This window comes from Streptomyces sp. NPDC039465, from assembly GCF_055639315.1.
Genome location: NZ_JBVKAP010000002.1, coordinates 502,791 through 558,246, shown reverse-complemented (window position 1 = coordinate 558,246; position 55,456 = coordinate 502,791). Strand labels below are relative to the sequence as shown.

General features: G+C 73.5%; 52 protein-coding genes and 1 pseudogene (1 of these 53 running past the window's edge). 28 read left to right on the top strand and 25 right to left on the bottom strand.

Translation table 11 applies throughout. From position 1 onward, the window contains the following. Positions 1-126 carry the 3' portion of a metal ABC transporter solute-binding protein, Zn/Mn family gene (locus ACZ7LT_RS08730; protein ID WP_471235270.1) on the top strand. 681 nt of this gene lie to the left of the window's left edge, so only the last 126 of its 807 coding nucleotides appear in the window; the start codon falls outside the window, past its left edge; it ends in the stop codon at positions 124-126. Between the two features lie 64 nt (positions 127-190). Here ACZ7LT_RS08730 and ACZ7LT_RS08725 read toward each other — a convergent pair whose 3' ends face one another. Together ACZ7LT_RS08725 and ACZ7LT_RS08720 are read right to left on the bottom strand one after the other, a co-directional pair. Next, positions 191-1,852: a class I adenylate-forming enzyme family protein gene (locus tag ACZ7LT_RS08725; protein ID WP_471235269.1), complete on the bottom strand. Its 1,662-nt coding sequence runs from the start codon at positions 1,850-1,852 to the stop codon at positions 191-193. Beyond that, positions 1,849-3,648 (bottom strand): CoA transferase, encoded by a 1,800-nt coding sequence (locus tag ACZ7LT_RS08720; protein ID WP_471235268.1) that lies wholly within the window; start codon positions 3,646-3,648, stop codon positions 1,849-1,851. Before ACZ7LT_RS08720 ends, ACZ7LT_RS08725 begins: the two co-directional genes overlap by 4 nt. Positions 3,649-3,767: 119 nt before the next feature. Here ACZ7LT_RS08720 and ACZ7LT_RS08715 point away from each other — a divergent pair, with 119 nt between their 5' ends. Continuing rightward, on the top strand, positions 3,768-4,946 hold the full coding sequence (locus ACZ7LT_RS08715; RefSeq protein ID WP_471235267.1) for an acyl-CoA dehydrogenase family protein: 1,179 nt from the start codon (positions 3,768-3,770) through the stop codon (positions 4,944-4,946). Positions 4,947-4,949: 3 nt separating this feature from the next. Here ACZ7LT_RS08715 and ACZ7LT_RS08710 read toward each other — a convergent pair whose 3' ends face one another. Continuing rightward, on the bottom strand, positions 4,950-6,242 hold the full coding sequence (locus ACZ7LT_RS08710) for a sugar ABC transporter permease (protein ID WP_471235266.1): 1,293 nt from the start codon (positions 6,240-6,242) through the stop codon (positions 4,950-4,952). Continuing rightward, complete coding sequence (locus ACZ7LT_RS08705; protein ID WP_471235265.1) at positions 6,239-7,462, bottom strand: MFS transporter; 1,224 nt, start codon at positions 7,460-7,462, stop codon at positions 6,239-6,241. The genes ACZ7LT_RS08710 and ACZ7LT_RS08705 overlap by 4 nt, the downstream gene beginning before the upstream one ends. A gap of 168 nt (positions 7,463-7,630) precedes the next feature. On the opposite strand from ACZ7LT_RS08705, the gene ACZ7LT_RS08700 reads away from it, so the two are divergent. Further along, positions 7,631-8,437 carry a hypothetical protein gene (locus ACZ7LT_RS08700; protein WP_471235264.1) on the top strand — a complete coding sequence of 269 codons (807 nt, stop codon included), beginning with the start codon at positions 7,631-7,633 and terminating at the stop codon, positions 8,435-8,437. Between the two features lie 163 nt (positions 8,438-8,600). Further along, on the top strand, positions 8,601-9,266 hold the full coding sequence (locus ACZ7LT_RS08695; RefSeq protein WP_471235263.1) for a sigma-70 family RNA polymerase sigma factor: 666 nt from the start codon (positions 8,601-8,603) through the stop codon (positions 9,264-9,266). A gap of 38 nt (positions 9,267-9,304) precedes the next feature. On the opposite strand, the gene ACZ7LT_RS08690 is transcribed toward ACZ7LT_RS08695, so the two are convergent. The 3 genes from ACZ7LT_RS08690 to ACZ7LT_RS08680 all read right to left on the bottom strand — a co-directional run bounded on the left by ACZ7LT_RS08690 (position 9,305) and on the right by ACZ7LT_RS08680 (position 12,062). Then, complete coding sequence (locus ACZ7LT_RS08690) at positions 9,305-9,697, bottom strand: nuclear transport factor 2 family protein (protein ID WP_471235262.1); 393 nt, start codon at positions 9,695-9,697, stop codon at positions 9,305-9,307. A 144-nt stretch (positions 9,698-9,841) separates the two neighbouring features. Continuing rightward, positions 9,842-11,062 carry an aromatic amino acid transaminase gene (locus ACZ7LT_RS08685; RefSeq protein ID WP_471235261.1) on the bottom strand — a complete coding sequence of 407 codons (1,221 nt, stop codon included), beginning with the start codon at positions 11,060-11,062 and terminating at the stop codon, positions 9,842-9,844. Then, the gene (locus tag ACZ7LT_RS08680; RefSeq protein WP_471235260.1) at positions 11,055-12,062 is read right to left on the bottom strand and encodes an EamA family transporter; all 1,008 of its coding nucleotides are present in this window, start codon (positions 12,060-12,062) and stop codon (positions 11,055-11,057) included. Before ACZ7LT_RS08680 ends, ACZ7LT_RS08685 begins: the two co-directional genes overlap by 8 nt. Positions 12,063-12,234: 172 nt before the next feature. Here ACZ7LT_RS08680 and ACZ7LT_RS08675 point away from each other — a divergent pair, with 172 nt between their 5' ends. The 3 genes from ACZ7LT_RS08675 (at position 12,235) to ACZ7LT_RS08665 (ending at position 13,378) form a co-directional block, all read left to right on the top strand. Then, on the top strand, positions 12,235-12,714 hold the full coding sequence (locus ACZ7LT_RS08675) for an Lrp/AsnC family transcriptional regulator (RefSeq protein WP_471235259.1): 480 nt from the start codon (positions 12,235-12,237) through the stop codon (positions 12,712-12,714). 137 nt (positions 12,715-12,851) lie between these two features. Then, entirely contained in the window at positions 12,852-13,097 is a 246-nt protein-coding gene (locus tag ACZ7LT_RS08670) for a DUF6296 family protein (protein WP_471235258.1), read from the top strand. Positions 13,098-13,129: 32 nt separating this feature from the next. After that, positions 13,130-13,378, top strand: a complete 249-nt coding sequence (locus ACZ7LT_RS08665; protein ID WP_471235257.1) for a hypothetical protein — start codon at positions 13,130-13,132, stop codon at positions 13,376-13,378. Between the two features lie 11 nt (positions 13,379-13,389). Here ACZ7LT_RS08665 and ACZ7LT_RS08660 read toward each other — a convergent pair whose 3' ends face one another. From ACZ7LT_RS08660 to ACZ7LT_RS08615, 10 genes are all read right to left on the bottom strand, one after another. Next, positions 13,390-13,986 carry an LURP-one-related family protein gene (locus ACZ7LT_RS08660; RefSeq protein WP_471235256.1) on the bottom strand — a complete coding sequence of 199 codons (597 nt, stop codon included), beginning with the start codon at positions 13,984-13,986 and terminating at the stop codon, positions 13,390-13,392. A 114-nt stretch (positions 13,987-14,100) separates the two neighbouring features. After that, the gene (locus ACZ7LT_RS08655; protein ID WP_471235255.1) at positions 14,101-17,799 is read right to left on the bottom strand and encodes an nSTAND1 domain-containing NTPase; all 3,699 of its coding nucleotides are present in this window, start codon (positions 17,797-17,799) and stop codon (positions 14,101-14,103) included. After that, on the bottom strand, positions 17,796-18,431 hold the full coding sequence (locus tag ACZ7LT_RS08650) for a hypothetical protein (protein ID WP_471235254.1): 636 nt from the start codon (positions 18,429-18,431) through the stop codon (positions 17,796-17,798). The genes ACZ7LT_RS08655 and ACZ7LT_RS08650 overlap by 4 nt, the downstream gene beginning before the upstream one ends. 43 nt (positions 18,432-18,474) lie before the next feature. Next, positions 18,475-18,897, bottom strand: a complete 423-nt coding sequence (locus ACZ7LT_RS08645; protein ID WP_471235253.1) for a hypothetical protein — start codon at positions 18,895-18,897, stop codon at positions 18,475-18,477. A gap of 61 nt (positions 18,898-18,958) precedes the next feature. Then, the gene (locus tag ACZ7LT_RS08640; protein ID WP_471235252.1) at positions 18,959-19,411 is read right to left on the bottom strand and encodes a hypothetical protein; all 453 of its coding nucleotides are present in this window, start codon (positions 19,409-19,411) and stop codon (positions 18,959-18,961) included. Between the two features lie 195 nt (positions 19,412-19,606). Further along, positions 19,607-21,196, bottom strand: a complete 1,590-nt coding sequence (locus ACZ7LT_RS08635; protein WP_471235251.1) for a sigma-70 family RNA polymerase sigma factor — start codon at positions 21,194-21,196, stop codon at positions 19,607-19,609. A gap of 175 nt (positions 21,197-21,371) precedes the next feature. Further along, positions 21,372-23,819, bottom strand: coding sequence for a WD40/YVTN/BNR-like repeat-containing protein (locus tag ACZ7LT_RS08630; RefSeq protein WP_471235250.1), 2,448 nt, complete (start codon positions 23,817-23,819; stop codon positions 21,372-21,374). Between the two features lie 38 nt (positions 23,820-23,857). Then, positions 23,858-24,574, bottom strand: coding sequence for a hypothetical protein (locus ACZ7LT_RS08625; RefSeq protein WP_471235249.1), 717 nt, complete (start codon positions 24,572-24,574; stop codon positions 23,858-23,860). 157 nt (positions 24,575-24,731) lie between these two features. Continuing rightward, the gene (locus ACZ7LT_RS08620; protein WP_471235248.1) at positions 24,732-25,220 is read right to left on the bottom strand and encodes a (2Fe-2S)-binding protein; all 489 of its coding nucleotides are present in this window, start codon (positions 25,218-25,220) and stop codon (positions 24,732-24,734) included. A 38-nt stretch (positions 25,221-25,258) separates the two neighbouring features. After that, positions 25,259-27,547: a molybdopterin cofactor-binding domain-containing protein gene (locus ACZ7LT_RS08615; protein ID WP_471235247.1), complete on the bottom strand. Its 2,289-nt coding sequence runs from the start codon at positions 27,545-27,547 to the stop codon at positions 25,259-25,261. A gap of 272 nt (positions 27,548-27,819) precedes the next feature. Between ACZ7LT_RS08615 and ACZ7LT_RS08610 the strand changes: the two genes are divergently transcribed. Continuing rightward, positions 27,820-28,203: an SH3 domain-containing protein gene (locus tag ACZ7LT_RS08610; RefSeq protein WP_471235246.1), complete on the top strand. Its 384-nt coding sequence runs from the start codon at positions 27,820-27,822 to the stop codon at positions 28,201-28,203. Between the two features lie 77 nt (positions 28,204-28,280). Continuing rightward, positions 28,281-28,607 carry a nuclear transport factor 2 family protein gene (locus tag ACZ7LT_RS08605; RefSeq protein WP_471235245.1) on the top strand — a complete coding sequence of 109 codons (327 nt, stop codon included), beginning with the start codon at positions 28,281-28,283 and terminating at the stop codon, positions 28,605-28,607. A 34-nt stretch (positions 28,608-28,641) separates the two neighbouring features. Here the strand turns inward: ACZ7LT_RS08605 and ACZ7LT_RS08600 are convergent, their stop codons facing one another. Next, on the bottom strand, positions 28,642-29,517 hold the full coding sequence (locus tag ACZ7LT_RS08600; RefSeq protein ID WP_471235244.1) for a universal stress protein: 876 nt from the start codon (positions 29,515-29,517) through the stop codon (positions 28,642-28,644). Positions 29,518-29,695: 178 nt separating this feature from the next. On the opposite strand from ACZ7LT_RS08600, the gene ACZ7LT_RS08595 reads away from it, so the two are divergent. The 5 genes from ACZ7LT_RS08595 to ACZ7LT_RS08575 all read left to right on the top strand — a co-directional run bounded on the left by ACZ7LT_RS08595 (position 29,696) and on the right by ACZ7LT_RS08575 (position 34,351). Further along, positions 29,696-30,754, top strand: coding sequence for a mechanosensitive ion channel family protein (locus ACZ7LT_RS08595; RefSeq protein ID WP_471235243.1), 1,059 nt, complete (start codon positions 29,696-29,698; stop codon positions 30,752-30,754). 54 nt (positions 30,755-30,808) lie between these two features. Next, positions 30,809-31,468 carry a DUF2278 family protein gene (locus tag ACZ7LT_RS08590; protein WP_471235242.1) on the top strand — a complete coding sequence of 220 codons (660 nt, stop codon included), beginning with the start codon at positions 30,809-30,811 and terminating at the stop codon, positions 31,466-31,468. Positions 31,469-31,563: 95 nt separating this feature from the next. Further along, on the top strand, positions 31,564-32,166 hold the full coding sequence (locus tag ACZ7LT_RS08585) for a helix-turn-helix domain-containing protein (protein WP_471235241.1): 603 nt from the start codon (positions 31,564-31,566) through the stop codon (positions 32,164-32,166). Positions 32,167-32,227: 61 nt separating this feature from the next. Then, positions 32,228-33,826, top strand: coding sequence for a molybdopterin-dependent oxidoreductase (locus ACZ7LT_RS08580; RefSeq protein WP_471235240.1), 1,599 nt, complete (start codon positions 32,228-32,230; stop codon positions 33,824-33,826). A gap of 15 nt (positions 33,827-33,841) precedes the next feature. Next, positions 33,842-34,351, top strand: a complete 510-nt coding sequence (locus tag ACZ7LT_RS08575; RefSeq protein WP_471235239.1) for a flavoprotein — start codon at positions 33,842-33,844, stop codon at positions 34,349-34,351. A gap of 10 nt (positions 34,352-34,361) precedes the next feature. On the opposite strand, the gene ACZ7LT_RS08570 is transcribed toward ACZ7LT_RS08575, so the two are convergent. Further along, positions 34,362-34,934 (bottom strand): GNAT family N-acetyltransferase, encoded by a 573-nt coding sequence (locus ACZ7LT_RS08570; RefSeq protein ID WP_471235238.1) that lies wholly within the window; start codon positions 34,932-34,934, stop codon positions 34,362-34,364. Positions 34,935-35,414: 480 nt separating this feature from the next. Between ACZ7LT_RS08570 and fusA the strand changes: the two genes are divergently transcribed. Beyond that, positions 35,415-37,508, top strand: coding sequence for an elongation factor G (fusA, locus tag ACZ7LT_RS08565; RefSeq protein ID WP_471235237.1), 2,094 nt, complete (start codon positions 35,415-35,417; stop codon positions 37,506-37,508). A 43-nt stretch (positions 37,509-37,551) separates the two neighbouring features. Here the strand turns inward: fusA and ACZ7LT_RS08560 are convergent, their stop codons facing one another. Continuing rightward, on the bottom strand, positions 37,552-37,755 hold the full coding sequence (locus tag ACZ7LT_RS08560) for a DUF6011 domain-containing protein (RefSeq protein WP_471235236.1): 204 nt from the start codon (positions 37,753-37,755) through the stop codon (positions 37,552-37,554). 113 nt (positions 37,756-37,868) lie between these two features. Between ACZ7LT_RS08560 and ACZ7LT_RS08555 the strand changes: the two genes are divergently transcribed. From ACZ7LT_RS08555 to ACZ7LT_RS08540, 4 genes are read left to right on the top strand one after another with little or no spacing between them, the layout of a single operon-like run. Further along, positions 37,869-38,108, top strand: a complete 240-nt coding sequence (locus ACZ7LT_RS08555) for a hypothetical protein (RefSeq protein WP_471235235.1) — start codon at positions 37,869-37,871, stop codon at positions 38,106-38,108. Then, a complete protein-coding gene (locus ACZ7LT_RS08550) occupies positions 38,108-38,482 on the top strand; it encodes a toxin Doc (protein WP_471235234.1) in 375 nt (124 codons plus the stop codon). The genes ACZ7LT_RS08555 and ACZ7LT_RS08550 overlap by 1 nt, the downstream gene beginning before the upstream one ends. Positions 38,483-38,536: 54 nt before the next feature. Then, positions 38,537-39,061 (top strand): hypothetical protein, encoded by a 525-nt coding sequence (locus tag ACZ7LT_RS08545; RefSeq protein ID WP_471235233.1) that lies wholly within the window; start codon positions 38,537-38,539, stop codon positions 39,059-39,061. 11 nt (positions 39,062-39,072) lie between these two features. Further along, a complete protein-coding gene (locus ACZ7LT_RS08540; protein WP_471235232.1) occupies positions 39,073-39,864 on the top strand; it encodes an MBL fold metallo-hydrolase in 792 nt (263 codons plus the stop codon). A 53-nt stretch (positions 39,865-39,917) separates the two neighbouring features. Here ACZ7LT_RS08540 and ACZ7LT_RS08535 read toward each other — a convergent pair whose 3' ends face one another. Then, the gene (locus ACZ7LT_RS08535; RefSeq protein ID WP_471235231.1) at positions 39,918-41,792 is read right to left on the bottom strand and encodes a serine/threonine-protein kinase; all 1,875 of its coding nucleotides are present in this window, start codon (positions 41,790-41,792) and stop codon (positions 39,918-39,920) included. Positions 41,793-42,015: 223 nt separating this feature from the next. Here ACZ7LT_RS08535 and ACZ7LT_RS08530 point away from each other — a divergent pair, with 223 nt between their 5' ends. Then, positions 42,016-42,399, top strand: coding sequence for a hypothetical protein (locus ACZ7LT_RS08530; protein WP_471235230.1), 384 nt, complete (start codon positions 42,016-42,018; stop codon positions 42,397-42,399). A 24-nt stretch (positions 42,400-42,423) separates the two neighbouring features. Here the strand turns inward: ACZ7LT_RS08530 and ACZ7LT_RS08525 are convergent, their stop codons facing one another. After that, positions 42,424-43,275 carry an arylamine N-acetyltransferase family protein gene (locus tag ACZ7LT_RS08525; protein WP_471235229.1) on the bottom strand — a complete coding sequence of 284 codons (852 nt, stop codon included), beginning with the start codon at positions 43,273-43,275 and terminating at the stop codon, positions 42,424-42,426. A gap of 268 nt (positions 43,276-43,543) precedes the next feature. Here ACZ7LT_RS08525 and ACZ7LT_RS08520 point away from each other — a divergent pair, with 268 nt between their 5' ends. The 5 genes and pseudogenes from ACZ7LT_RS08520 (at position 43,544) to ACZ7LT_RS08500 (ending at position 49,903) form a co-directional block, all read left to right on the top strand. Further along, entirely contained in the window at positions 43,544-44,830 is a 1,287-nt protein-coding gene (locus tag ACZ7LT_RS08520) for an FUSC family protein (protein ID WP_471235612.1), read from the top strand. After that, positions 44,827-46,334 (top strand): annotated as a pseudogene (locus ACZ7LT_RS08515) (MFS transporter). Before ACZ7LT_RS08520 ends, ACZ7LT_RS08515 begins: the two are co-directional and overlap by 4 nt. 180 nt (positions 46,335-46,514) lie before the next feature. Then, a complete protein-coding gene (locus tag ACZ7LT_RS08510; RefSeq protein ID WP_471235228.1) occupies positions 46,515-48,176 on the top strand; it encodes a phospholipase D-like domain-containing protein in 1,662 nt (553 codons plus the stop codon). 147 nt (positions 48,177-48,323) lie between these two features. Then, the gene (locus tag ACZ7LT_RS08505; protein WP_471235227.1) at positions 48,324-48,884 is read left to right on the top strand and encodes a hypothetical protein; all 561 of its coding nucleotides are present in this window, start codon (positions 48,324-48,326) and stop codon (positions 48,882-48,884) included. Positions 48,885-49,108: 224 nt separating this feature from the next. Then, the gene (locus ACZ7LT_RS08500) at positions 49,109-49,903 is read left to right on the top strand and encodes a trypsin-like peptidase domain-containing protein (RefSeq protein WP_471235226.1); all 795 of its coding nucleotides are present in this window, start codon (positions 49,109-49,111) and stop codon (positions 49,901-49,903) included. 74 nt (positions 49,904-49,977) lie between these two features. Here ACZ7LT_RS08500 and ACZ7LT_RS08495 read toward each other — a convergent pair whose 3' ends face one another. Further along, positions 49,978-51,207, bottom strand: coding sequence for a serine hydrolase domain-containing protein (locus tag ACZ7LT_RS08495; protein ID WP_471235225.1), 1,230 nt, complete (start codon positions 51,205-51,207; stop codon positions 49,978-49,980). Between the two features lie 194 nt (positions 51,208-51,401). On the opposite strand from ACZ7LT_RS08495, the gene ACZ7LT_RS08490 reads away from it, so the two are divergent. Then, positions 51,402-51,824 (top strand): DUF6234 family protein, encoded by a 423-nt coding sequence (locus ACZ7LT_RS08490; protein ID WP_471235224.1) that lies wholly within the window; start codon positions 51,402-51,404, stop codon positions 51,822-51,824. Between the two features lie 141 nt (positions 51,825-51,965). After that, the gene (locus tag ACZ7LT_RS08485) at positions 51,966-52,109 is read left to right on the top strand and encodes a hypothetical protein (protein WP_471235223.1); all 144 of its coding nucleotides are present in this window, start codon (positions 51,966-51,968) and stop codon (positions 52,107-52,109) included. On the opposite strand, the gene ACZ7LT_RS08480 is transcribed toward ACZ7LT_RS08485, so the two are convergent. Continuing rightward, the gene (locus tag ACZ7LT_RS08480) at positions 52,100-52,522 is read right to left on the bottom strand and encodes an ASCH domain-containing protein (protein ID WP_471235222.1); all 423 of its coding nucleotides are present in this window, start codon (positions 52,520-52,522) and stop codon (positions 52,100-52,102) included. The genes ACZ7LT_RS08485 and ACZ7LT_RS08480 overlap by 10 nt on opposite strands. 114 nt (positions 52,523-52,636) lie before the next feature. Here ACZ7LT_RS08480 and ACZ7LT_RS08475 point away from each other — a divergent pair, with 114 nt between their 5' ends. Continuing rightward, on the top strand, positions 52,637-53,950 hold the full coding sequence (locus ACZ7LT_RS08475) for a hypothetical protein (RefSeq protein ID WP_471235221.1): 1,314 nt from the start codon (positions 52,637-52,639) through the stop codon (positions 53,948-53,950). A gap of 22 nt (positions 53,951-53,972) precedes the next feature. Here ACZ7LT_RS08475 and ACZ7LT_RS08470 read toward each other — a convergent pair whose 3' ends face one another. Beyond that, positions 53,973-55,187 (bottom strand): FAD-dependent monooxygenase, encoded by a 1,215-nt coding sequence (locus ACZ7LT_RS08470; RefSeq protein WP_471235220.1) that lies wholly within the window; start codon positions 55,185-55,187, stop codon positions 53,973-53,975. Positions 55,188-55,456: the final 269 nt, after the last annotated feature.

Below are 55,456 nucleotides of genomic sequence, written 5' to 3'. Positions count from 1 at the left end.
ACCGGCACCACGCTGCCGGGCGCCACCGCCCGCCAGGTGAAGATCGTCAACTACCCCGGCAAGGACCTCGACCTGCTCACCGTCTACCGCGACGCGGCGACGGCCGTGAAGAAGGCGATGGCGTAACCGCCTGCGCCGCCAGCCAAAAGGGGGGGTGCGCCGGGGCTCCCGGGCGCACCCCCCTTGCCGTTCAGGCCGCCACGGGCCCCGCCGCGCACCGCTCCCGCAGCGCCGCCCGGTCCGGCTTGCCCGCCGGGGTCAGCGGCAACGCGTCCAAGAGCAGCAGCACTTCGGGGTGCTTGCGCCGCTCAAGGCCCCGCGCGTCGAGATGCGCGCCCAGCTGGTCGAGCGTGAGGCCGCGGCCGTCCCGGGACACCACGCACGCCGCCAGCCGTTCCCCCATCAGCGGATCGGGAACGCCCACACAGACCACGTCCCGCACCAGCGGATGCGTGGCGAGCTCGACCTCCACCTCGGCCGGGCTGATGTTGGCGCCGCCGCGGATCACCACGTCCTTGAGCCGGCCCACCACCCGCAGGCCGCCGTCCGGCCCGAGCAGACCGAGGTCGCCGGTACGGACCCAGCCGTCGGCGGTGCGGTAGCGGGCGTCGAGATCCGGAGCGCCGACATAGCAGAGCGGTGTCATCGGCCCGCGCGCGACGATCTCCCCGACCGTCCCCGCGGGCACCTCCGTCATCGGAGCGTGGCGCGGCGCGTCGGGCGAGGCGATCCGGATGTCCGCGACCCGCGGGTCAGGACGCCCCGCCCACACCCCCGGCCCCTCCGGTTCGCCAGCCGAACCCTCCAGTCCTGTATGGCAGTTCACGCCGTCGGCGGAGCCGTACAGATTGACCACCGGGCAGCCGAAGACCCGCCGCGCCTCGGCCGCCGTCGCCGCGTCGAGCACCGCGCCCCCCAGGACCAGCGCCGTCGGCGACGGCAGCGCGCGGGGCTGTTCGGCCAGCCGGTCCAGCATCATGCGGATCATCGTCGGCACACCCAGCACATGCGTCGGCTCGTGCGCGACGATCGCGTCGAGGGCGGCGTCCGCGGTGAACCGCTCCAGCAGGACCAGCGTGCCGCCGTGCCGGGCGAGAGCGACGGCGGTGCCGTTGCTGCCGAACGCGGACGCGAGCGGCACCAGGAACAGGCATCGCGGCGGACGGCTGTCCGGCAGCAGCGAGGCGAGGAAGTTGCCCCGGCCACCCGCGAGCGCGTTGTGCGAGTACGCCACCATCTTCGGCTCCGCCTCCGAGCCGGAGGAGACCAGGATGCGTACGGCCGCGTCGGGGTCGGGCCGGCCCGGCCGGAACTCACCGGCGTCCGTGCGCAGCAGCCCCGTCAGCGGGACGCAGTCGTCCGGGGCGTCGCCCGGCCCGACCGCGATCACCGTACGCAGGAAAGGCAGTTCACCACGGAGCGCGAGCAGATCCTCGGCCGGCCGGCAGCCCCTGTGCTCGGCCGGGGCGAGCACGGCGACCGCCTCCGAACGGGCCAGCAGCGAGGCCGCCTCCCGTGTGCCGCGCCCGACGGGGAACGGCAGCGCGACCGCGCCGATCGCGGCCAGCGCCAGATCCGCCATCACGGCGTGCCGGCCGGCCGGGAGCTGCACGCCGACCACGTCACCGGGGCGGATGCCGAGCCCGGTGAGCCCGGCGGCGAGAGACCGCACCTTACGGTCGAGCGCGGTGTAGCAGAGCTTCCCCTTGGCGTCGACGACGGCCGTCCGGTGAGGGTCGGCGACCTGGTGGGCACGGTAGAGGCTGTACAGGTCGAGGTCCGGGCAGGTCCCGTCGACCGTCCAGGAACGGCGCAGCCGGGCGGGCAGCAGATCGTGCAGCGCGAGCGTCACAGAAAGCTCCAGGGGTCGGGGACGGCAGACGCCCCATGGGCGTCCCGGGTGATCGACCGCGCTCCGGTGAAGCGCGGATCGTGGTGCAGGGCCGTGAGATCCGTGGTGACGGCGGTCGCGGCCAGACCGTGGGTGCGCAGCAGCGCCAGGGCGTCGGTGCCGGACAGGTCCCGCAGGTCGTACGCGGCGGCCGCGGCCGCGCAGGAATCGGTAGGCGCGATCCAGCCCTCCGCGGTGCGCAGCGGCCGCCGGAACCCGGCCCGGCGGCGCGGCGGAAGACCCTGGGCGGCCCGCCGCAGCGCCGGGGCGGTCAGGGCGTCGGCCGCGCCGAGCAGCGAGGAGTCCACCCGCACGCCCCGCCCGGTCCGCTCCCGCAGCAGCAGCCCGGCGAGGACCGCCTCGGCGCCGAGCAGCCCGCCCAGGACATCGAGAAGGGTCATCAGCGACGGCGCCGGCGGCTCGTCGGCGGGCCGGGCGGCCTCCCCGACGCCGGTGCGCGCCTGCACCATGAAGTCGGTGCCCATGGGCGCGTCCGGCACCCGGCCCGCCCAGCCGCTCGTGTACGCGTAGACGAGCGCCGGGTTCGCGGCCGCCAGGTCCTCGTGGTCCAGGCCGAGTGCGGCCGCCTTGCCCGGCGCCCAGTTGTGCAGGAACACATCGGCGGTGGCGGCCAGTTCCACCAGGCGGCGTCGGTCCCCGGCCGACTTGATGTCGATCTCGACGGCCTTCTTGCCCCGGTTGAGGGCCAGCCAGCGTGCCGAGACGCCGGAACAGGCGGGCGGCATGCCGCGCAGCGGGTCGCCGCCCGGCGGCTCGATCCGGATCACCTCGGCGCCGAGCAGCCCCAGCAGATGCGCGGCGAGCGGGGCCTGGACGCGGCGGCCCGCCTCCAGCACGGTCAGCCCGGCCAGCGGCCCTCCCGCCGTTTCCCTCCGCTTGGAGAGGGCGCCATCCGGCGCCGTGCCGTATGGGGTCAGCGCCCACGGCGGCGCCTCGCCGATGCCCCGGTCCGTGAGGGGGCGCAGCGCGCACACCTCGGCCCCGGAGGCTCCGGCCGCGGCCCGGACCTCCTCCCAGGAGGACGCGCGGGCGGTGGTGTGCAGCGCCTCGGGCAGCGGCGCGCAGGCGGTCGCGTAGCGGAACTGGAACGGGCGCCAGCCGGCCCGTACCGCCGCTTCGGGCGCGCCCAGCGCGCGCCAGAAGACCGCCCAGGCCCCCGGGTCCAGGGTCTCCAGCTCGAACAGGGTGCCGTCGGCGGCGGTGAACGGCGGCCCGCCCGGGGCCAGTTCGGCCGCCTCACCCTCGTCCGCCCCCGCCGCCGCCAGATACTGGGACACGGCAAGCAGCCCGGCCCGGTCCACGCCCGTCGTCACCCGCGCGGCCCGCCCGCCGCGTGCCTGCCCCACGAGCGCCGCGAGCAGGCCCTGCACGGTCAGGACCCCCGCCGCGGTGGCGGCGTAGTCGACGGCGAGCCCCCGCGGGTCGTCGTCGCGGCGCCCGTGCACGGCCATGACGCCCGTGGCGGCCTGCACGGTCGCCTCGTCGACGAGCTCGGACCCCCGCCCGCCGGACCAGACGGTACGGGCCGTGACCGGCTCGAACCCTCCGCCGCCCAGGGCGAGTTCCCCGCCCGCGGCTCCGTCGGGACCGGTCGCTCCCAGCAGCCGCAGATGCTCCCCGACCAGGCCGCCCCAGGGCCCGGCCGGCGGCCCCGCGGCCTCCAGCCCCAGACCGTCGAGCGGCCGGGCCCCTGCCGAGGTGACGGGCACCGTCCCTGTGCTGACTGGCACTGCCATGCCTCTCCCTTCCTTCGTCTTCCGGAATGCCGGGAACCCGGGGGCGGTCGCACCCGACCAGTTCCACGGACCAGACAGTCGGACAGCCGTTCCCACGGGTTCCCGAAAGGCGGAGGAAAGTGACCGAGAGCGGGCCGCAGGACCTGTACGGAGATCCCCAATGTGCCGGTGACGTACGGGAGTTGCGGGACCGGGTCGCCGCCTTCGTCCGGGACCACGTCATGCCGAGCGAACCCCTCCTGGACGCGGGCGGCCCGGCCGCCGCCGACACCCTGCGCGCCCTCAACCACCGGGCCAGGGACGAGGGCCTGTGGGCGCTGCCGCTCCCCGCCGACCTGGGCGGACAGGGCCTGCCCCTGCGGGCGTACGCCCATGTCGCCGAGGCCGAAGGCGCCAGCGACCACGGCCCCGCCGCACTCGGCTCGGCGCCGCTCCTCGACGCGCTGATGCTGCGCCGCCACGCCGCCCCCCGGGTGCGGGAGCGGTATCTGAAGAAGCTCGTCGCCGGGGAGATCCGGACGAGCTACGCCATGACCGAACCCGACACCCCCGGCACTGATCCCTTCCTCACCGCCACCCAGGCCGTCGCCGAGGGCGGCGGCTGGCGCGTGGAGGGCCGCAAGTGGTTCACGACCGGAGCCGCCGACGCCGACCTGGTCACCGTCCTGGCCCGCACGGACGGCGCCGCGCCCGACCGCGAGGGCCTCTCCCTGCTGCTGGTCCCCACCGGATCACCCGGCTTCCGGGTGGTGCGCGAACTGCCCGTCCTCGGCGCGGGCGGCCAGTGGGAGATCGAACTCTCCGGTGTACGGGTCGACGCCGACCATCTCGTCGGCGCCCGGGGAGCTGCGCTCGCCGTCGCCGGGGAACGCCTCCAGCTCGGCCGCACCCTGCGCTGTCTGCGCTGGCTGGGCCAGGCGCGGCGGGCCTTCGAGCTGATGCGGGACAGGGCCCGCACCCGCACCCGCTCCCGCGGCCCCCTCGGCGAACTCCAACTCGTCCAACAGCACCTCTTCGAGGCGCTCCTCGCCCTGCGCACGACCCGCCCGCTCGTCCACGAGGCCGTGGCCCGGCTCGACGCGGGCCGGGACGCGGCCGTGGAGGTGGGCCTCGCCAAGGTCGCCGCCGCCCGGATGCTCCAGCAGGTCGCCGACGCCGCGATCCAGGTGCACGGCGCGGTCGGCCTGGGCCCCGACACGCCGCTGCCCGCCCTCTTTCGCACCGGACGCATGGCCCGCATCCTCGACGGGCCGGACGAGCTCCACATCAGCGCGGTGGCGCGGCGGCTGCTGCGCTGACCCTCAGACGGCGTGGGCGTCCAGCAGCCCGGTCACGACCGCGAGACCGACGGCGAGGAAGAACGTCCCCCAGACCAGCTCATGGCGTACGGCGGTGCCCGCGTCGAGGTCGTAACAGCCGTCCAGGAGCCGCCCGGTGGCCGCGAGATGCCGGTGAACCAGCTCCTCCAGGACGGCCAGGCCCCGCTCGCGCCGCCCCAGCTTGAGCAGCGCGACCGCCGTGACCGCGGCGGCGGAGGTGTCGAGGGGCCCGTCCGGCCGGGACGCGTCGGCGAGCGGGACGAGCCGGTCGGGGATCAACGCATCTGGGAGGCGGGGGTGCTGGGCGGCACGGTCCGCCAGGGGGACGAGCCGGTCGGGGATCAACGCATCTGGGAGGCGGGGGTGCTGGGCGGCACGGTCCGCCAGGGGGACGAGCCGGTCGGGGACCATCGCGTCCGGTACGTGGGCGCGTTCGGTGGGGTGGTCCGCGAGCGGGACCAGCCGGTCGGGGACCATCGCGTCCGGTACGCCGGGTCCTTCGGTCGCATGGTCCGCCACTGAGACCAGCCGGTCCGGGGTCAACGCGTCCGACAGGCGGGGCTGTTGGGCGGCACGGCCCGCCAGGGGGACCAGCCGCTCGGGAATCAACGCGTCCGGTACGCCCGGTAGTTGGGCGGTGCGGTCCGCGAGGGCCAGCAGCAGCCAGGCCCGGCCCCGGCTCCAGCCGGGCGGCGGTGTCTCGCACGCGACCCACCCGCCTGGCCCGTGCTCCCACGCCCAACGCTCCCCGCAGAGCTCCAGATGCGTCCGCAGATGACTCGCGGCGGCCCGCTCGTCCACGGTGGCGAGCAGCGGCACCATGCCCGGCACCCCGTCCACCCGCGCGAGCAGCCGGGGCCCGCCGAAGGCACCGCCCCAGGGCACCAGACCCAGGCGCGGGTCGTACGCCGCGAGGCAGGCACGCGCGGCCCGCTCCCGCAGCGCCGCCGACCGCTCGTCGTCGGCGAGCGCGGTGCCGTACCAGTGGATGAGCCCCCGGGTCGCGGTGTCCGTTTCCACCCAGCCGCCGAGCCGGGCCGTGCAGTCGCCCGCCGCCGCCCGGTGCGCCGCCTCGCCGCTGTGCCGCGCCCGCAGCCACAACAGCCCGGCCCAGAACCCCCCGGTCCACGACCCCCGGGCCGACGTCGTCCACGCCCCGCTCTCCGGATCGGCGAACAGCGGGAAGCGGGGGCCGACTTCGCGGTAGGTGGCGGCCACCCGGGCGAGTACGTCGTCGAGGGCCTCGGCGGCCCAGCGCGGTGCGCCGCCGCTCATGCGGGCGCCTGCCCCTCGGACGCCGCGCCCCGCGTCCGACCCGCCCGGTCCCGTACGGCCCAGGCCACCGCCACCGCGCACGCCCCGGCGAACTCTGCGGCCACCAGCAGCCAGCCGGTGCCGTAGCGGCCCGCCTCGGCGAGCAGGCCGAAGAGCGGGGGGCCGACCGCGAAACCGGCGAAGAAGGCGGCCGAGACCAGCGCGGAGTCCTGGCCCGCCCGGCCCGGGGCGGACCGTTGCATCACCAGCACCATCGACACGGCGTTGCCCGCGACCGCGAACACCCCCACGGCGACCGCCGCGAGCCACGCCAGCACGGGCAGTCGCGTGGCCGCGGCCAGGAGCAGCGCCGCACCGACCGCGCCGGCCGCCAGCACCCCCGGCAGCCACACCGCCCGCGCGGGGTCCCCGGCCAGCCGCGACCAGCCCACACGGCCCGCGATCCCGGCCACCCCGAGCACGGCGACCAGCGCGGCGGCGGCCGTCGGGCCGAGGCCGAGACGCTGGGTGCCGTACAGCGCGACATAGGTGTTGACGGAGGCGATGCCCCCGCCGAGCAGCAGCGAGAAGGCCGCGAGCCAGGCGATCGTGCCCCGCGGCAGCCAGGACGACGGCGTCGCCTTCGGCGGCGGATCGGCGGGCAGCAGGCGCGCCGCCCAGATCGCGGCGACGACCGCCGCCCCGGCCGCCGCCCACACCGCACCGCGCCAGCCCGCGACCCCGGCCAGCGCGGCGAGCGGCAGCCCGGCCGCGAACGCGCCGAGCTGGACGCCGGACTGCTTGAGGCCGGTGACCGGGCCCCGCCGCGCGGGCTCCACGGCGGCCAGGATCGCCTTGTTGGTCGCCGGGTTGGCCAGCGCCTGCGGCAGCCCGCCCAGCGCCACCGCCACCAACAGCACCCCGGCGCCGGGCGCCGCGCCGATCGCCGCCAGGGCGAGGGCGGACAGCAGCAACAGGGCGACCAGGCACCGGCGCGGACCGAACCGGTCCACCACCCGGCCCCCGGCCGGGGACAGTACGGCCGCGGCACCGAACCCGACCGTCGTGGTCAGCCCGAGCACGCCGGCCGAGACCACGGACTCGTCGACCAGGCGGGGCCCCAACGCGCCCAGCAGGAACAGCTGGAGCATCGAGAAGGCCATGGCGCAGGTCAGCAGCGCCGTGATGCCCCTCTCGCCCGCCCGCGTCCGCGTCGTCGTCCCCTGACCCACCGCCACCATCCCGTCTCCGTACGGACTTCGCCTCACGCAGGAGTCGGACCGGGGAGCGGTGCGGTTCCCGCACCTCCCCTGTGACATGAACCACACCGCCGCACGCTGAACGGACCTGCGAAACATGCCCGTACTGCCCTTCGAAGCGACGGGCGCGGATGCAAGGATGTGGCCGCCATGACTGCTGGGTGGATGTGCCGTGCGATACGGGCCGCGGTGTTCGCGGCCGTCTGCGTGCTGCTCGCCGCCCTCGGCCACATCCTGATGTCCGGTACGGCCGTGCCCGGTTGGGCGCTGGCCTGCGGAGCCACGGCCGCCGGCGCCGTCGCCTGGGCCGTGGGCGGGCGCGAGCGCGGACGGTCCGCCGTCGCCGCCGTCGCGGTGGGCGCGCAGGCCGCGCTGCACACCGGCTTCTCGTTCGCGCAGGCGTCGGCGCGGGCCGCCACGGCGGACGGCACGTCCTTCGCCCGCCAATGGGCGCGACATCTGCTCTGCGGGGACGCGGCCGCCCCGCCGGAGGCTGAGGCCACCCGTCTCGTCACGGCGGCCGGACTCGGGGACCACCCCCACGAGCCGCCGCCCGGCATGGACCGCATGTCGCTGAGCGAACACGCCGCGCACGCCCTGCACATGGGAGCGGACACCACCGCGGCACCGGCAGCGGCCGCCCAGGACATGGGCCTCACCCACGACATGGGCCTTCTCGGCGGCATGTCCTCGACCGGAATGCTCGCCGCCCACCTACTGGCGGCGCTGGTGTGCGGACTGTGGCTCGGCCACGGCGAGCGCGCCGCCTTCCGGATCCTGCGGGCCGTCGCCTGCCGGCTCGTGGCCCCGCTGCGGCTGCTGCTCCTGGCGCCCGCGCCGCCGCACCTTCCGCGCATCCGCGCTCCCCGGCGCCGCGCCGCCCGCGCCCCGAGGCTTCTGCTGCTCGCCCTCGCCCTCACCTTCCGGGGTCCGCCCCAGGGGACCGCTGTCGTCTGACAGCCGGTTTCCCGACGCGCCCTTCGGCGCTCGGGCATCGGCCGCGTGAACCCACCGCGGCCGTACCCCACACACGGGACCCCGCATTCCTGAATCCCGCGGATGCCTGAGTCGCGCGGATTCCTGAATTCCGGTTCCTGACTTCCGAGAAGGACACCAGGCGATGACTCCTGCCCCGACCTCTGCCCCGACCCGCACGACCGTGGTCCGCGCGGCCGCGTCCGCCGCCCCCGCGCCGACCGGGCCGCGATGTACGGCCGCGTCCGACGAACCGGCCACCCGCTGGGCCCTCGCCGCACGGGACGGCGACCCGGTCGCGGTCGAACGGTTCGTGCACGCTCTGCACCTCGACGTACGCCGCTATGTGAGCTACCTCAGCGGGGACCCGCAGGCCGCCGAGGACCTGACCCAGGAGACCTTCCTCAGAGCACTCGGCAGCCTGCACCGCTTCGAGGGCCGTTCCTCCGCGCGCACCTGGCTGCTGTCCATAGCCCGCCGCACGGTCGTGGACAGCCTCCGGCACGCCGCGTGCCGACCCCGCCTCTCCGACACCGACGACTGGCTGAGCGCCGCCGAACGCGTGCAGCCGCGCAGCCTGCCGGGATTCGACGACGGCATCGCCCTGGCCGAACTCCTGGACGCGCTGCCCGAGGAGCGGCGGGAGGCCTTCGTCCTCACCCAGCTCCTCGGCCTGCCCTACGCGGAGGCGGCTCAGGTCAGCTCCTGCCCGATCGGGACGGTCCGCTCCCGGGTGGCCAGGGCCCGTACCTCCCTGATCGGCCTCCTCCACGCCGCCGAACGCCAGGCCCCGGTCCCGGCGTCCGCCTGACCGGCACCCCCGCCCTGCCGTCCCGGCAGGGCGGGTCCCTACGACCAGAACCCGTCGTACAGAGCCTGGTCGGCCCAGAAGACCCACGCCTCGACGATCCTGCCGCCGTCGATGTGGAAGACGATGGCGTAGTCCATGTCGAGCCGCTTGCCCTCGCGCTCCGCCGTGGCATGGAGCAGGGCGACCGTGTGGGCATCGTTGGCGAGAACGTCGTGGAGCTCGGGGCGGTACGTGCCGCCGGACATCTCGAAGTCACGACGGAACAGCTCGAACGCGGCCTCGCGGCCGCGGAAGTCTCCCGACAGCGGTCCATGACCCGAGTTGTGCCAGACGACGTCGGGGTGGAAGACCTCCGCCAGCGCTTCCATGTCGCCTGCCGCGAAGGCCGCCAGGGCCCGCCGGAACACAGCGGCGTTCGGGTGATCGGTCATCGCTTCCTCCCTTTACCGGCCGTCAACGTAGTCCCGGGCCGGTCGGCGGCCTGGCGGGCGCACTGGCCGGCCCGGCGATGCCACCTGATCGGATGCGACGCCCGGCGGACGGTGGCCGGCCCCCCGGGCCGGCCACCGGACCGGTCACGGCGAGGTGGCGAGAGCCCCCGGCGCCATGGCGTGCGCGTCCAGGACCGCTCCGACCGACTGCGCCAGGTAGGGGATCTGGTGCGCCGAGACGCCCGCGATGTTGATCCGGCCCGTGGTGGTGCCGTACACCCCGAACTGCCTGCGCAGCCGGAGCATCTGATCAGACGTCAGCGGGAGGATGGAGAACATCCCCTTCTGCCGCGCGAGCGCACGTGCCTCGGCGGCGTGTCCCAGGGCGGCCAGCCGGGCGGTGAGATCGGCGCGGTTGGCGCCGATCCGGCCCCGCATGGCGTCGAGCTCGGTCTCCCACAGGGCGCGCAGCCGGTCGTCCCCCAGGACGGCCGTGACGATGGCGGCGCCGTGCTCCGGCGGCATCGAGTACAGCGTCCGGGCGGCGTTCTGCAGAGCCGTCTCGGCGTGGCGCAGCGCGCGCGGCGACGGGCCGAGGACGATGGCGCAGCCGGTCCGGTCGCTGTAGAGGCCGAAGTTCTTCGAGCAGCTGACCGCGATCAGCATCTCCGGGACGCGCTCGGCCAGCATGCGGGTGGGCGCAAGATCCGCCGCCAGGCCGTCCCCCAGGCCGTGGTAGGCGAGGTCGACGAACGGCACCCAGCCGTCCCGTACGGCCAGTTCGGCCAGCGCCTGCCAGGTCTCCGGCTCCGGGTCGACGCCGGTGGGGTTGTGGCAGCAGCCCTGAAGCAGGACGACGTCGTCACGGCGCGCCTGGGACAGGTCCGCCAGCAGGCCCGCCGTGTCGGGCAGGCCCTCGGCGTCGGCCCAGCGGTACGTCCGTACCGTCAGTCCCGCGGCCTCCAGGATGGGCCGGTGGTTCACATAGGCGGGATCGCTGATCCAGACCGTGGTGCCCGGGCGGGTACGGCAGATCAGGTCGGCCAGCAGGCGCAGCGCGCCGGTGCCCGCGACCGTCTGGACCGCCGCGGCACGTCCGGCCGCGGCGCCGGTGCCGAGGACCGTCGTCACCATGGCGTGGTTGAAGGCGAGGTTGCCCGAGAGGCCGCGGTACTCCTTGGAGTCGGAGCGCTCGGCGAGCCGTATCTCGGCCTCACGGACGGCCGCCATCACGGGCGTGGTGCCCGCCTCGTCGCGGTACACGCCGAGGACGAGGTTCAGGCGTTCGGGGCGCGGGTCGGACCGGAACTCCTCGGTCAGCTCCCACAGGGGGTCGGCGGGCGGCGGCAGCAGCAGCTCAAGCATCGGCGGGCACCTTGGGGTGGAGACGGGGAAGGGGATTCTGTGCGTCGGGTGTGACGGGTACGTCAGGTGCGACGGGCGGGGTGGCCGGTGGGCGTCGATTCGCCAGCAGGACACCGGCCGTGATGAGGGGGACGCCGATCAGCACGGTCAGGGTGGGGGACTCACCGAGCAGGGGAACGGCGAGCAGGACGACCAGGACGGGGCTGAGGCTGCCGACCACGGAGCTGCGCTCCGCACCGAGGCGGCGGATGGCGAAGGCGTACAGCAGCCCCGCGCACAGGCCGACGCCGAGCCCCTGCACGACCAGGAAGAGCGCGATGTCGCCGCCCTCCGCACGGGCGAGGCCGGTCGGCAGCACCCCGGTCAGGACGAGTAGCCCGATGACGGCGAACGACGGCAGGCACAGCAGCCCGATCGACCCGACCGGGTCGAGGTCGACCTCCCGCAGACCCACTGTGTACAGCGCCCACAGCCCACTCGCGATCAGCAGGACGGCGGAGCCGGTCAGGACGTCGCCGTTGAGCGGCACGACATGGCGCCAGACCAGCACGACCACGCCGACGGCGATCAGGGCGAGTCCGGCGGCCTGACTGCCCCGGGGCAGCCCGCGCCCCTTGGCGACCATCAGGGCGGAGACGAACAGCGGGACCATGCCGGGAACGATCGACCCGACGAACGCCGCCGAGGTCAGGGAGCCGCCGTACATCGCGGCAAGGAAGAACGGCACCCCCGCCCCACAGACGATCTTGAGCGCGGCGGCCGGGCGCACCCGCGCGATCCGGCGGCGCCGCCGCCACAGCGCGGGCGCCAGGACCACGAGCGGCACCCCGAACCTCAGCAGGGCGGCGTCGGCGGGCAGCAGCGTCGAGGTGCTCAGCGCCCGGGCGCTGAGGGCGAAGGCCGCCCAGATGCTCACCGTCAGCCCGAGGGCGATCATGCCCCAGGCCTGCGGCGAGACCCCGGTCCGCCCCGTGGCGGCCGTCGTCTCCGTGCTGGTCAACGCGGTGCCTCCCCCGACCTGCCGATGTGTTTTGGTCACCTGGCAACGCTAGGGCTTCGCTCGGGGCAGCCGATTGCTACTTCTGCCTCCTGGACATACGTTTGGGGCAGGATCTGCCAAGCGGTGGCCGAGAAGTGCCGTCGAAGCCATCGGAAGGGGCCGGGGAGGCGCCATGGACGCTGTCGATCTCCAGATCATCCGCGAGCTCCAGGCCGACGGGCGGCTGTCCAACCAGGACCTCGCCGACCGTGTCCGCCTCTCCCCTTCCCCCTGCCTGCGCCGCGTGCGCCGCCTGGAGGAGGCGGGCCTGATCCGCGGCTACACCGCGATGGTGGACCAGGTCGCCTACGGTCTCCCGATCACCGTCTTCGTCCGGATCCGGCTGGAACGGCACACGGCCGAGGCGGTCGCCCTCTTCGAGGAGGCCGTCGGCCACATCGAGCACATCCAGGACTGCTATCTGATGGCCGGCAGCAGCGACTATCTGCTCCGCGTCGTCATCGAGAGCCTGGAGGCGTACGAGGCGCTGGTCCGCACCCGCATCCACGCCATCCCCGGCATCACCTCGATCGAATCGAGCTTCGCCTTCGGCAGCGTCAAACAGTCCCGCACCTACCCGGCCCCCGCCGCCCCCACCCGCCGCCCCGCCTGAGCCGGCTCGTCCACTGACCGGTATTGCTCCGCTCGGCTCCGCGCGGGCGGCCCCGCGGCCCGATAATGGGGGCGAGGAGTCATTCGCCCAGTGGTGGACGAACCCGCCGGAAGGCATCGGGTGGCGAGGAGGCCGGGATGGGACGGGACAGCAGGTACGAACTGGTATTCGCCGGCCCCGACCAGGCGGTACCGGGCGGCGAGGACGTGGTTCTCGTGCACCGCACCGACCGGACCGGCCCCGGAGGCCACCCGATCTACGCCGACGACACGGGGATCGTGCAGGCGGAGATCGGCGACCACGGTGAGGTGCGCATGATCGCCAGCGGCGGCCACCAGGAGCCCGCCTCACGGGTGAAGGTCCGTCCCGTGGCCGGAGGGTGACGGAGCGCCCGAACGGCTGCGATCATGATCCTATGAGTCTTGTGTTGCGTCGCGTCTGTGCGACGGTCGTCCTGCTTGTCGGTATAGCGCTGGGTTTCTGGGTCGTCTTCGGCGCACCCCATGACTGGTCGGGCGGCATGCGGCTGTTCCGGATGGGTCTGGGCCTCAGCTCCGTTCTCCTGATCACCGCGAGCTCGTGGCTGATGTTCCCGAGCTCGTCCAAGGACGGCGACCGCGCGGACGGCGACCAGACCCCCGCGCCCGGCCCCCTGGACGTCTAGGGGTTGCCCTCCTAGCGGGACTGCAGTGCGTCGAGGGCCACCGCCTGCGCGATCGCGAGGCGGTGGTCGAGGTCCTGGGCCGGTATGTCCAGGATGTAGCGGTCCCGCAGACCCAGGCGCTTGTCCACCGACATGATGGGCCGGCCCGCCTCCGTGAAGTCGAAGTGGTACGGCCACGCGAACGGCACGAAGTCGAGGAACGGGACGAACGACCACACCCGGCGGACGACGGCCACCACCTGATTGCGCTCCCGGCCCGTGGACTCCTCCGCGGTGCCGGACTGGCTCAGATGCCAAGTGCTGCGCAGCAGGGAGGCGGCGAAGTCCTTCCGGAACCGGCCGATCGGCTGCCCGGCCGCGTCCTCCACGTCATAGGTCGCCCCCAGGTCCACGACCTGCCGCGCCTTGAACGTGAACAGCACCTGCCGCGCCGACTCGTCGGTGTAGAAGGTGACCTTCTCCTTGAGCGCGAGCCGCTTCTGACGGGCGAAGGCCACGATCTCCCCTTCGCCGCCGTCGGGAGCGGCCGCCCGCACCTCGTACCGATTGGCCATCGGCGTCAGCTGCTGCTCGATGAAGAACCGCCGTTCCGTCCGCGTCCCGCTCATGCCCGTACCCCCGCTGTCGATCCGTGTTGTCGACCTTCACCATGCCGGTCGCGGACCCCGCCGGGCAGTCACCGAAAGTCGCGAGTGGCCGATACGTTCGTCTCGGTCGTGCCCTCAGCAGACGTTCTCCAGTCGCTCTCCCGCCCCGAAGCCGGCCGTGTCCGGCCCCGGGCGCACATCGGCCGCGACCTCGCAGGCCAGCGCGGTCCAGGCCCCCGCATCGAACGGCCAGACCACGGTGAACGGGCCGTTGGCGGAGGCCAGTTCGCGGCCGTCCGGTGAAGCGGCGAGCGCGGTGACGGGGCGGTCGTCGGCGTACCGCAAAGGCAGGCCGAGACCCGGCTCCGGCGAGCGGGTGTCCCACAGGCGTACGGTCCCGTCCTCCGCGCCCGAGGCGAGCCGGCCCTCCGCCGACCAGACCAGCGCGCGCACCGTGTCGCCGTGGCCGGTCAGCGGGCCACCGCGCGGCGCGCCGTCCCGGACGTCCCACAGGCCGACCGTGCGGTCGTCGCCGCCGGTGGCGAGCGTGCGGCCGTCGGGGGAGAAGGCGAGGGAGGCCACGAACAGCCGGTGGTCCGTGCGTACCTCACGCGGCGTGGTCCTCGTCGCGTCGCCCGCCCACAGCAGGACCCGCGGCTCGGTGACCGAGCCGTACGAGAGCGCGACCTCGCCGTGCGGGCCGAGCGCGGCCGTACGCACGCCTGAGCCGGAGAACCCCCGCACCGGCGCGCTCGTACCGTCCGGCGCGCGCAGCAGCACCTGATCGTCCCAGGCGGCCAGGACCGTGCCGTCGCCCGCCGCCCACAGGCCCCGGAACGCCGTGCGGCGGCTCGTCAGGACCTCCGCCTCACCGGTCGGCAGGTCCACACCGTGCAGGGCGCCGTCGGCCGTCGCGGCCACCACCGTGTCCGGGCCCGTCCAGACGAGCCCGCGGATCCCGCCACCGGCCAGATCGAGACGGGCGCCGTCGTGCGGCCCTGCGCCGGACAGGTGCAGGGCGCCGGCGCTGTCGCCGACCGCCCGCGTGCCGGTGGGGCCGTACGCCACCGCCGTCACCTCCCGGCCCGCCGCCGCCGGCTGCGGACGCGCGGCGGGGGAGCGGCGGACGGTGAGATCCCAGACCACCAGACGCCCCTCACGCGTCAACGCCGACAGCAGGGCCCCGTCCGTCGTCACGGCCGTCACGGCGTCGGAACGCGGGCCGGTGAACACCTCGCCGTACGGGCGCGGCGCCCCGTCCGCCGTCCAGGCGCGGACCTTGCCCGTCGCGTCCCCGACGTACACCGTCCCGGCCACCGCGGCGACGGCGGTGGCTCCCGGCGCGTCCGCCGACACGGGTCCCGCGCCCCCGGCCCACCGGTGGACGGCCGCCCCGTCCACCACGACGAGACCGCCGCCGGGCACGGCCACCGCCGCGTTGTCCCTTCCCACGCCGAGCGGCCCCACCGGCAGCGGCCGGACGCTCCCCGCGCGCGTGGGGACCTCCAGCACCTGGCCCGCCGCGGTGGTGACGGCGGCGACGCCCGGCCGGTGCACCACGATCGCCCGCACCGCGGCGGGCAGGGTCAGTCCCGGCAGCGCGGCGCCCCGCACCGTCCAGCGCGCCACCCTGCCGTCCTGGTCGCCCGCCAGCACCACGCCCGCCCCGGCGTCCACCGCCACGGCCGAGACCGCCGCGTACCCCGGCAGCCGCACCCGCACCACAGGTCCCTCTCCGGCCGCCGGCCGCACCAGCACACCGCCGCTCGCGTCCCCCGACACCAGCAGCCCGCCGCCCCGCGCCACGGCCGACACACCGTCGCGGTGCCGGCCCGCCACGACCCCCCGCTCCCGGCCCGTCACCGGGTCCACCCGCCGCAGCGTCCCGTCCGAACAGCCGAGGACCACCGTCCCCTCACCGGCCGCGGCGGGCGCCAGGACATGAGGCACGGCCGGACCGAACACCGGCCGGTGCACGGCCAGTTGACCACCCGGGGCGGACAGTACGTCCATCAACGCGGCCCGGGTGCCCGGCGAGTCGTCCCGCCGGACCGCCGCGCCCGCAAGCAGCGCCGCCACATCCCTGCGCTCCCCGGCCGCCGACCGGGCCTGCGCCGACAGCCGCAGCCCCTCGGCGGCGACCCTCGCCCGCTCCGCGACCCACGCGGCCCACAGCAGCGCGCCCGCCGCCACCACCGCGAGCGCCAGACACACCCCCGTCACCACCCAGCGGCGGGTCAGCACCCCCACCCGCTCCCGGGTGCGCCGAGCCTGCTCCTCGACACGCCGGGACGCCGCCAGGAATGCGAGCTCATGCAGCGTGAGCGGCCACCACCGCGCGTCGAGCCCCTCCACCCGGCGGATCTGACCGGGCGGCAGCACGAACGCGTCGCTCCTGTCCCGGCGCAGCCACCGCGCCGTCGCGGCGATCAGCTCGTCCTGGAGCTCCTTGGCCGGCCGGTCGGCCGTCACCAGCCAGTCGTGCAGCCGCCCCCACTTCTCCAGCAGCACCTCATGGGCCACCACCACCGTCGCGTGGCCCTCGCGTTCCCCGACCACCAAGAGGCGTTTGCGGACGAGCGGTTCCACGACGGCGACCACGGCCCGCGCGTCGTCCTGGTCCGTGACCAGGTCCCGGACGAGCACCATCCGGCGTGTCGGCCGCTCCCCGCCGCCGACATGCGCCAAGCGCACCAGCACACGCCGGGCGCACTCCTGCTGCGCTTCGTCGTAGCCGCCCCACACCTCCTGCGCGCCCCGGTCCAGCGCGGCCGTCACTCCGCCGATGTCCTCGTACGCCGCCAGCGAAAGACCGGCGCCGCCGGCGCGCTCCCACATCAGCCGGAGCGCGTACGCGATCAGCGGGAGCGTTCCGGGGCCGCCGTCGGCGTCCTGGACGATCCGGTCCACGAGCGCGCGCTCCACGGGCATCCCCGCCGCGTCCGCCGGCAGGCACACCGCATCCCGCAGCGCCGGGCCCGCCAGCGGCGGCAGTACGTACCGGTGCGCCGCCACCACCCGCGCCAGCTCCGGAACCGCCTCCAGTCGATGGCTCAGATCGGTCCGGAGCGCGACCACCGCGTGGACGCCCGGCGCGTCCCGTACGGACAGCACGGCCCGCGCCACACAGACGGCGTCCGCCGCCGGCAGATCGGGCGCGAGATACGCCTCGAACTGGTCGAGGAGCCACACCACCCGCTCCCCGGTGAGCTCCGCCAGCCGCGCCGACACCCGCCCGAACAGTCCCGGATCCGCCCGCAGCGCCTCCGGCGACGGCAGCGACCCAAGCCGCACATCCGGCGAAGGCAGCGGCTCCGGCTCCCGCGACGGCAGCGGCTCCGGCGCGTGTCGCGTCTTCCCGCACGCCTCCTCGTACGCGCCGCGCAGGGCCTCGCACAGCTGCTCCACCGGCAGCTCTCCCACCGCCCGGACCAGCCGCACGGTCCACCGCGCGCTGCCCGGCAGCTCGCCCCCGCCGAGCGCGTGCGCCACCCCGGCGGTGAGCAGGGACGACTTGCCGCTGCCCGAGGAGCCGACGACGGCGCTGAGCGGTGTGCGGCTCAGCAGCCCGAGGACCCGCCTGGTCTCCTCGGCGCGGCCGTGGAAGAGCTCCCCCGCCTCCCGGCCGAACGGCGCGAGCCCGGGATACGGGCACGCCGCATCGGCCCCGGGGCCGGACGCGGGGCCCGCCGGAGCCGTCCCGCCGATGTACTGGAGCAGGACCCTGTCGATGACGACGTCCCGGCCCGCCACGATCAGGCCCTCCATGTGGACCTGCGCGCTGTCGGTGGCGAGTGTGCCGATGTCGCGGAACTGCCGCCCGAATCGGCTCATCGCGGGGAGGGCGACCGGGCCGTGCTGGGCGAGCTCGTCTGCGGGCTCCGGCTCGCCCCGCCGATCACGCGGTAGGTACGCGGGGTGAGCGGGCTCGACACGGTGTGGTCGGAGACCACGTCGCCCTTGAGCGTGCAGCCGCCGCCGCCCGGCCCCGGATCGCGCAGGACGACCCGTACCGGGACCAGGCTCTGCCCGGCGACGGCGGGATGGGCCTCCTCGTCGTCGGCGAAGGAGCACGCCCCGCTCGCCTTCATCGAGAGGTAGCCGTGGAACGGGTCGGGGCTCTTCACCCGGACCCTGACCGTGGCGCTGCCCGGGTAACGCATGTCGAACGGCGGGTCGGCCCAGGAGAGCGTGACGGGCTGCCAGGTCACCCGGAACTGCTGCCGCACGGGCGGTGCGGGGGCCCAGGTGCCGTCGCCGGGCTGGTCGGCGATGATCGTGCAGCCGCCCGTGTTCCCCATGAGCTGCACGCGCGTGGGGCGCCCCTCCGGCAGGAGCTCGCAGTTGGCCGGATTCGCGTTCGGGTCGACGGTGTAGCGGACGCTCAGACCGGAGGTGGCGCAGCCCCGCAGGGGAGCGCTGGTGTGCGGGTGTGTGTGGTGGGTGCCCAGGGCCGGGAAGACCACCTTCTGACGGCGGCGGCCGCCGATGTCGCCGGTGGGCGGGATCTCACCGCAGCGCTTGCCGGGCCCGCCCCCGCCGCCGGGGCTGCTGGGACGGGCGGTGGGGCTGGTGGGGCGGACGGTGCCGGGTGCGGTCGTACGCGGGCCGGACGTGGGCCCGCCGGTCGTCGGCCCCGCGCTCGTACGGCCGCCGGGGGAGCCGCTCGTCCCCGTGCCGCCGCTCGGCCCGGCCGGACCCGCGGACCCGGTCGAGCTGTTCGTACCGACGGACGTTCCCGTGGTCCCCGTGCCCTCCGTCGCCCCGGCCGACGACCCCGGCGCCGTACCGTCCGCCGATCCCGTGGGCCCAGCCGCTCCCGCCGACGACCCAGGCGCCCAGCCCGGCCCGCTCGACACCCGGCCGCTGGACCCGCGTCCTTCTGGCGAGCGCCCGCCGTCCGGGCCCCCGCACGAGACGATCAGCAGCCACGCCACGATGACAGCCAGGGCGGCCGCCGCCGCTCCACGGCCCGCCGGGCCCCGCACGGCGCTCAGCCGTCCTCGGCCGGGGTGGTGGGAGGCGTCGTGGTGTTGTCGGTGCCCACGTGCACGCTGCCCCCGGCCACGTACCGGCCGCGCATGTCCACCTTCGCCTGGTCCATCGCCGCGACACCCACGTTCTCCAGGTGCCGCCCGGCCGGATCCCCGGACTTCTCCTCCAGCGACCGCACCAGCGCGGCGAGCGCCGCCGCGAACTCCGGGTCCGTGTCGACCGCCTCCTGAAGGCGCTGCCCGACGGCCTCCCGCCGCCGCTCCTCCTCCGGCTGTGCCCCCAGCAGGAGCAGCGCGTCCTCGCCGTCCGTGCCCCGCCCGAACCGGGCGGCGACGGTGTCCCACAGTCCCCGCAGCCGTTCGGTGACGGCGGTGTCCAGCATCCCCTGGGCCAGCTGCTGGGCGTACGAGGCCAGCAGCCCCACGACGGCGCCCACCGCGATCGGTTCCATGTCGATCCCCCCAACTGCACGACGTCCATGGCCAGGGGGATTGTGCTGCCGAGCGGACATCGTCAATCCGCCACCGGGCCGAATCCGGCTCGGAGTACGCCCGTTGGGGGAGGGGAGCCCCCGGCCCGGCTGCGTACCGTTGGTCGTGCCAGCCAGTTACGCAGCCGGGCCGGGCCCGGAGGTGTCAGAGCGCGGTCAGAGCGCGGTGCCGAAGGCCTGGGTCCACCAGGGGCCGCCGGAGCCCTCGTGGATGCCGACGCCCATCTCCTTGAAGGAGCAGTTCAGGATGTTCGCCCGGTGGCCGGAGCTGTTCATCCACGAGTCCATGACCTGGGACGGGGTGCGCTGACCGCGGGCGATGTTCTCGCCGTACGTGCTCCAGCGGTACCCGGCCGCGGTGATTCGGTCGCCCGGGTCCGTGCCGTCCGGGCTGGTGTGGTCGAAGTAGTCGCGGGCGGCCATGTCCGCGGAGTGGCGCTGGGCCGCGGTGGCCAGCTTGCTGTTGGTACGGACCGGGCCGCAGCCCGCCTTGGCCCGTTCGGCGTTCACCAGCTCCGCGACCTTCTGCGCGTCGCCCGTCGAGGCCTCCCCGGGCGGCGCCGGCTTCGGGGTCGGCTTCGCCGTCGTCTTGGACGGGGTGGGGCTCGGCGACGGACGGGCCGTCTTCGAGGGGGAGGGCGTGGCGCTCGGCGTGGGGCTCTTCGACGGCGTGGGGGTCGGGGTGGGGGAGGGCGGCTGGGACTGGATCGCGCGCGCCGGGGAGGCCGGCGGCGGCACGGCGGCCACCGGGGCCGCCTCCTTCTCACCGTCCTCGGGGGTGGTGAGGAGGTGGGCCGTCCCACCGCCGACGACGAGCGCCGCGACAGCCGCGGCGACCACGGTCGTACGACGGCGGCGCCGGGACCGCTCGCGGCGCAGCACCGCCCGGCCGCCGGGCAGCGGGGCGTGGGAGGCGACCGTGGTGAGCGTGTCGGTCGCCGCGCCCGCCCCGAGCGCGCCCGACTCCAGCGCGCCCGCCCCGAGGGCCGCCACCGGCACCAGCGCGAGACCGACGAGCAGGCCCTCGGCGGGTATCAGCCCGGACCAGTGGCCGGAGCAGACCGTGCAGCCGCGGGCATGGCGGGCGATCCGCTTGCGCCAGAGCGCGGAGGGTTCACCGTCCCACTGGGCGACCATCGAGTCGAGCAGGGCGCAGCGCGGGTCGGCGGCCAGCGCGCGGACCACCACCCGGGCCGCCTCCAGCTGGGCCTTCATCCGCTGCACCCGTACCGCCGTGTGCTGCGGGGACAGCTCCATCGCGGCGGCGACCTCCGCCCTGGTCAGTTCGCCGGCGGCCTCCAGCCACCACAGCGACAGCAGGGCCTGGTCGGTCTCGTCCAGCCAGCGGGTGGCCTCGGCGACCTGCCGGCGCTGGCCGGAGAGCCCCAGCCGGGTGATGGTGAGGTCGACGAAGTCGGCGCCGGGGTCCGCGACGTCGTAGGCGTCCTCCAGGCCGCGGCCGGTGGATATCGCCCCCGACTGGTCCCGCCAGTGGCCGCGAACCTGGTTCATCGTGATGGCCACCAGCCAGCTGCGGAAACTGTCCAGGCTGCGCAGCCCGTCCAGGCCGCTGAGCATGCGGACCATGGTCTCCTGCACGACGTCGTCGGTGTCCGGGTGCCCGTTCAGGGCCCGTCCGGCGATGTTGTAGACCAGCGGGAGGTATTCGGCCACCAGCCGGTCCTGGGCCTCCTGGTCCCCGGCCTGTGCCGCCCTGATGACCGCGGCCTCTGGTTGGTTGCTCACGCTGTGTCCACTCTCCCCGGAACTCTGGCCCGACTCCTCCGACACTCAGGAGACGCGACGCCTCCGTGCGGATAACAGAAACTGCTCAGCAGCTTGTCATGCCGCTCTCGGAGGCGCCGCGGGGGGCCGTCCGGTAGGTGGATCCCCGGGGATCAGGCCCTGACCGGGCCCGGGGCTACGGGACCGTGGACAGGTCGATCCGGAACATTCCGCGCCCGTGCGTCACACACACCAGCGTCTCGTCCATCCAGAACAGATCGTCGACCGAGCAGTTCGTCGGCCCCTCGTTCGTCGGCGACCAGCTGGCCCCGGCGTTCTCGCTGGCGAACAGCCCGACCTCGGTTCCGGCGTACACGAACTTGGTCTGCCGCGGATGGATGGCGACAGCCCGGATCGGCGCGGGTGGCAGCGTGGTGGCGAGGTCGGTCCAGCGCGCACCGCCGTCCGTCGTCATCCACAGGTTTCCGCGCTCGTACCCGCCGAAGGCGACGTACACGGTGTCCGGGTCCGTCGGGTGGACAGTGATGCACAGGCAGGCGCGCCGCGGGGTCAGCGGACTGGGGCCGGTGATTCCGCGGCGCTCCCACGCGGGGGTCGTCTCGGTGGCGTTGGTGGTACGGAAGACCATGCCGTTCATATGGCCCACCCACACATGGTCGGAGTCACCGGGGGCCACCGCGATCGCGCTGATCTTCGATCCCGTGCTGGGTTTGATCGCATCCCAGCGGGGGCCTCTGGTGAAGGTGGTCGGCTCCTTGGCGTTGTTCGTCCGCCACAGCGACAGGCCACCGGCGAGGATCCGGTTCTCGTTGTTCGGATCGAGGACGAAGGGTGCGATGAAGAGGGCGCCGGCGTTGCCGTTCATGGCGTCCGTGATGCGGAACGGCACCGGCTTCCAGGTCCACCCCTGCCCGGGGATGAAGACGTTCCCGCTGATGAAGGTCTCTCCGAACTCGTCGTTGGATACGGCGCCGTCCGTATTGCGATGGAGCTGTAGATTTGTGTACTCGCCGTAGAAGACCTTCGGATTCGTCGGGTCGGCGGCGCACCAGCCCCCGTCGCCGCCGAAGAACTGCCGCCAGCCCTGGGGGCCGAGTGCGGGGTCGAAGACGAGCGAGCCGTTGTCCTGCGCACCACCGATGATCTTGCCGCTGCCCGTGTGGCCCGCGCCGCCGTAGAACTGGGTGACGCCGTAGTTGTTGACCAGCTCCGTCCAGCCGATGGTGAACGGGGGACCCCCCGGATCACTTCCCACCACGGCCAGGTCGGCCGCCTTGAAGACCCCGCCGTCGTTGGCGAAGAACACGGTCCTGTTGGTGCGTCCGTCGTAGGAGGGGTGGGAGACGATGGCGTGCTGATCCGCGTGGACGGAGCGGGGCTCGAACCAGGTGCTGATCTCGGCCAGATGGTCGCCGCCGTCCGTGCTCCGCCACAGGTTGATGCCGCCGACCAGCACCAGATCCGAGTCAGTCGGGTCCCCCGCCCAGATGGTGTTGTCGTACCACCCCTGGTCGTTGGCGAGGTAGTCCGCCACCACACCGTCCGGGGACAGCGTCCGCCGGCGCCGGTAGGTCGCGCCGCCGTCCTCCGACCGCCATATCTGGCCCGTGGTCATCTGCACGGACGCGTACACGATGTCGGGGTCCTTCGCGGCGTAGGCGAGCTCGACGCGCCCCATCCACGGGCCGCCGACCGCGAGCTGCCAGCTCATGCCGCCGTCCCGGCTGAACCAGGCGGCTCCGTCCTGCAGCGCCCCGGCGACCGCCTTCTTGCTGTCGGACGGATCGAAGCGGACGTCGCCGAGGGGGACGTCAAGGACCTGGGTCCACGTCGCCCGCGCGGGGTCGGCACAGCGGAAGAGCCCGGTCGAGGTGGCCGCGAGGAGGACCTTCCCGGACTGCGACACCGCGATCCGGCTGACGAACTGGAAGTCCGGGGTCTGCGTCGCCAGGATCGGCGTCCAGTCGACGGCGTCCGTCGTGACGAAGATGCCGTTGCCCCGGATGGCGTCGATGTTCCGGAACGCCTCGCCCGTTCCCACGTACATCGTGGACGGAGTGGAGGGGTCCATCGTGATGCAGCCGCAGGCGAGGTTCTCCAGGAAGTCGTCCACGGGCCGCCACTCGGCGCCACCGTCCTTGGTGTGCCACACGCCGCCGCCGGCGCTGACGGCCCACATCTTGAGCGGCTGCTGGGGATGGATCACCAGTCCGCGGGTACGTCCGCCGATGTTGCCGGGGCCGAGCCACTCCCAGGTGGCCAGCTCCATCCCCGCCGTGGGGGCCGGTCCCCCTCGGGTCCGATGGCCGTTGGGGCCGGTGGGCACGCCGGCGGTCATCGTCCCGACGGACACACGCGTCAGCAGGGTCTCGGCCTGCCGGAACGCCTGGGCCAGGGCATGCGGTTTGACGGTGCCGTCGTCGCCGCGCTCCTGATCGACACGGAACAGTCCACGGGCCGTCGGCGCGTCGGGCTGGTCGAGACGGCGCAGGGCCTTGCGCACCGCGGCGTCCGACAGGGTCTCCAGCGTGTCGTTCGTCGTGCCCCGGGCCTCGCGCAGCAACTGCACCTGCTCCACGCTGATGTGCTTGGCCTCTGCCAGCTGTTCGTCCGAGATGGTCATGACATGCCTCTGGAAGGGGGGTTCGTGCGGGGGTCGGGCTAGGGCGGGAGCTTGGGCGCCCGTCGCTTCGTCGTGTGGTCCACCTCCACCGCCCATCGCACCGCGGCCGTCGGCGGGTCCACCGCCCGCAGGACGACGGCCCCGGAGTCCGGCTCGAAGGCCAGCTCCAGCCGCTGGTCGCCGACCTGGCCGCGGTCCAGGACATCGGCGGCAGGCGGCGGCTCGGGCGACTCGGCCTCCGCGTCCGCCGCCGCGGCCTCCGGCTCGGCGGCGGCTTCGGCCTCCCGCAGGGCGTCCACCGACGGGCCCACCACATCGACCCGCAGGACGCCGCGCGCCTCGCGCGCGGCCGCGGCCAGCACCTCCGGGCTCGGCGCGGCGCCGCCGCGGTACGAGCCGCGCGCGTGCCAGTGGATCAGCACCGCGTCCGCGGCCTCGTCCGTCTCGGTGCGCAGGGTGAAATCAGGTGTGTCGTCGAGGGTGCACCGCACCCAGGGATCCAGCGCGACCGGCTCCGATTCCCAGCGGTCATGCCCGGTCGCGGCGTCGAGCAGGACGACGACCAGCGTCGGTGACGGCGTGATCCGCACCGCGACGACCGTACCGGCCAGCAGTGCGCAGGGCCGCAGGCTCGGCGCGTGGTGCCAGAGCACGGCGCCGTTCGTCAGGTCCAGCGCCATCAGAGCGCCTTCCCGGTCGTGTACGACGGCTTGCCTGCCACCCGCGTCGACGACGCCGCGCGGGACTCTCGCCATCCGGCCCCCAGGTGGGACATCGTGGGAATCAGCCAGGGCTCCCCTTCATCGTCCCTCCGGGCGGGGCGGGCGGCAAACGGGATCACGGCCGATCGCCCCGGATTTCCCCGCCCCGCTTGATGGTTGACGCTTGTACGGCCGCCGCACCCGGGGCCGGCTACGCGCCCTCGCGCATCTTCGCGGCCCCCGCCCTGATCGCCTCCCGGATCCTCGTGTACGTACCGCAGCGGCAGATGTTGCGGATCTCGTCCAGGTCGGCGTCGGTGATCTCACGGCCCGCCGCGGCGGCCTGCCGCACCTTCGCGACCGCGGTCATGATCTGGCCGGGCTGGCAGTAGCCGCACTGCGAGACGTCCAGCTCCAGCCAGGCCTCCTGCATCGGGTGGAGGTCCTTGCCGACGGTCGCGGGCAGGCCCTCGATCGTGGTGATCACGTCGTCGGGGCCGATCCTGGAGACCGGCACCGAGCAGGGGTTGAACGCCTTGCCGTTGATGTGGGACGTGCACGACTGGCAGACGCCGAGTCCGCAGCCGTACTTCGGTCCCGTCACGCCGAGCAGGTCACGCAGGACCCACAGCAGCCGGATGTCGTCGTCCGCCTCGACGGTGACGTCCTCGCCGTTGAGCTTGAAGGTGTGGCTGGCCATGGAAACCGCTCCTACGGGGTCAGTGCGGGGGCAACGGGTCAGTGGACACGGTCGAGACCGTCGGTCGGCGACTGCGGGGTCGACGGGTCGCGCGGCAGCGGATCGAAGCCGAGCGTGCCGTGGTTGATCGGGAAACTGGTCGGCAGCGTGCCGGTGGCGCGGGCGTAGGCGCAGGCGATCGCGGCGAACGCGGGCGCCACCCCCAGCTCGCCGGCCCCGGCCGGCTTGCCGGTGGTCGTCGGCATGACGACGACCTTCAGATCGAGTGGGGTGTTCCACTGCCGGGTGTAGAAGTAGTTGTCCCAGCTTCCCTCCAGCGGGAGGCCGTCCTTGATGTGCAGGCTGGAGGTCAGGGCCATGGCCAGGGCGTCGTTCAGCCCGCCCGCCATCTGGGCCTCCAGGCCCCGCGGGTTGATGGCGAAGCCCGCGTCGACGACCATCAGGGCCCGGGTGACGCGCGGGCCGGTGACGCCGTCGCGCACCTTACGGTTCACGGTCTCGGGCCGGCAGTCGATCTCGACGAGCGTGGCGACCGCGCCGCGGTACTCGCCGTGCAGCGCGATGCCCTGCGCCACCCCGGCCGGCAACGACCTGCCCCATTCGCCTTCCTCCGCCGCCTTGTCCAGGACGGCCCGCAGCCGCTCGTCCCGCAGGAACTCGCGGCGGAACGCGACGGGATCCTTGCCCATCCTCCTGGCGAGCTGGTCGACGACGAGCTCCCGCGCGCAGGCCACGTTCGGCGAGTAGATGTTGCGCATGCTGCCGGTGTTGAACTTCAGCGGCACCTCGTCGAGGAGCTGCGTGGTGACCCCGAAGTGGTACGGGGAGGACTGGGTCAGGGCGAAGATCGTCTGGGCGAAGGTCGGATTGCCGACGACGGGCAGCTTGGCCGCCGTCGAGGTGATCATCTCGCCGAGACCGTGTCCGAAGTCGGTCCGCGCGCTGGTGTGGCGCTGCTCGTAACTGAGGACCTGCCCCAGCGCGTACGTCGCCCTCACCCGCGAGACGCACATCGGATGGGTGCGGCCCTGGCGGAAGTTGTCGGTCCTGGACCAGGAGAGCTTGACCGGCTTGCCCATCCTGTGGGAGATCTCCGCGGCCTCGGCCGCCACGTCGTGGAAGAGATGCCGGCCGAAGGAGCCGCCGCCCTCCACCACATGCACGGTCACGGCCGACTGCGGAAGACCGAGCTGGGCGGCGATCTCGCGCTGGGCCACGATCGGCACCTTCAGGCTCGCCCAGATCTCGGCACGGTCCGCGCGGACGTCGGCGATCGCGTTGTCCGGCTCCAGCGGGCTGTTGCTGGCGAACGCGAAGGTGAACTCGGCGTCGATCGTCTTGGCGAGCAGGGGAGGTACGGCCATCGGCAGGGCGGCGGCCTTCAGCTTGGCCAGGACGGTCTCGTCCGACTCCCGGTCCACGGTGCCGGGGCCCCAGGTGACCTCGAGCGCCCGGAGCGCGTCGATGCACTGCCCGAACGTCTCGCCGCGCACCGCCACACCGTGCGAGACCGTGGCCACGTCGGTGATGCCGGGCATCCGGGCGACGGCGTCGGCGTTGTGCACGGCGACGACCGTGCCGTTGATCGTGGGCGGCCTGCGCACCATGGCCGGCTTGGCGCCCGGGACGTTGAGGTCCATCCCGAACTTCTTGCGGCCGGTGACGGCGGCGAGGGCGTCGACGCGCCCCTGGGGGGTGCCGAGGACCGTGAACTCCGCCGGCGACTTGAGCCGTGCCGTCAGGGCGGTGGTCACGGTCGTGGCGGCCGCCTGCGCCAGCGAGCCGTAGGTGGCGCTGTGCGCCGTGCCGTGGCTGATCACGCCGTCCTTGGTGATCAGCGCGGAGGCCGGCACCCCCCACCGGGCGGCGGCGGTGGCGACCAGCCGCTGACGGGCCACCGCGGCCGCGGTGCGGACCGGGAGATAGATGCTGCGCATCGAATTGGACCCGCCGGTCAGCTGGTTCATCAGCAGTTCGGGCCGGGCGTCGGCGAGCGTGACCCGGACCGTCTCCAGCGGCAGGTCCATCTCCTCGGCGATCATCATCGCGACGGCCGTGGTCATGCCCTGGCCGACTTCGGCGCGGGGCACGGCGAAGGAGGCCGTGCCGTCGGTGTGCACCTGGACCGCGATCAGGCCCGACGTCGGCGCGGCCGCCAGATTCTGCATGTCCCCCAGGTCGAACAGGTTCTCCGGCTGGGGCAGGGTCGGCACGGCCGCCTCGGCGGACTGCGGGGCGACCGCGTCGGCCCCGATCCGGACGCCGACGGCCAGGGTCGGGGCCGCCAGAAGATAGCCGAGCACCTCGCGACGGCTGTGTTCTGCCATGGACGTCTCCTCCTGCGGAACCGGCACCGGGCCGGAGCGTGGGCCGCTCCGGCCCCAGAGACTGCCACGGGCCACGGGTGTTGGGGCCGTTTCCGGTCGGACCCCCGGGGAACGGACCGCCCCCTTTCGGGTCATATGACGGTGCGCCAGCCGGACAATCCGCAGCGCCGCGCGCATGGTCGTCCTCGGCGGCGGGTTCCGTGGCCATCTCCGTCCGCCTCGCGCTACCGCCCTCCGGCGGAGCACATCCCGCGCTGCAAAGGAGCCCTTTGATGCTGAAGCCACCAAGGACCGCCCTCGCCCTCACCGCCGCGAGCGCGGTGCTGGCGCTGGCCGGCGCGAGCGCCGCGGTCGCGGACGAGGAGTACCCGAAGCGGAGCGAGAGCACCACCAGCTCCGTGCAGGACACCGCCCAGCAGCACGCCGCGTACCCGCTCGGCAAGGTCGTCTCGAAGGTCCCGCTCAACGTCCGTACCCAGCCGACCACATACGCGCGAGCGGTCGGAGTCGTGCAGCCGCACCAGCGGATCACGCTGCTGTGCAAGAAGAGCGGCGAGCGGGTCGACGGCAACGCCCTTTGGTACCGCGTCCAGGCGAGGAACGGCTGGGTCTCGGCCCGCTACGTGCAGAACCTCGGCGCGGTCAAGTGGTGCTGACCCTTGCTGACCCACAGCTTGATCATTCCGGCGCCCCCGACGGCACGGCCGTCGGGGGCGCTGGCACAATCGTCCGCATGATCGATCCGGTGAGTGTGGTGCAGCGGCAGTTGGAGGCGTACAACGCCCATGACGTGGACGGCTTCGTCGCCACGTACGCCGAGGACGTACGGATCGAACGGCGCGACGGCACCACCCTGGAGGGCGCCGAAGAGCTGCGCCGGGTCTACGCCGAGCAGTTCGCCGCCGGCCGCTGCCGGGCCGAGATCGAGGCGCGCATGACGGAGGGTTGCTGGGTCGTCGACCACGAGGTCGCCCATGGCGTCGCCGACGAACCGATCCGGGTGCTGGTCGCCTACCGCGTCACCGACGGTCTGATCGACCTGGTGCGCTTCCTCGGCTGAGGGGCCCGCGAGCCGCGGCGGCACCCCGCGGAGATCAGTGATGCGGCACCACGGCGACCGGTACGGGGCTGTGGTGCAGGACGGCGTGGGTGACCGAACCGATGCGCGTACCCAGCGTCGTACGGGGAATCCTGCGCCCCACCACCAGCAATGACGCGCCCGCGCAGGCATCGAGCAGCATCCGAGTGGAGCTGCCCACCTCGACCGTCTCACCCACCGTCGTCCCCGGGAACTTCTCCCGCCACGGCGCCAGGAGCTGAGTGAGCGTCAGCCGCGCGGCGGAGAGCAGCTCGGTCCGTACGGTCGAGTCGTCGGCCGCGGAGAAGTCGCCAAGCACGGGCGGCGGCAGCACGCCGTGCACCACGCGCAGCGCCCCGCCCTGCCGGGCCGCCGCCTCGAACGCGTAGGTCACGACCTCCTCCGAGACGTCGGCGACGTCCACCCCGAGGACCACGTCTCCGCCGCGCTCCCGTGCCGGGACCGCCTCGACGTCCGCAGGGGCCCGCACCAGGACGACCGGCCGCTCCGCGCGCGCCAGGGTGGCCAGCGAGACGGAGCCGACGAGGAAACCGGCGATCGTGCCGAGACCCCGCGAGCCGAGCACGAGCACCTCCGCGCGCTCCGCCTCCCGCGCCAGTACCTCCGCGGGCGCCCCTTCGATCCGTACGGCTTCCGGCTCGCAGCCGGGACGCGCCTGGCGTAGCCGCTCCACCGCCCGGCGCAGTACCCGGTCCGCGTCCTCCTGATGGGACTCGGCCGTGGCGGGCACGCCGAAGAGCTGCGGCTGCCACTCCCACACGTGCACCAGGCGCAGGGGAAGACCGCGCCGGGCGGCCTCGTCCGCCGCCCACTCGGCGGCGGCCAGGCTCTCGTCCGAGGTGTCGACGCCTGCGGTCACCGTCCGTGTCATGACTCCTCCAGAGCTCGCTCCCCGGCCCTTCCGGGGCCCGCCTCACGCGTACCCGGTGCTCCCCGGGGCATGTTCCCGACCACGTCACACAGCGTCCCCCGTTTGCCGCCCGGTCGCCCGGGCACGCGTATCGGGACCCATGACGCGCCGTGACGGAAGGAGCGTGAGGGAGGGAGCCATGGAGGACATGCTGCGCCCGCTGACCGTGGTCGGCGGAGCGGTCACGCTGACCCTGCTGCTGGGCTGGGCACTGGACGTCCTGCTGCGCCGCGCGGACGCCCGGCACCCGGAGACACCGCTGTGGGGGCGGCTGCGCCGCTGCCGGGTCCCCTTTCAAGTCGTCCTGCTCACCGCCCTGTTGAGGGGCGCCTACCGCCAGGTCGAATGGTGGGTCGTCGAGGGGCACGAGCAGGCCGTCGGACAGGTGCTGACCCTCGTGCTGATCGGCGCGAGCGCCTGGCTGGTGGTGCGGATCGCCTCGGCCGCGGTCGAGACCACCTACAGCCGGTACGCGGCGGGAACCCGCGACCCGGCCCGGGTACGACGGGTGCGGACCCAGGTCTCCCTGATCATGCGGATCGTCACGGCCGTGGTCGCGGTCGTCGCAGCCGCCGCGATGCTGCTGACCTTCCCCGACTTCCGGGCCGTCGGCACCTCCATGCTGGCCTCCGCCGGAATCATCGGCATCGTCGCCGGTGTGGCCGCGCAGTCCACCCTCGGCAATCTCTTCGCCGGATTCCAGATCGCCTTCGGCGACATGGTCCGTATCGGCGACACCGTCGTCGTCGACGGCGAATGGGGTGTGGTCGAGGACGTCACCCTCACCTTCGTCGCGGTACGCACCTGGGACGAGCGGCGGATCACGATGCCGGTGTCGTACTTCACCGGAAAGCCGTTCGAGAACTGGTCCCGTGGTGGCGCGCAGATCACCGGCACGGTCTTCTTCCACCTCGACCACACCGCCCCCGTCCCGCTGATGCGCGACAAGCTCCGCGAACTCCTCGACGCCTGCCCCGCCTGGGACGGCCGCGCCTGGGACCTCGCCGTCACCGACACCACCCCCAGCACCCTGCAGATACGGGCCCTGGTCACCGCCAGGAACGCCGACGACGTGTGGACCGCACGCTGCTTCGTCCGGGAGCGGATGGTGGCCTGGCTGTGCGCGGAGCATCCCTACGCGCTGCCCCGTATCACCACCGCGCCCGCGCACGAGGGGCGCTGCGTCGAGGGACCCTGAGGGGCCGCATGTCGCTTCTGCGCGGCTCACGCCGACAGTGCTTCACTGAACCGCATGCCGCTCCCCGAATACGGTGTGCTCTCCGGAACACTGCACCGCTTCTTCCGCGACCAGCCCGACGACCAGGGCCGCTGGTTCCACGTCAACCTCGAGATCGACGCGCCCGCCGGACGGTACAAAGCCGCCATCGACGTGGACAGCCACCAGTCCACCACCGGTGTCCAGTGGAAGCTCCTCGTCCTCACCCCCTCGCAGCTCGAACCGGCCGACACGCTCTCCCCGGGCTACCACGAACTCGCCACCACCTCCGGCTCCGGCGCCATCGACTATCTGCGCCACCCCGCCCTCGCCAACCGCCCCGGCTGTGTCTTCATCGCCCGCCCACCGGCCTGGCTCCAGGCGCTGATGGACCGGATCAGCCCGCACACCCCCTGGACCGCCGGCTCCAACCTGGACGCCGCCCTCGCCCTGGAGCCCATGCTCGTCCCCGGCCGGGAGATCCTGGTCTTCGGCCAGCCGTTCCGCGTGGGCCTCGGCATGCACAACATCCACCAGAACCAGGGCGACCCGTACGGCAGCCAGTGGTGGGACGAGAACGGCGTCTGGCAGGACGGCGCCACCCTCACCCGCCGGCCCGACGGGCGCTTCGACGTCTTCCTGAACAAGTTCTCCACCCAGGCCGACCGGACCGACAGCCACGGCCACCCCGCCTAGGACCCACCGACCGCCGTCCGACCGCCGTCCGACCGCCGTCCCGGTATCAGCAACATTCGTTGCTGTTCCCGAATCGGCGAGGTACAACGGGCGGCGTGGAGCACTCACCCGCCATCGCCCAGGCCCTCGACGAGGTCGGCCCGCGCCTCAAGCGGCTGCGCACGGAGCGCGGCGTCACGCTCGCCGCGCTCTCCGAGGCCACGGGCATCTCCAAGAGCACCCTGTCCCGCCTGGAGTCCGGGCAGCGCAAGCCCAGTCTTGAGCTGCTGCTCCCGCTCTCCCAGGCCCACCAGGTCCCCCTGGACGAGCTCGTCGCCGCCCCCGAGGTCGGCGACCCGCGCGTGCGGATCACCCCCCGGAAGGTCAACGGCAACGTCATCCTGCCGCTGACCAACGGGCCCGGCCCGCTGCAGACGTTCAAGATGGTCATCCCGCCCAGCCGCCGCACCCCGCAGCCGGTTACCCACGAGGGCTACGAGTGGCTGTACGTGCTCTCCGGCCGGCTCCGCCTGGTCCTCGCCGACCACGACCTGGTCCTCGGCCCCGGTGAGGCGGCGGAGTTCGACACCCGGCTGCCGCACTGGTTCGGCACCACGGGCGAGGGGGCGGTCGAACTCCTCAGCCTCTTCGGCCGCCAGGGCGAGCGGATGCACGTACGCGCCAAGCCCGGCGCCAAGTCCGGCGCCGGGCGCGACTGACGGCCTCCCCCGATCGGGTGGCCGGACTCATCCCCCGCGCCGAGGGTTCCGAAGAGCCACCGTGAGCACCTTCCCCCCGACCTCCCGAACGTCCTCCCGGACGCCTTCACAGAGCCGAACGCGGCGACTGCTCGCCGCCCTGTGCGGACTGCTGGCCGGCGGCGCGGCACTCGCCGTCGCGGAACTGACCGCCGCGGGCGTACGGGCCGAGGCCGGCCCCCTCACCGCCGTCGGCGGCGCCGTCATCGACGCCACCCCGCCCGGCATCAAGGACTGGGCCATCCGCACCTTCGGCGAGAGCGACAAACTCGTCCTCCAGCTCGGCATCGTGCTCGTCCTCGCCGCGCTCGCGGTGGCCCTCGGGCTCCTGGCCCCGCGACGGCCCCTGCTCGCCGCGGCGGGTGTCCTCGCCCTGGCGGTGGTCGGCGCCTTCGCGGCGACGAGCCGCCCCGACATGATCGGACCCGAGGACGCCCTGCCCTCCCTCGCCGGCGGAGTCGCCGGAGCCCTCGTGCTCCTCTTGCTCGTCCGACGGCTGAACACCCAACGCCCCGGCACGCCCACCGGCTGGGACCGCCGGGGCTTCCTCGTCACCGCCGGCGCGGTCGTGGCCGCCTCCACGGCCGCCGCGGTCACCGGCCGTACGCTCCTCGGCTCACGGGGCCGCGACGCTTCCGCGTCCCGCGCGAAGGTCGTCCTGCCCGCCCCCGCCTCCCCGGCGCCACCGCTCCCGCCCGGTGCGGCGCTGCGCATCCCGGGCCTCGGCCCCTTCACCACCCCGAACGACGACTTCTACCGGGTCGACACCGCCCTCGTCGTCCCCAAGGCCGACGCCGGCACCTGGCGGCTGCGCATCCACGGCCTCGGCGTGCGCGACGACCTCACCCTCACCTTCGCCGATCTGCTCGCCCGCCCCGCCGTCGAACGCGACATCACCCTCGCCTGCGTCTCCAACGAAGTCGGCGGCCCCTACATCGGCAACGCCCGCTGGCTCGGCGCCCGCCTCGCCGACGTGCTCCGTACGGCCGGAGTCGTCCCGCCGTCCAAGGGCGGCCCGGCCGACCAGCTGGTCGCGCGCTCCGTGGACGGCATGACCATCGGCACCCCCGTCGAGGACGTCATGGACGGCCGCGACGCGCTCCTCGCCTACGGCATGAACGGCGAACCGCTGCCGTTCACCCACGGCTTCCCCGTGCGGATGATCGTCCCCGGGCTCTACGGATACGTCTCCGCCTGCAAATGGATCGAGGAGATCGAGCTCACCACCTTCGACGCCTACGACGCGTACTGGGTCAGGCACGACTGGGCGCCCCGGGCACCGGTCAAGACGCAGTCCCGTATCGACACCCCCCGGCCCTCCGCACGCCGCCCGGCGGGGCCGGTGACCATCGCCGGGGTCGCCTGGGCCCAGCACCGGGGCATCGCGCGCGTGGAGGTACGGATCGACGACGGGCCCTGGCAGGAGGCCCGGCTCGCCGCCGAGGTCACCCGCGACACCTGGCGGCAGTGGTACCACCCCTGGAACGCCCCACCCGGCCGCCACACCCTCACCGTCCGCGCCACCGACCGCACCGGTCGCACCCAGCCCGGCGCACCCACCGACCCTCTCCCGGACGGGGCCGAGGGCTGGCACTCGGTGACCGTCACCATCGAGGACTGAGTACCCTCCCTGACCATGAGCGACGAGCCGAACGGACGTTTCCTGTACGTGGTGGTCTGCGCGGCCGGGATCGCCGGCGACGTGGGCAAGCTGATCTCCGCGGCGCGGGAAGAGGGCTGGGACGTCGGCGTGATCGCCACCCCGCACGCCCTCGGCTTCCTCGACACCGACGCGATCGTCGCGCAGACCGGCCGCCCGATCCGCTCGGCCTGGCGCAAGCCCGGCGACCCCCGCCCCTTCCCGCCCGCCGACGCCATCGCCGTCGCCCCCGCCACCTTCAACACCCTCAACAAGTGGGCGGCAGGCCTGGCCGACACCCTCGCCCTGGGCACTTTGTGCGAGGCGTACGGCGCCGAAGTCCCCACCGTCGCCCTGCCGTGCGTCAACCCCGACCTGGCCGCCCACCCCGCCTACCGGCAGAGCCTCGCGCGCCTGCGGGACATGGGCGTACGGATAGGCGAGGCCGACCCGTTCCGCTGGGAGGAGGCGCTGGAACTGCTGCCCGCGGCCCGCCCCGGCGGCTGACGCCGAGCCGTCAGCGCAGGTCGAGCCGCATCAGGACCCGGGGGTGACCGGCCAGCACGGACGTGGTGTCGGCGGCATGGGTGAACCCGGCCCGCTCGAAGTTCTTCCGGAGCCCGGGGTAGGCCATCGTCAGATCGACCTTCGCGTCACCGTTGTCGAGGGGGTACGCCTCGATCGCCGGGGCCCCCTGGGCGCGGGCGTACTCCACCGCACCGGCGATCAGGGCGTGCGAGATCCCCTGGCGCCGGTGACCGGGGCGTACGCGAATGCACCACAGCGACCAGACCGGCAGGTCGTCGACGTGCGGGATCTTGCGGTTGCGCGCGAAGGAGGTGTCCGAGCGCGGCGCCACCGCGGCCCAGCCCACCGGCTCGTCGCCGTCATAGGCGATCACCCCCGGAGGGGGCCCCGTACGGCACAGCTCGGCGACGTACTCACCCCGGGCCGGACCGCGCAGCTCGTTGTTGAGCTTGGACGGGATCCGGTAGCTCAGGCACCAGCAGACATTGGCTCCGGGCGACTTCGGACCGACCAGCGTACGGACATCCTCGAAGACCGACGCCGGACGCACTTCGATGGTCATGACACGAGGATGTCACGCCGCGCGGAGCGATGCTCCTCGGCCTCCAGGCGTCCCCCCCCGGCCGTACCGCCGCGCGGTAAATCCGATGCCGACGCGCCACCCCGCTCACTAGACTCGCCTCGCGCGCCGCCACCACCAGCCATGTCATCGGGCGGCGCCCACCGACCAGTTGAGGGGAGCCCGGCCGTGCGTCACCGCACCTCCGTCGCCGTTCCCCCGTCACGGTACGACGTGATCCTGGTGTCTTTGGAGCTCCGATGCCGGCCGCGCGGCCGCCGTCGGACGCCCGCGACGAACATCTGACCCCCGCCTGCCCGTCGAGCCTCCCGGCCGCGCCCGCCCGTCCCGTACGGGCCGCGCGCCGCGCGGACGACACCGCACCGGGGCACCCCCGCCCGGCCTGGCCCCAGGCCGCCGTGGCCGCCGTCTCGTCCGGGAATCGCGCCGCCCTGTTCGTACCACCGCGAAAGGCCCCAGGCCGTGCGTACCCACACCCTTCAGCCCCTCCACGCCCTCTCCCTCGTCCGCAATCTGGGCATCCTCGCCCATGTCGACGCGGGCAAGACCACCCTCACCGAGCGGATCCTCTACGTCACCGGAGCCACCCACAAGCGGGGTGAGGTCCACGACGGCACCACCGTCACCGACTTCGACCCGCAGGAACGCGACCGCGGCATCACCATCTTCGCCGCCGCCGTCAGCTGCGACTGGGACGGCCACCGCGTCAACCTGATCGACACCCCCGGCCACGTCGACTTCTTCGACGAGGTGGAGCGGTCGCTGCGGGTGCTCGACGGGGCGATCGCGGTCTTCGACGCTGTCGCGGGCGTCGAACCGCAGAGCGAGGCGGTGTGGCGGCAGGCGGACCGGCACGGCGTCCCGCGGATCGCCTTCGTCAACAAACTGGACCGGGCCGGCGCCGACCTCGACACCGCCGTCGCCTCGATCCGCGAACGGCTGCACACCGTCCCGCTCGTGGTCCAGCTGCCGATCGGCCAGGAGGACGCCTTCACCGGCGTGGTGGACCTGCTGCGCATGCGCGCCCTGTACTGGGACGGCCGCGGCGGCACGTACGAGCCGCGCCCGGTGCAAGGCGCCCTGCGCGACGAGGCGCTGCGCCGCCGCAGGATCCTGGAGGAGGCGGTGGCCGAACTCCACCCGGAGGCGCTGGAGGAGTTCTGCGCCACCTCGACGCTCTCCGAACGGACGCTGGCCACGGCCCTGCGGGAGGTGACCATGTCGGGTGAGGGAGTCGTCGTGCTGTGCGGCTCGGCCTACCGCGACCGGGGGATCGAACCTCTCCTGGAGGCCGCCGTCGCCTACCTCCCCTCACCGCTGGACGTGCGGCCGGTGCGCGGCACCCACGGCGGCGCGGTGGAGGAGAGGGCCGCCGACCCGGCGGCGCCGCTCGCTGCCCTCGCCTTCAAGGTGACGGCGACCGCCACCGGGCGGCTGACCTACCTGCGCGTGTATGCGGGAACGATCCGGAAGGGAGACGCCGTGCTGGACACGGGAACACACCGCACCGAACGCGTCGGCCGGATCCTGCGGGTGCAGGCCGACCGCCACGAGGACGTGGACCGGGCCGTCGCCGGGGACATCGTCGCCGTGATCGGGCTGAAGACCGCCCGCCCCGGCGCCACGCTGTGCGCCCCCTCGGCGCCGCTGGCCCTGGAACCGCCCAGCGTGGCCGACCCGGTCGTGTCGGTGGCGGTCGAGGCGGCCCGGAGCATGGACACCGACCGGCTGGCGACGGCGCTGGCCCGGCTCGCCGAGGAGGACCCCTCCCTCACGGTCCGCACCGACCCCGAGACCGGGCAGACGCTGCTGTCCGGCATGGGCGAACTGCACCTGGAGGTGGCGGTGGAGAAGATCCGGCGCAGCCACGGCCTCGACGTGGCCGTCGGCCGCCCGCAGGTGGCGTACCGCGAGACGGTCACCCGGGGTGTCACCGGACTGCTCTACCGGCACGTCAAACAGGACGGAGGCGCGGGCCAGTTCGCGCACGTCGTCCTCGACGTCGAGCCGCTGGAACCGGCCGCCGCGGACGGCGCCGCGGACCGTACGGACCCCGGCGACGCCGAGCGGTTCCTGTTCCGGTCGACGGTCACCGGCGGCAGGGTGCCGCACGAGTACATCCGTGCCGTGGAGGCCGGCTGCCGTGACGCGCTGTCCGAGGGCCCCCTCGGCGGCCATCCGGTGACCGGAGTGCGCGTCACCCTGACCGACGGGGCGACCCACTCCAAGGACTCCTCCGAGATGGCGTTCCGCACGGCCGGCCGCCTCGCGCTGCGGGAGGCCCTGCGCCGGGCCGGGACGGCGCTGCTGGAACCGGTGGTCGACGTCACGGTCACCGTCCCCGGCGACGCCGTCGGCGGGGTCCTCGGCGACCTGGCGGCCCGGCGCGGCCGGGTCACCGGCCAGACCGTACGGGCCGGTACGGCCGCGATCACCGCGACCGTACCGCTGGCCGAACTCTTCGGCTACGCCTCGCGGTTGCGCGGCCGCACCCAGGGCCGGGGCACCTTCACCACCCGCCCCGCCGGGTACGCGCCCGCACCCCGGGCCCGCTAGCCGGCCACGCCCCGGCCGCACACGCGGCCGGGGCCCCGTGCGGTCAGGTGCCCGGCAGCGGGTCCTGCTCCACCTGGTGCTCCGCGGCCGCGCGGGGCCGCCGGGCCGGGTCGCAGTTCGGCCCGTAGCCGGTGAGCCGGGAGTCGGGATCGGTGAGCTCGCGGCCGCAGCGCCGGCAGTAGCGGTGCCGGTAGCCGGTGACCGGGTCGTCGACCAGAGTGGGCTGCTGCGCGGGGTGTCGGGCCATGCCACCAGTCTCCCGGCACCCGGTCGCGCACGGCGACCGGGTGCCGGGGGAGCGCCTGTCGGCCTGCGGCACACCTCTGGTCCCGACAGGTACCAAGTAGGTACCCTCACGCCATGCCGTCCTTGAACATCACCTTCACCGACGAGGAGCTGGAGGAAGTCCGCGCCGCCGCGGCCGCCGAAGGCAAGTCCCTCAAGCAGTTCGTCCACGACCTGCCCCTGCGCGAGCGCCGTCGGCGCCAGTTCGTCCGCTACGCCGTCACGTGGGGCGAGCAGCACCGGGCCGAGTTCGACGACGCCTTCCCCGACGAGGTCCCGCCCGCCGACCGACGACAGGGAGCCGACGCCGCCTGATGGCCCTCCACATCGACGTGGCCTGGCTCTTGGACGTGCAGGAACAGGCCGTCCCCGAGGACGTCTCCGTCGCCGACTACTCCGCCCTCGTCGCGGCCGTCGCCCGCCACAAGACGCGCATCCCCAGACCCACCACCGCCGAGCCCGACCCCGCCTGGCGCGCCGCGGCCCTCCTCGACACCCTCGTCCGCCTCCAGCCGCTGCCGTACCGCAACTCCCTGTACGCCTGCCAGGTCGCCGTCGCCTACATGCACGCCTCCGGCGAGGGCATCGACCCGCCCTACGGCGCGCTGGTGGAACTCGTCCGCGCCATCCACGAGGGCAAGTCCACCGTCTACCAGGCAGCCGACCTCATCCGCACCTGGCGCATCTGAGCCCCCGGGCCTAGGGTCCTGTCTCTGCGGACAATGCGGCGACGAGGGGGGCTCGTGAGACGTTCGGCGGTGGGAATCGCGGCGGCCGCGGTGCTGCTGCCGGCGACGGGCTGCGGCCCGGAGCTGCGGCCGCTCGCCGCGGTGTACGTCGACGAGGAGGGGACCGTACAGGCGCTGCTGCGGCCGTGCGACGGTGACGAGCCGGTACGCGGACCGTCCCTCCGGGGCACGCCCGCGCCGGAGCCCACGCCGACGCCGACGCCGCTGCCCTCGGGCACCGCAGGTCCGGTGAAGAAGTCCTGGACGGGCTGGTACGCCGAGGGCCGGAACAAGGCCGCCGACTTCCCGCTCTTCTCCCCACCGGCCCCATGGCGGGTCGAACTCCGGGGACCGCAAAGGCTGTTGCCGGGTCACCAGTACCAACTGAGCTTCGGCGACCCGCGCGACATCTACTGGTATGCCGGGACCGTGGACTTCGACACCGAGCAGCTCGCGCGACTGGAACCGGGACAGGTCCTGACCTTGCGCGGGGCCATGAGCCAGGACGACTTCGAGAAGGCCGCCAGGAAGGCCTGTTGAGGGGGAGAGCGATGGAACGCCAGGGGCAGGTGGTGGCGCTGCTCGACGCGAGCGGCACCTTCTTCAAACCGGCGCGGGACGCGTTCCCGGACGCGGACGACGGAGACTGGGCGCGGGCGGCCCTCCTCGATCCCGGCGCGGCCGGCCCGGACGGGGCCTGGCGGCTCGACTTCAGGTGCTTCGCCGTGGCCCGGCCCGGCGGACGGTGGGTCCTGGTCGACGCGGGCGTCGGCCCGGCGCAGGGGCCGGGCGCGGACTGGTGCCCGGTGCCGGGCCGGCTGCCGCAGGCGCTGGGCGAGGCCGGGATCGACCCGGCCGATGTGGAGACCGTGGTGCTGACGCACCTTCACGAGGACCATGTGGGCTGGTCCTGCGGACCGGACGGGCTGCCGTTCTTCCCCGAGGCCCGCTACGTCGTCCAGCGCGCCGAGACGCGGGCCCTGGACCCGGCCGACCCGGTGTGGGACTGGACGGTCGAGCCGCTGCGCCGGTCCGGACAGCTCCACGAGGTGGAGGGCAGCCACCGGCTCGCCACCGGCCTGGACCTGATCCCCACCCCCGGTCACACACCGGGCCACCAGTCCGTGCTGGTGCGGCAGCCGGACGGCCGTGACGTGATGATCACCGGTGACGCGCTGGTGCACGCCGTCCAGTGGGGGAACCCGGCGGTGACCTACGCACACGAACGTGACCCGGACACCGCCAGGCTCTCCCGGCGGACCCTGCTGACCGAGGCGGCCGAGCGGGGAGCCGTTCTCGCCACGGCCCATCTGACCCGCCCCTTCGTGGAACCCGTGCCCTGACGAGACGGGACGCGCGGAGCCCCCGACGCGTATGTCGGGGGCTCCATGCCGGCTCAGCTCCCCGAGCTGGTCGCGACCGCGTTGCGCCAGACCGTCAGGTCCAGGGTCATGTACGTACTGGGCGACTCCTCCGGGGAGAAGCCCTGGACCGTCAGCAGGCCCAGGTGCCCCGTCCCGGTGGTGACGCAGACCTGCCGCCCCTTCGCGAGCTTGTTCACATAGATGTTCTGGGTGAACCGGGTCTCCGCGCGGCAGGCCTCGAGCGAGCCCTCCTGGCCCGGATCGAGCAGCACGAGGTTCCCGCCCGAGCTCTCCGCGTCGATGTAACCGCCGGTGTCGTAGGAGAGTTCGTAGTTGCCGTCCTCACCCTCCTGTGGCCGTACGGTGTCGTCGCCGAGCGTCAGGTGGTAACCGGCGGTGAGGTTGATGTTCTTGTAGTCGACGGGCGTCGGATCGGGCTTCGGTCCCGGCTCCGGCTTGGCGTCCGGCTTGGAGGAGGAGCCGCTGTCCTTGCCGCTGTCGCCCGTCTGCTTGCCCGGCGACGAGCTGCCGCCCTGCGTCGAGCCGCCGGACCGGGTCGCCTTCCCGTCGTCCTTGAGCAGGTAGTACGCCGTACCGGCGCCCGCGCCGGCGAAGACCAGCACGGCGGCGAGCGCGAGGATCAGACCGCGCTTGCCCTTGCTCTTGCCCTTCGGCGGCTGGGGCTGCGGCGCCCCGGGGTGGCCGGGGTACGTCGGGGCGTGCGCCGCGTGCTGGGCCGGGGCGGCCTGGGTCGGGGCGTAGGCGTACGGGTGGGGCTGCGGGTGCGGCTGTGTGGGCGGCGTCGGGTACTGCGTCGGGGGCTGAGGAGGCTGCTGCGCCGCGGGCGGGCCGTACCCCGGCGGCGGGGTGGACGGCGTCGCCGGAGTGGTGGGGGAGTAGGCCGCGGGCGGGGCGGCCGTAGGCGCCGCGGCCGTCGGTGCCGCGGTCGGGGGCGGCGGGGTCTGGGCCGGGGCGGGCGCCGCTGCCCGTCCCGCGATGTCCGCGCTGACCGTGCCGGGCAGCCAGTCCTCCGGACGGCGCAGCACCGTCTGCGCGTTCGCCGACTGGCACAGCCCGATGACCTCGGCGATCGACGGCCTGGCCGCCGGGTCCTTGGCGAGGCAGCGGGTGACCAGCTCCTTCAGCCGCTCCGGCACCCCGGTCAGGTCCGGCTCCTCGTGGACGATGCGGTAGAGCACGCCGTGCGAGGTTCCCTCGCCGAAGGCCGGGGAGCCGGTCGCCGCGTATGCAGCGACCTGCCCGAGTGCGAAGATGTCGGTGGCCGCGGTCACCCGGCGTCCGGCCGCCTGCTCCGGGGCCATGAAGGACGGGGTGCCGATGGTGACCCCGCTGCCGGTGAGCGAGGTCGCGTCGGCGGCGTAGGCGATGCCGAAGTCGATGACGCGGGGCCCGTCGGCGGCGAGGAGCACGTTGGACGGTTTGAGGTCGCGATGCACGATGCCCGCGCCGTGGATGACGTGGAGCGCCTCGGCCATGCCGGCGACCAGCAGCAGCACCGTCTCGACGGGCAGGGCGCCATGGGCGACGACCGCGTCGGCGAGCGAGGGCCCCGGCACGTACGCGGTGGCCAGCCAGGGGCGCGCGCCCTCGGTGTCGGCGTCGATGACGGGCGCCGTGAACAGCCCCTGCACACGCTGCGCGGACTGCACCTCCTGCGCGAACCGGCGGCGGAATTCGGCGTCCTCGCCGAACTCCGGGCGGATCACCTTGATGGCCACCGGCCGCCCGCCGGGCGTGTACGACAGATACACCTTGCCCATGCCGCCCGCGCCGAGCCTGGCGGCCAGCCGGTATCCGGCGATCGTCTTCGGGTCGTCCTCCGCGAGCGGCTGGAAGACCTGAGAGGCCCCGCGAGCATCCCCCCGGTCCGGCTGCTGACCACTCATCAACTCATGTCTCCCCGTGCAAGGTCCCTATCGAACGGCGGAACCCTATCCAAGGAAGGGCCCCCGGCGCCTGTCGGGTTCGAACCGTACGAACCATCCCGGGCGCGGGCGCGGGGCGGCGGCCTACAGTGGACGCACCGGCGCGGGGTGGAGCCAGGTCGCGTGGTTCGAGTCCCGCCCCCGCCACCCTGGCGAACCGAGCCCTGAGAAGAAACGGAGTTCCGTGGCGCGTACCGCCCATCACCGTCCCCCGGCCCACGCCGATGACCCGGACGACCGTGCGAGACGCCGCCCATGGCGTACGGTCAGGCTCGATGATCTCCGCTACAGCGCCCGCGTCTTCGCCGAGGCGGGCCGCGCCTGCGCGCGGCCCCGGCCGCAGCGCATACGCCGCACGGTGACGGTCTACTCCTGGGCGCGGTACATCCGTGAGCCCGGTCTCGCCCGTTGGTCGGCCGTGGAGGAACGCCGAGCCCGGCAGCGGCTGCGGACCCGGCTGGGGCTGCTGCGCGGGCTGCTTCGCGCGCGCGGGGCGGATGCGGCGCTCGCCGACACCGTGGACGTACCTCCGGCGCGGCACCGGCGTGACTCGCTCTGGAAGGCCTGACCGGAACCGGCGGGGCTGGGCGCGTCAGTCGGGGACCAGGCCGTTCTGGAGGCGTACGAGGTCGGTGGTGTCCAGCACGATCCCGAACTCCTCGGCCAGCAGCCCCGGCAGCTCGGCCGGGTGGATCTTCCGTTCCGTCCGGGTGCCGTCGGGAAGGGTCGTGGTCCGCAGGGGCCCGTCGATCACGTCGTGCCGGCCGACGGCGAACCGCTGGACGAACAGGCGCTTGGTGAACGGGGAGCGGGGGTGGGTGCCGACGAAGTGGCTGCCGACCACGAAGTCGATGGGGTACTGCGGGTTCAGGGTGAAGGTGTGCCGGTCCACCCAGCCCTCGGGCCCGTACTCGTGCAGCCACCACTGGTCGACGCCGTCGGCGCCCGGGCGCCGAGCCAGGCGGTAGCGCCAGCCGTCGAACTCCGCCGCCGCCCCGTCGGCCAGCTCGACCGGACCCAGCGGGCCGCCGCCGAAGCCGACGTCGCACAGCCACCTGCGGTCGTCGTCGGCGGCCGTCACCGCGAGCAGCGCGTGGGTGGCCGGCAGGATCTTGTCCCGGCCGAGCGTCACCCGTCCGCTCATCGCCGTGAAACGGAAACCGAACCGCTCCAGCGCGGCGGCGAACAGCACGACGTGTTCGTAGCAGTAGCCGCCCCGGCGGCCGTGCACCAGCTTGCGCTGGACGGACTCGACGTCCACGAGGACGGGTACGCCGAGCACGGCGTCGACGTTCTCGAACGGCAGCGAGGTGACGTGCGCGCGGTGCAGTCCGCGCAGCGCCGCCAGGGTCGGAGCCCGCTCGCCGGTGTAGCCGATACGGCCGAGATACGCGTCGAGGTCCAGCAGCTCGCCGTGCCACCTGTCCCCGCGGTCCGTCTCCATCGTCGCTGCTTCCTCGCGTTCGCCGCTCTTCCCTGCTCATGCGCGCTCCGGTCGTACCACACCTGCTCCGGCGCCCCGCGGCAACGACGCGGCGAGGCGGCCGCGACACCCCGGTAGGTGTGACCCGGGGTGTGCGGGGGAGGCGTGTAAGGGACGCTGACCCTAACGACCGGAACGTCATGTTCCGGTCGTCGGCCGGACGGAGCCGCGCCGCGAGGAGCCAAGGACCCGAGGTGGCAGGTGGAAGGTGGCATACGCACGGAGCACCCTGCGGGAGACTCTGCGGGAATCCCGGCGCGAGACCTGGGCCGTGCTCGACCGGTGGCGCAGGGATCCGGCCGTCGTCCAGACCGTGCGCTCCACGGCCGCCGCGACGATCTCGTACGTCGTCGCGCTCGGGGCCGTCAGGAGTCCGGCCCCGCCGCTGACGGCTCCGCTGACCGCCCTGCTCGTCGTCCAGGTCACCCTCTACTCGACGCTCACCACCGGCATCCGGCGGGTCAACTCCGTCGTGGTCGGCGTCCTGATCGCCATCGCCTTCAGCGCCCTGGTGGGGCTGACCTGGTGGAGCCTCGGGCTGATCATCCTGGCCTCGCTCGTGGTGGGCCGGATGGTCCGGGTGGACGAGTTCGTGCCCGAGGTCGCCATCAGCGCCATGCTCGTCCTCGGCGTCACCCAGGTGGCCGACACCGCCTGGGACAGGGTCCTGGAGACCCTGATCGGGGCGGTGGTGGGCCTGCTGTTCAACACCGTGCTCGCGCCGCCGGTCTGGGTGGGCACGGCCGGAGCGTCGATCGAGGACCTGGCCCGCCGGATGCGGCAGCTCATGCTGAGCATCGGTGAGGAGCTGAACAGCCCCACCCCCGTCGAGCGGGCCGCCGCCCGGCTCCACGAGGCCCGCCGCCTCGACAACGACGTCGCCGACGTGGACGCCGCCCTGCGGCAGGCCGAGGACAGCCTGCGCCTCAACCCCCGCGTCAAGGAGGGGCTGCTCCACCGCATCGTGCTCCGTACCGGCCTGGACACCCTGGAGATCTGCGCGGTCGTGCTGCGCGTCCTCGCCCGTACGCTCACCGACCTGGCCAAGGAACGCGGGCCGGTCGAGCGCTTCCCGCGCGAACTCGGCGTCGCCCTGGAGGAGACCCTCGGGCACCTCGCCGACACCCTCGTCAGCTTCGCCGTGCTCGTCACCACACGGGTCAGCGAGAGCGCCGACGAGGCCGAGGCCCGGCTGCACGGCGAACTCCAGGCCGCCCGGGCGAGCCGGGACAACACCGCGGCGCTGATGCTCGCCGCCGTCCAGCGCGAGCCGCGCCAGTGGCAGCTGTACGGCGCGCTGCTCACCGAGGTCGACCGGATCCTCGACGAACTCGACCTGGACCATCGCAGCCGCCGCCTGATGGAGGAACTGGACCGGGCGACCCGTGAGCGCCGCGAGCGCCGCCGGCGCCTGTCGGCCCTGCCCTCCCGGCTGCCCCGGGGGCGGGACGAGAGGCGGCGTGAGGAGCGCCGCGCGCCCGGCGACCGCGGAGGAAGGGACAGGGACACGGCATGAGTTCATCACCCGGAGCGACGACGGGGACCGTCACCACGAAGGTCCCCGCCCGGCTCGACCGGCTGCCCTGGTCGCGCTGGCACTGGATGATCGTCATCGGCCTCGGCACCGTATGGATCCTCGACGGTCTGGAAGTGACCATCGTCGGCTCCATGGCCGGCCGCCTCTCCGAGGAGGGCAGCGGTCTGGCCGTCACCGACGCCCAGGTCACCGGCGTCGCCGCGGCGCTGTACGTGCGGGAGCCTGCTCCGGTGCGCTCTTCTTCGGCCGGCTGACCGACCGCTACGGCCGCAAGAAGCTCTTCCTCGTCACCCTCGCGGTCTACCTCGCCGCGACCGCCCTGACCGCCGTCTCCTTCTCGGCCTGGTGGTTCTTCCTCTTCCGCTTCTTCACCGGCTTCGGTATCGGCGGCGAGTACGCGGCCATCAACTCCGCCATCGACGAACTGATCCCGAGCAAGTACCGGGGCAGGGTGGACCTCATCATCAACGGCAGCTACTGGCTCGGCGCGGTCGGCGGCGCGCTGCTGTCCGTCGTCGCCCTCAACACCGACCTCTTCCCCAAGGACATCGGCTGGCGGCTCTCCTTCGGGCTGGGTGTGGTGCTGGGGCTGGTGATCCTGCTGGTACGCCGTCATGTGCCGGAAAGCCCGCGCTGGATGTTCATCCACGGCCGCTCGCGCGGCGCGGAGGAGCTCGTCGCCGGTGTCGAGCGGCGGATCGAGGAGGAGAAGGGCATCACCCTGCCCGAGCCCGCCACGGCCATCACCATCCGCCAGCGGCGCAGCACCAGCTTCGTCGAGATCGGCCGCACGCTCGTGCGCGCCTACCCGAAGCGGGCGGTGCTCGGCTTTTCCCTCTTCATCGGGCAGGCCTTCCTCTACAACGCCATCACCTTCGGATTCGGCTCGATCCTGGTGACGTTCTTCGACGTGCCCACCGGCAGCACCGGCTACTTCTTCGCCGTGATCGCCTTCCGGAACTTCCTCGGCCCGCTGCTGCTCGGCCGGCTCTTCGACACGGTCGGCCGCCGGCCCATGATCGCGGGCACCTACATCCTCTCGGGGCTGCTGCTCTTCGGCACCGCCTGGCTCTTCGACAGCGGCCGGCTCGACGCCACGACGATGACGCTCTGCTGGTGCGTGGTGCTCTTCTTCGCGTCGGCCGGCGCGAGCTCCGCGTACCTCACCGTGAGCGAGATCTTCCCGATGGAGACCAGGGCGATGGCCATCGCCTTCTTCTACGCGATCGGCACGGCGGCGGGAGGCATCTCGGGTCCGCTGCTCTTCGCCGGCCTCACCGAGAGCGGGCTCGTCTCCGACGCGGTCCTGGCCTTCTCCATCGGCGCGGCCCTGATGGTCGCTGCCGGGCTGGTCGCGCTCTTCTTCGCGGTGGCGGCCGAGGGGAAGGCGCTGGAGGAGATCGCCCGGCCCCTGTCGCAGACGCGGGAGGAGGCGGAGCCGGCGACCACCGCCGGCCCGTCCGAACCGGCTCCGACCAGCTGACCGCGGGGCGGAGCCAGGGCGGAATGTGAAGGGACCGCCGGGTGGCCGGATGTGTCCGCAGGCGCGCCGACCATGCCGTACGGGCTGGTAACTTCCGGTATTCGATCTTGGTCCTTGCTCGGGGGAACGAACGACGGACCCGATCAGCGCACCAGACCACCCTTCATACAAGGAAGCCCCTTGATACGCGCCGCCCGTACGACCACCACGGCCCTCGCGCTCGCCGTGGCCCTGCTCCCCGCCGCCCCGGCCGTCGCCGACCACGACCCGGCCGCCGCCCGCACCACCACCGTCACCACTGCCACCACCGCCACTCCCCATCTCGACGCCGTCGAGCAGACCCTGCGTCAGGTCTCGCCCGGCCTCGAAGGCCAGGTGTGGGAGCGCACCGACGGCAACCAGCTCGACGCCTCCACTCCCGGCGGCGCCGACTGGCTGATCCAGACCCCGGGCTGCTGGGGCGACGCGACATGCGCCGACCGCCCCGGCACCCGGCGGCTTCTCGCCAAGACGACGGAGAACATCGCGCGGGCCAGACGCAGCGTGGACATCTCCACCCTGGCGCCGTTCCCCGACGGTGCGTTCCAGGACGCGATCGTGGCGGGGCTGAAGGCCTCGGCCGAGGCCGGCAACCGGCTGGAGGTACGGATCCTGGTCGGCGCGGCGCCGATCTACCACGCGAACGTCCGGCCCTCGAAGTACCGCGACGAACTCGTCACCAAGCTCGGCCCGGCGGCCCGCGGCATCACCCTCAACGTCGCCTCGACCACCACCTCGAAGACGGCCTTCTCCTGGAACCACTCCAAGCTGCTCGTGGTCGACGGAACGTCCGTGATGACCGGCGGCATCAACAGCTGGAAGAAGGACTACCTCGACACCGCCCACCCGGTCTCCGACGTCAACCTCGCGCTGACCGGGCCCGCCGCCGCGTCGGCTTCGAAGTACCTCGACACGCTGTGGAACTGGACCTGCCGCAACAAGAACAACTGGGGCAGCGTCTGGTTCGCCGCGTCGAACGGCGCCGACTGCAAGCCCACCCTGCCGCGCCATGCCGGCCCGGCGGCCGCCGGCTCGACCGCCGGCTCGTCCGGTGGGGGCCGGGGGGTGCCCGTCATCGCCGTCGGCGGACTCGGCGTCGGCATCCGTGAGAGCGACCCCACCTCCCCCTTCCGGCCCACCCTGCCCACCGCGTCCGACACCAAGTGCGTGGTCGGCCTGCCCGACCGGACCAACGCCGACCGCGACTACGACACCGTCAACCCGGAGGAGAGCGCCCTGCGTACGCTCGTCGCCTCCGCGCGCGGCCACATCGAGATCTCCCAGCAGGACATGAACGCCACCTGCCCGCCGCTGCCCCGCTACGACATCCGCCTCTACGACGCCCTCGCCGACCGGCTCGCCGCCGGCGTCAAGGTCCGCATCGTCGTCAGTGACCCGGCCAACCGCGGTGCCGTGGGCAGCGGAGGCTACTCCCAGATCACGTCGCTCAACGAGATCAGCGACGTCCTGCGCGGCCGCCTCACCGCGCTGACCGGCGACCGCGGCCGGGCCCAGGCCGCCCTCTGCTCCGGCCTGCAGCTGGCCACCTTCCGCAGCGCGCAGAGCCCGACCTGGGCCGACGGCCACCCCTACGCCCAGCACCACAAGCTGGTCTCCGTCGACGGCTCCGCCTTCTACATCGGCTCCAAGAACCTGTACCCGGCGTGGCTGCAGGACTTCGGATACCTCGTGCAGAGCCCGGCGGCCGCCCAGCAGCTGACCGAAGGCCTGCTCGCCCCGCAGTGGCAGTACTCCCGGGCCACGGCCACGTACGACTACGAGCGCGGAATCTGCCAGGCCTGACGGCCTTCCCCGGCCCGCACCGGCGGGCCGGGGACCCTCGGCTCGGGTGCTTTCAGGCGGCACGCCGAGGCGCACCGGAATGTACGAAGAGTGACAACTTCGGATCGTATTCTCACGAAAAGTGAGATGCCGATCCGAGGAGACACCGTGCCTGGTCCGTCCGCCCCGTCCGCCGTCGCGCAGAGCACGCGCCTTCTGGAGCTGCTCGCCGGTCTCGACCCCCGCATCTGGGACATCCTGAACCCCCGTCAGCCGGTCCTCGTCGCCGGGGCCGTGGCCTCGGCCCGCCTGCGGAGCGGCGGCCGGGACGGCGGCGGGGAGACCGAACTCAATCCCCAGCCGCTGCCGCCCGCCGAAGCGTTGCGGCTCGCCGTCCTCGGTACGGCCAACGCCGTCGCGGAGGCGACGATCGCGGCCAGCCTGTCCGGGGCCGACCCGGCCGTCATCCTGCGGGAGGTCGGCGAGGACATCTGCCCCACCCCGCCGCGGTTCCCCTGGCCCAGGAGGTGGCCGGTACCGCCGCAGCTCCACGAGCGGTCCGCCGCCGACGGCGCGGGCATCGGCCCGTCGATCCAGGCCCTGTACGCGCTGGTCTTCCAGGGCTACGCCGACCGCACCACGGACGACGACCTGGCCAAGGCCTTCGGCCAGCTGGCCGACCGCGTGCTCGACGCGGCCCTGAAGGCCACCGACGGAACGGTGCGCTGAGGGTTGCCCCCGCCGCCCTGACGCTCACCGACGACGAGCTGCTCGCCGTACGCGACACCGTGTCCCGGGTCACCGGCGCCCCCGCGAGAACGTTTCGGCAATGGGCCTCGGAGAACGCCCACCGCATGGTAGAAACTAGAAAATAATTCTAGTCGAGCCGGTGGTCGGCCAGAGCTGAGCGCCCTTTGCTCCGGCTGCCCCGGCCGCGTACGGGAAGTGAACACATGTCACCTGTGTTACGCCCCCTGGGGCTGCTGCGCGCCCTGGGTCTCGCCCTCCTCGTCGTGAGCATGTCCCTCGTCGCGGCCCCGTCCGCAAGCGCCGCCGCGCGCACGCCCGCCGCCGCGCCCACACCCGTCGGCGGCGGCACCGGCATCATCTTCCGGATGACCCCCAGCCCGCAGGAGCCCACGAGCTTCTTCGTCTGCACCCTCACCGCCGTCGGCCGTGACGCGGCCGGCAACCTGGTGGCCCTGACCAACGCCCACTGCTTCATCGACGAGCAGGGCAACAAGCTGGTCGGCGCGGAGGTCTACCGCGACTCCTCGCCCGCCGGGACCGCCTTCGCCCCGGCTCCGCTCACCGACAGCCGCCCCGACCTCGCCACGGGCCCCATCGGCACGGTGACGTACGTCGGCACGCCCAACAACCTGCTCAACTCCGGCCCCAAGGGCCTGGACTACTCCGTCATCAAGCTCGACGAGACCAGGGTCGCCCCCACCAGCACGGTCGACCAGACCACCATCACCTCGATCGGCGCCCCGCCCGCCAACGGCACCCGCATGTGCAAGGAAGGCCATCGGACCGGCCTCACCTGCGGCATGAAGCTCGGCACCAGCGGCATCTGGTTCACCCACCTGATCTGGACCAACGGCGGTGACTCCGGCGCCCCCGTCGTCGTCGGCCAGACCCTGGTCGGCAACGCCTGGGGCGCCCAGCACAGCTCCCCGATCCTGAGCATCATCGACGAGATGAACGCCAACGGCGGCGTCGGCGCGGGCTTCCACCTCGCGAGCTGACCCCCCCCGACCGAGTCCATCCGGCCGAGCCCACGGTCCGGGGCCGCGCACCGCGGCCCCGGACCGCCTCGGCGTCAAGGCCGGAGCAGCGCGCAGACGAACTCCTCCTGGATCGCACGGGTCTTGACGAGCAGCTCGGGGTTGAGCGTGAGCTGGCTGTTGACGCTGAAGGTCAGGGAGCGGCTGCCGTCCCGGGTGGCGGCGGCGAACTGGGTGTAGCCGGGGAAGTTGCCGGTGTGGCCGTAGACCGCGCCGCACCGCGTGGTGTACCGGAAGATCCCAAGGCCGGCGTCGTTGGCTCCCGGCCCGGCCGGCTCCGAGGCGCCGCCGGGGACGAAGGTCAGCTGCTGCCGGTGAGTCTTCTTGGACACCAGCTTGCCGCCCGCGTAGCCGCGGATGAACAGGTTCAGGTCCTTCGGGGTGGAGACGATGCCGCCGGACGCCCACACACCCGACGCGCTGATCAGCTCACTGACGTCCTCCGGCGGGGCGGGCGGCTCGACCGCGTAGCCGTGCAGATAGGGCTCGGGCAGTTCCCATCCCGACGGGAGGCTGGTGCGCTGGAGGTCGAGGGGCTGGAACACGAGCTCCTTGAGCAGGTCCTCGTACCCGCGCCCGGTGACGGCCTCGGCCATCAGGGCGACCGCGATGTTGTCCGAGTTGGAGTACTGGTAGCGCAAGCCCGGCGGGAACAGCAGCGGCTGGTCGGCGACGAAGCCGAGCAGCCGCCGGGAGTCGAACTGGTGGCGCGGATCGGCGGTGAGGTACGCGAGGGATTTCGGGTCCTGGCTGAAGTCGGGCAGTCCGCTGGTGTGGTTCAGCAGCTGACGCAAGGTCACCGCGTGCCAGGCGGCCGGCTGTGCGGGCAGGACCTCACCGATGGTGGAGTCGAGCCGGATGCGGCGCGCGTCCACCAGCCGCAGCGCGACGGCGCCGCTGAAGGCCTTCGCGACGCTGGCGATCCGCAGGTGGTCGGTGGCCTGCGGTTGCCGTCCGGTGGCCAGGCCGCCGAGCCCGGCGTCCACGATCTGGCGCTGTCCCTGTCCCCGGTCGAGGACGGCGATGGCCCCGGGCGGCCCTCCAGGGCTGTCGACGAGTTCCTGCAGCAGCCGTTGGAGCCGTGCGTCCGGTGCTGGTGCCGGCGGCGTTGTCGGTGCCGGGGGCCCGGCGGTCCGCTCGCTCTGTGCGCTCTGGCCGGCCTGCGCCGCGGGGACGAGGCCGCCGACCGCCGCCGCGGCTGCCAGCGCGGCGACGGCCAGGCACAACTGGGGACGGCGACGGGATCGGGACGGGCGTGTACGCACGGGCAACCTCCTGGGGGCGTGGCCGGGCGAGGCTCCGGCCGCCGGTTCGTGCGACTCAGCATCGGTCCCGCACGCCGCGGCCGCCTTTGCGGTGCGCCATCCGGCCGAGGGCCGTCCCTCTCGAACGTCGGCGGACGGCACATGAGTACGGGTACTCATGTGCCGGCCTCACGCCCCTGGCCAGGATGAGCGGCATGAACCTGCCCTCCGCGCCCCCCGCCTTCGACGCCACCAGCGGCGCCAGGTCCCGCGCCGACCGGGGCGCCGACGTCGCCGCCGGCTGCGGTCTGGTGTTCCTCGAACTGATCGCCCTGGTGCTGATCGCCGGAGCGTGGTTCATGTCCGGCTTCACCCTCGACCCCCAGGCGGATGTCGAGGCCGATTCCTTGTGGACCTACCTGGCCGTCGCCGGCGGGGTCGGTGCCCTGGCGGTCGTCGCCGCCGCGTTCGCCGCCCGGGCCGGGGCGATGGTGACGGTCGTCAGCCAGGGCGTCATGGCCGCGCTGATCGCCGCCCTCGTGTTCGGCGGAGCCGTCGTACAGAACCACGAGGACAACCGGGAGCCGGCCCGGAACGCGTGCGCCGATTCCCCCTCCGCCCCGTGGTGCAACGGCTGACGGCTGACGGCTCGGCGGCCCGGTGCCGCCCCTCCCCGTACGGGTGAAAGCTGGACCGGCGTACCGGCTTTTGGCCTTCCGCCGATCCGCGCATGGCGGAGACTCAGGTCCGGCCCAGCCCTGATGCCCACGGAGGCGACCATGCCCTTCGACCCGACCGACCCCGACACCTTCGACGACCTCGAAGACGTGCTGTACGCCTCCGACTTCGCCGTCGAAGCCCCGGAGACCGACCGCGCCGAACAGGCCCAGGTCGTCGAGCTGAACGACGACGACTACCGCTGAGGCCGCGCCTCCTCCTCGGCCCCGTCGACCAGCCGGAAGGAGACGAGGACGACGGGGCTGTCGTCGTCGACCGGCGTCCCCGTCCGCTGCCAGTACCGGCGGTGGGCGGAGCGCCAGTGCTCGACCGAGGTGAAGCCTTCCCCCTCGGCCTGCGCGAACTCCCAGGGCACCTCGGCGAACGGCGTGATCTCCACCCCGGTGACGGCGACCGTCGCGACGGCCTTCCCGTCGTTGTCGAGCACCGCGAGCCGTTCACCGACGTACTCCAGCCCCTCGGACTCCTGCCCGTACTCCTCCAGCGTCCCCGCGGTGGCGGTCTTCACCCCCGCCACCACCAACGCGGTGAGCTCCTCCCGCATCTCACCGGGCGTGCCCAGCTCGAAGGTCCGCATTCCGTTGACGCGAGGCCACATGGGGCCGTCCTCTCGCTCGTGTCCGAGCCTCCATGGTCCTACGGGGCGGGGACCACCCGAACAGCACGGAGCGGCGGACCGCCGATCACGCGCCCCGATGATCATTCTGCACAGATGGCGAACGACGCGGAGACAGAGACAATGTCGTGGAAGGCGGGCGCCGCCTGTGCCCTGATCGTGGCGGGCCTCCTCGCCACGGCGGGCGAACTGGCCCTGTTCGGCGGCGAGGATGTGACCGGCGCGCTGACCTACGCGGGACGGATCAGCGGTGTCGTGTTCCTGGCGGCCGCGGTGGTGGAGCTGGTGGCCGTCGTCGCCGCCTTTCAGCTCAGCCGGCCCGAACACCCGAAATACTCCGGCGCGCTCGTGATCTGCGGCATCCTGATCTCGCTGCTGGCCAATATCGTCCTGCTCATCCTCCACCTGGACGGCGGCTTCACGCCCTACGCCGTGTTCCTGCTCCTTCTGCCGTGGTCTTGGTGGGCGCTGTGGCTGATGTACCGGACCGGCGTCTGGAGCAGCATTCCGCACGCCAAGGGCTTCGCGGCAGGCGTCCTGCTCACCGGGGCCCTGGCCGTCGCCAACTTCACGTACACGCAGATCTACCAGCCTTACTCCGCCACGGCCGCGCTCACGACCTCGGTCGAGTTCGGCAAGGGGCTCGTCGTCGGCAAGGCCGTCCACGTCCCACTGAAGATCAAGACCCGCAACACCGGCAAGGTCGGGGTCTATGTCCTCGGCTCCCTCTACCAGGTCAGCGGACGGCGGACCTCCTTCGTGGACGCCCCCCGGTCGGACAAGGACTGGCTCCAAGACCTCAACAGCCGCCAGCGCGACCTCATGCGGTACACGAACGTCCCGAAGGGCGGGTACGAACTCCTTGCCCAGGGGACGATCATCGGCCGCGCGGGGCACGTGCACATGCTTGAGCCTGGTGGCGAGAGGGTGACGGAGAAGGTCGTCCAGTTTCCGGCCGGGAACCGCTACGAGGTGCTCAACGCCACCGCCAGTGTCACCCACGTCAGAAGGGACCGGGTGAAGATCGTCGACGACTACGGCGCCTCGGGAAGAAGTTCCTGGACCAAGGACTTCGTATTCGGCTCCGCGGAGGCGGCTCCGGGCTGGGTGCGCGGGGGCGGCGCCGTCAACACCTTCCGCTTCCGGTCCGGGATCGAGCACGGCACCGCGGTCCTGGAGCACACGAGGCCCCCGCACTACGTCACCCTGTGGTGGGTGCTGCACGGGCTGAACGCGGAGTCCCCGTTCGGGCCGACCCTGACCGCCGTGGTCGGCCCCGAGGAGGGCGAGACGCGCGCGCCGACCGCGTCGGAGCGGCGCCGGATGACGGAGCGCTACGGACTCGCAGACACTCCGAGCGGATCGCTGCAGAAGTCCGTGGCGGAGCTCATGCCGCCGGCCAAGACCTGACCAGGCCCGCCCGTCGCCCCTGCTACAGCTCCGCGTTCTGTCTGCGGGCGTGCAGCGTGCGGGCCACCCGGGGGCCCAGCCAGCGCTTGAGGCGGCGCAGGGATTCGAGGCGGGTCGTCGCCTGGTCGAGGCGGTAGTAGAGCTGCGGCGGGACGTACGGCAGCAGGGGGGAGTGGCGCTGGCCGAGGAGGGCGAACATCTGGGGCGGGGCCAGGCGGATGTAGCGGGGCAGGTTCTCGTACCACTGGGCGCTGTGGCGTGCCGCGCTCTGCACCGGCAGCAGGGCCGAGCGGCGTTGGCGTTCGTAGCGGGCCAGGGCCGTGGAGACGTCAGGGGTTGTGTGCAGGGCGTCGGTGAGGCAGATCGCGTCCTCCAGGGCCAGGGTGGTGCCCGCGCCGATGGAGTAGTGGGTGGTGTGGGCCGCGTCGCCGAGGAGGACGAGGTTGTCGCGGTACCAGGTGCGGTTGGTGAGCGTACGGAAGGTCAGCCACTGCGCGCTGCCGTCCGCGCCGGCCCGCCCGATCAGCGGGTGACCGTCGAGGAGGTCGGCGAACAGCTTCTCCAGCAGGCCCAGTCCGTCGGCTTCGTTCGCCCGGTCCAGACCGAGCCCCGTCCAGGTGTCGGGTGAGCACTCCACGACGCAGGTGCTGTGGTCCTCGCCGAAGCGGTAGGCGTAGCACCAGATCCAGCCGTGTTCGGTCTCCACGAAGGAGAAGGTGAAGGAGTCGAAGACGCGCGTCGTGCCCAGCCAGATGTACGGGTTGCGGCCGACCGCGACCCGGGTGCCGAAGTGGTCGGCGTACCGCTCGCGCAGCCTGCTGTGGACCCCGTCGGCGGCCACGACGAGATCGGCGTCGGGGAGCTCGTCGCCGGTGGCGAGCTCCCGCTCGAACTCCACCCGTACGCCGAGCGCTTCGGCCCGCCGGGTGAGCAGGTCAAGCAGCTGTCGGCGGCCGATCCCGAAGCCTTCGTCGCCGTGGTGCACGGTCCGCTCGCCCCGCACGTGCGCGACGCCGTCGCTCCAGCGGACCGAGCCGTCCGCGATCGCCCGCGCGGACTCGGGGTCGTACGCCTGGAGCCGGTCGAGCAGGCCCGCCCAGTACGTCACTCCCCAGCCGTAGGTGGATCCGGCCGGATTGCGTTCGAGGACGGTGATGTCGTGGGACGGGTCCCGCAGCTTCATCAGGATCGAGAAGTACAGGCCGGCGGGCCCGCCGCCGACGCAGGCGACCTTCAAGGAGGCTCCCAGGGGTGACGCAAGGTGATCGATGGAGAGCGCAGGGTAGCAGCTGTGGCCGACGGCGGCCCCGCCGCGCGGGAGGGGAAGGCGCGACGGGACCTGTGCGGCGAGTGCCCGGCGCGCGCCGACTCATGCGGGCCCGGCCCCACCTGCGGAGAACGGGGCAGAGGGGCGGCGGTCGCGCGCGGGTGCCCGGGCGCCGGGCGTCCGCTCCCGCGCGCCCGCGCCACCCCGTACGGCCCAGCGCGCCCTTCCCCCCTACCGGC

What these genes read in the sequence shown, in the direction of transcription:
- ACZ7LT_RS08720 (WP_471235268.1), bottom strand. Translation starts at nt 3,648, where the DNA reads ATGGCAGTGCCAGTCAGCACAGGGACGGTGCCCGTCACCTCGGCAGGG.
- ACZ7LT_RS08710 (WP_471235266.1), bottom strand. Translation starts at nt 6,242, where the DNA reads ATGAGCGGCGGCGCACCGCGCTGGGCCGCCGAGGCCCTCGACGACGTA.
- ACZ7LT_RS08705 (WP_471235265.1), bottom strand. Translation starts at nt 7,462, where the DNA reads ATGGTGGCGGTGGGTCAGGGGACGACGACGCGGACGCGGGCGGGCGAG.
- ACZ7LT_RS08700 (WP_471235264.1), top strand. Translation starts at nt 7,631, where the DNA reads ATGACTGCTGGGTGGATGTGCCGTGCGATACGGGCCGCGGTGTTCGCG.
- ACZ7LT_RS08695 (WP_471235263.1), top strand. Translation starts at nt 8,601, where the DNA reads ATGACTCCTGCCCCGACCTCTGCCCCGACCCGCACGACCGTGGTCCGC.
- ACZ7LT_RS08690 (WP_471235262.1), bottom strand. Translation starts at nt 9,697, where the DNA reads ATGACCGATCACCCGAACGCCGCTGTGTTCCGGCGGGCCCTGGCGGCC.
- ACZ7LT_RS08685 (WP_471235261.1), bottom strand. Translation starts at nt 11,062, where the DNA reads ATGCTTGAGCTGCTGCTGCCGCCGCCCGCCGACCCCCTGTGGGAGCTG.
- ACZ7LT_RS08675 (WP_471235259.1), top strand. Translation starts at nt 12,235, where the DNA reads ATGGACGCTGTCGATCTCCAGATCATCCGCGAGCTCCAGGCCGACGGG.
- ACZ7LT_RS08670 (WP_471235258.1), top strand. Translation starts at nt 12,852, where the DNA reads ATGGGACGGGACAGCAGGTACGAACTGGTATTCGCCGGCCCCGACCAG.
- ACZ7LT_RS08665 (WP_471235257.1), top strand. Translation starts at nt 13,130, where the DNA reads ATGAGTCTTGTGTTGCGTCGCGTCTGTGCGACGGTCGTCCTGCTTGTC.
- ACZ7LT_RS08660 (WP_471235256.1), bottom strand. Translation starts at nt 13,986, where the DNA reads ATGAGCGGGACGCGGACGGAACGGCGGTTCTTCATCGAGCAGCAGCTG.
- ACZ7LT_RS08655 (WP_471235255.1), bottom strand. Translation starts at nt 17,799, where the DNA reads ATGAGCCGATTCGGGCGGCAGTTCCGCGACATCGGCACACTCGCCACC.
- ACZ7LT_RS08640 (WP_471235252.1), bottom strand. Translation starts at nt 19,411, where the DNA reads ATGGAACCGATCGCGGTGGGCGCCGTCGTGGGGCTGCTGGCCTCGTAC.
- ACZ7LT_RS08630 (WP_471235250.1), bottom strand. Translation starts at nt 23,819, where the DNA reads ATGACCATCTCGGACGAACAGCTGGCAGAGGCCAAGCACATCAGCGTG.
- ACZ7LT_RS08625 (WP_471235249.1), bottom strand. Translation starts at nt 24,574, where the DNA reads ATGGCGAGAGTCCCGCGCGGCGTCGTCGACGCGGGTGGCAGGCAAGCC.
- ACZ7LT_RS08620 (WP_471235248.1), bottom strand. Translation starts at nt 25,220, where the DNA reads ATGGCCAGCCACACCTTCAAGCTCAACGGCGAGGACGTCACCGTCGAG.
- ACZ7LT_RS08615 (WP_471235247.1), bottom strand. Translation starts at nt 27,547, where the DNA reads ATGGCAGAACACAGCCGTCGCGAGGTGCTCGGCTATCTTCTGGCGGCC.
- ACZ7LT_RS08610 (WP_471235246.1), top strand. Translation starts at nt 27,820, where the DNA reads ATGCTGAAGCCACCAAGGACCGCCCTCGCCCTCACCGCCGCGAGCGCG.
- ACZ7LT_RS08605 (WP_471235245.1), top strand. Translation starts at nt 28,281, where the DNA reads ATGATCGATCCGGTGAGTGTGGTGCAGCGGCAGTTGGAGGCGTACAAC.
- ACZ7LT_RS08600 (WP_471235244.1), bottom strand. Translation starts at nt 29,517, where the DNA reads ATGACACGGACGGTGACCGCAGGCGTCGACACCTCGGACGAGAGCCTG.
- ACZ7LT_RS08595 (WP_471235243.1), top strand. Translation starts at nt 29,696, where the DNA reads ATGGAGGACATGCTGCGCCCGCTGACCGTGGTCGGCGGAGCGGTCACG.
- ACZ7LT_RS08590 (WP_471235242.1), top strand. Translation starts at nt 30,809, where the DNA reads ATGCCGCTCCCCGAATACGGTGTGCTCTCCGGAACACTGCACCGCTTC.
- ACZ7LT_RS08575 (WP_471235239.1), top strand. Translation starts at nt 33,842, where the DNA reads ATGAGCGACGAGCCGAACGGACGTTTCCTGTACGTGGTGGTCTGCGCG.
- ACZ7LT_RS08570 (WP_471235238.1), bottom strand. Translation starts at nt 34,934, where the DNA reads ATGACCATCGAAGTGCGTCCGGCGTCGGTCTTCGAGGATGTCCGTACG.
- ACZ7LT_RS08560 (WP_471235236.1), bottom strand. Translation starts at nt 37,755, where the DNA reads ATGGCCCGACACCCCGCGCAGCAGCCCACTCTGGTCGACGACCCGGTC.
- ACZ7LT_RS08555 (WP_471235235.1), top strand. Translation starts at nt 37,869, where the DNA reads ATGCCGTCCTTGAACATCACCTTCACCGACGAGGAGCTGGAGGAAGTC.
- ACZ7LT_RS08550 (WP_471235234.1), top strand. Translation starts at nt 38,108, where the DNA reads ATGGCCCTCCACATCGACGTGGCCTGGCTCTTGGACGTGCAGGAACAG.
- ACZ7LT_RS08540 (WP_471235232.1), top strand. Translation starts at nt 39,073, where the DNA reads ATGGAACGCCAGGGGCAGGTGGTGGCGCTGCTCGACGCGAGCGGCACC.
- ACZ7LT_RS08535 (WP_471235231.1), bottom strand. Translation starts at nt 41,792, where the DNA reads ATGAGTGGTCAGCAGCCGGACCGGGGGGATGCTCGCGGGGCCTCTCAG.
- ACZ7LT_RS08525 (WP_471235229.1), bottom strand. Translation starts at nt 43,275, where the DNA reads ATGGAGACGGACCGCGGGGACAGGTGGCACGGCGAGCTGCTGGACCTC.
- ACZ7LT_RS08500 (WP_471235226.1), top strand. Translation starts at nt 49,109, where the DNA reads ATGTCACCTGTGTTACGCCCCCTGGGGCTGCTGCGCGCCCTGGGTCTC.
- ACZ7LT_RS08490 (WP_471235224.1), top strand. Translation starts at nt 51,402, where the DNA reads ATGAACCTGCCCTCCGCGCCCCCCGCCTTCGACGCCACCAGCGGCGCC.
- ACZ7LT_RS08485 (WP_471235223.1), top strand. Translation starts at nt 51,966, where the DNA reads ATGCCCTTCGACCCGACCGACCCCGACACCTTCGACGACCTCGAAGAC.
- ACZ7LT_RS08480 (WP_471235222.1), bottom strand. Translation starts at nt 52,522, where the DNA reads ATGTGGCCTCGCGTCAACGGAATGCGGACCTTCGAGCTGGGCACGCCC.
- ACZ7LT_RS08475 (WP_471235221.1), top strand. Translation starts at nt 52,637, where the DNA reads ATGGCGAACGACGCGGAGACAGAGACAATGTCGTGGAAGGCGGGCGCC.